Raw genomic sequence first — 57,671 nt, forward strand, 5'->3', positions numbered from 1 at the left:
ACATGATAGATAAGGACTATCTCTTGAGACAGCTACTACTCAAGTATAGTCCTTTTTTTAATGTACAATGCAGAATAAATCATTTTACCAGAATCGTCATACATTACAGCAGTCAGCAGGAGACATAAAAAGAGCCTTACGTTAAGCACGTAAGACTCTTTCACTAGTTATTAGGATGCGGTCGAGAGGACTCGAACCTCCACGGGTATACACCCACTACCCCCTCAAGATAGCGTGTCTGCCATTCCACCACGACCGCATATTAAACTGGTGAGCCATGAAGGACTCGAACCTTCGACACCCTGATTAAAAGTCAGGTGCTCTACCAACTGAGCTAATGGCTCTTGCTGAGTAATCCAATGATGTATGCCACTATGCGAAGTACATAAAACAAGGTTGGATAAAGTGACCCGTAGGGGATTCGAACCCCTGTTACCTCCGTGAAAGGGAGGTGTCTTAACCCCTTGACCAACGGGCCTTATTTTTTTCGATCGCTCATTGGCGACTTTTAGAGTATATCAAATATAATAAGTATTTGACAAGCCCTTTTTTTAAAAAAAATATAAATAAGTTTTTAACCCTGATTGACTACCATATTTCACCAAAATAACGTAGATTGATGCACAATTACATGCTGTTCAATCTATTTAGGTTGCATAATTGCTTAATTTGACTTATGATGACTTATATTGATGCATCAACGTAAGGGGGTTTCCGCTTGTATCAGGAAGAACGCATGCAGCTTATCATGGACCATCTGGCCAATTCAGGTCGAATCTCTATAGAAGAAATCTGCTCGATCTTTGAAGTGTCCAGGGATACAGCAAGACGAGATCTGATCAAGCTTGAAGATCAGGATCTCATTGTACGCACCAGAGGCGGCGCACTACTCCCCTCCCCCATTCAGGAATTTAAAAATTATAAAGATCGTTTGACTACCGTCTCGAATGAGAAAAAGGCGATCGGTCGTCTGGCAGCTGCTCTCGTTCGCAAGGGAGATCGCATTATTCTGGACTCTTCAACCACCGTTCAGGCCTGCGCCGAATATTTACACCCGCAAGATTGCACGGTGATTACGAACTCAATTAACTCGGCAGACCTGCTGTCAGATAAAGATTCCATTCAAATCAGGCTTTTGGGAGGAATATTGCACAAGGAGCATCGCTACGTCTATGGCGCTTCCGTCATTGATACCTTATCCAACTATCATGTCGAGAAGGCTTTTATTGGTGTAGGTGGAGTGACGACCGATGGGCTTAGCTCTGATGATGAAGAAGGCAAGGTAAAGTTCAAGATGATGGAACAAGCCGATACCGTCATTGTGCTCGCGGATCACTCGAAGTTCGGACGTAACTATTTTTACCGATTTGCAGATTGGAGCATGGTCGACATCATGATTACAGATCGTTCTCCAGATAAAGAAATGCTGGATTTCTTCAAAAAGAATCAAGTTGAAGTGTTAATTCCCGACGACGATCAGGAGGTTACCCTATGATTAAGCTCATTGCTATAGATTTGGATGGAACACTGCTAAACAGTGACAGTAAGATTAGTGAAGAAAATGCAAACGCCATCCGCAAAGCCCAAAGCCTGGGCGTACACGTTACGATTGCTACAGGTCGAGCTCATGCTGACGTTAAGGCGATATGTGCAGAAGCCGGAATTAACACGCCGGTGATCGGTGCAAATGGAGCGACAACGCATGATGAGAATTCAAACCGAGTGGAGTCCATTCCAATGGATAGAAATACAGCTATGTCCGTACTGGAATGGCTTGATCAAAACCAATTTTATTATGAGGTCCTTACCGACCAGGCGATTTATTCGCCAAATGAAGGCCATCAGCTCATGTCTATAGAAATTGACCGTGCCTTAAGCGCGAATCCGGAAGAGAGCCTGGACCGCCTGCTTCGTATGGCAGAGAAGCAATATGAACAAACCGGAATTGTGCGAATCCCTTCCTATCGCAGCATTCCGCAGGATGCGGAAATTTACAATATCTTGTCTCTATCCTTTGATAAGCAGAAGCTTGAGCTCGGACGTGCGAGATTCCGGAACAATCCGGAGGTAACCATGGTCATTTCTGCAGATCACAATTTTGAAGTTGAGCATCCGGATGCTTCTAAAGGAAATGCACTGAGCAAATTGGCTGCAAGGCTTGGTATCTCACTGGAGCACACGATGGCGATTGGAGACAGCAATAATGATGTATCCATGCTTACCCTTGCCGGCAGCTCTGTCGCGATGGGCAATGCACATCCAGATATTCAGGCTATTGCCAAAGAGGTTACGCTTACCAATATTGAGAATGGCGTTGCGTACGCTATTGAACGCAAGCTGGCAGGCCTGAATTTGGAGCCCTCTTTAACTTAATTTTTGTGAATGCTGTAAGTAGATTCTGCCTTTTATGTCCTATGAAGCAAAAAAAAGCCCTCGCGGGCTTTTTTTGTTATATCGGACGGAGAGAGAGGGATACTCTCTTTCGGTCGAGACTGCGATGTAATCCTCCCGAAGCTTATGCTCCGACGAACCCTTATGGGTTCTCATCCCATCTATTATGTTCCATAAAGCAAAAAAAGCCCTCGCGGGCTTTCTTTGCTTTATGGAACGGAGAGAGAGGGATTCGAACCCTCGCACCGCTTACGCAGTCTAACCCCTTAGCAGAGGGTCCCCTTATAGCCACTTGGGTATCTCTCCATGGCTCCCCGAACAGGACTCGAACCTGTGACAACTCGATTAACAGTCGAGTGCTCTACCAACTGAGCTATCAGGGAACGTCAGCTGTAATTAATAATTTATCAAAAGTTTAGACGAGAGTCAAGCCTTCGTCAGCTCTGTTATTTTGAGTCTGCCGCTGCAGCGTCCACAGCGATATTTGCGCACATCTACTTTACGCTTACGCTTGTACACCTGTGAGCAGCTCTGACAGATCAGCTCATATTTATAGGGGAGTGATCTGCGAGCTTTTCCACCAGGCAAGCCCTGGCAGTACCTGCTCCCTCCTACCTGAGCTAACAGCTGCTTGAATTCCGGATCACGATGCTTATAGCCTCTTCCGCGTATATGCAAATGATAATGGCATAGCTCATGTTTAATGATCTTCTCTACCTCATCCGCTCCGTACACCGCTAACTGATGCGGATTAATCTCAATACGATGGCTGCGAAGCATATATCTGCCGCCTGTTGTCGTCAAACGTTTGTTAAAGACAGCCTCATGGCGAAAAGGTACACCGAAGCTATCCATGGATATCCGTTCTATCCAAGCCTGTAATTCTTCGTTTGTCATTAGATTCACACTTCTTCAGCTCACTTCCGTGCATTGTTTCTACTTGATTGTAACTATACCTTGGGATACACTGTCAAGGAACGTTTAAGAACGACGACCAAAAGGGGAGAATCATCGTTATGTCCAAGATGCGCTATATCATTATGCAGCATGCTGCTGGTCAGCTCGAATTTGTAGAAATGCCATCTGATTATGCCTATCAGCTCAGTGCTCTGAATCTGCGTCTCCACAAAGAGATCAGCAAGCTTACAGCAGATGTGGTTCCAACCTTACCAAGGGCCATTGCTGAATGCGATCAGCTGGATTTGCTCGAAGAGCAATACGCCATCACAGGCGGTCTTGATTATATTAACCAGCTGGAACGATCCTTTGCTTCTGTCAAAGAGGAGCACTACCCACTAGTTGCCCTGTTAACAGAGATTCGCGCCCTTCAGGCCCAGCTCGAACAATGGTATGAGGAAGAAGAACTCATCTAATTAACTCCTCCTGAATTAGAAATGACAAAATAACCGTTCTGCAGATCAAACTAAAGAAATGACGAATGTCTTCTTTAGCCGATCTGTCCAGAACGGTTATTTGATGTAGACCTGCACTAATCGGGCGTTTCCCCCATATGCTAACGTACAGATGTTAACGGGTGTTAGGAGGGATTCCCTTGCCACAGTGGCTGAGTAACCAACTTATGCGTGCATTTCACAAAAAGGACAGTCGTCAAATCAAGCTCTTGAACGAATGCTGGTTCTTCTATCGCAATCGTCCGGGCAATACTGGCGGAATAGAGGCCAATGATTCCAGACTATAGTAATCCATCTACAGCCGATAGCGCTTCTCTTTGCTCTCAGCGCATCGGCTGCTTTTTAACTTAAATGTCTATTTAAGCTTTATTCGGGTTCTTCATTGTCAGTGCAACTCGGCCTTTCTTCAGCTCGACACTAAGTACCCACACCGTCACATTATCTCCTACAGAAACGACGTCCATTGGGTGCTTCACAAAGCCTTCACTCATCTGCGAGATGTGGACAAGCCCATCACTCTTAATTCCAATATCCACAAAAGCGCCGAAGTCGATAACATTCCGTACGGTTCCCTGCAGCTCCATACCCGCTTCCAGATCCTCAATCTTAAGCACATCGGTACGGAAGATTGGCAGCGGCAGCTCGTCCCGCGGATCGCGGCCCGGACGCTGCAGACTATCGATAATATCACGTAGTGTAGGCACACCCACCTCTAACTTGCCTGCAAGCTCTTCTATCCGCTGCTCATCGAGCATCTGCGCAAGCTCTTGGCTGCCGAGCTTGTCCAGATCCACCTTCAGCTCTTGGAAGAGCCGATCCACAACAGCATAGGATTCCGGATGGATTGCAGTGCGGTCCAGCGGATTCACTCCTTCAGAGATACGCATGAAGCCTGCACATTGCTCGAAGGTCTTCGCTCCTAAACGAGGGACTTTTTGCAGCTCCTTGCGTGTAGTGAATTTGCCGTTCTCCTCACGGTACTTCACAATGTTTTTGGCAATCGTTGCATTAACGCCTGCCACATACGACAGCAAGGAAGGAGAAGCGGTATTCACATCTACCCCTACATGGTTAACCGCGGATTCAACCACGGCCTTCAAGCTGTCCTCCAAATGCTTCTGAGAGACGTCGTGCTGATACTGGCCTACTCCAATGGCTTTGGGATCGATCTTGACGAGCTCTGCAAGCGGATCCTGTACACGGCGGGCAATCGAGGCAGCACTCCGCTCTGCTACATCCAGGTCAGGGAATTCCTCTTGAGCCAGCTTGGAAGCAGAATACACACTGGCACCTGCCTCGTTAACGATCAGATAAGCGAGTGACTTGGCTTCAAGCTCTTGAATGACCTCGGCCACGAACTGTTCTGTCTCGCGCGAAGCCGTTCCGTTACCAATTACAATCAGCTCAATATCATACTTGTGGATCAGCTCGTTAAATTTCTCTTTTGCTGCCTGCTTCTTATTGTTAGGCGGTGTTGGATAAGTCACAGCCACCTCCAGCAATTTACCCGTATCATCCACAACCGCAAGCTTACAGCCTGTACGGTAGGCAGGATCGACTCCCAGCACCCGCTTACCCTTGATCGGCGGCTGCAGTAGCAGACTGCGCAGGTTACCAGAGAAGATCGAGATCGCCTGGTTCTCCCCTTTTTCCGTAAGCTCGGCTCTGACCTCGCGCTCGATGGAAGGAGCAATCAGACGCTTATAGGCATCCTCAATTACGAACCGCATTTGCTCCTCAACGACCGAAGAAGGCTTCAGAATCTGGCGTCCAATATAGTTATGAACCGGTTCTGCATTCACATCGAGCCCGATCTTAAGAATATTTTCCCGCTCTCCCCGATTGATCGCCAGGATGCGGTGTGGCGGCATTTTTTTGGCCAGCTCACGGTAGCTGTAATAGTTCTCATACACGGATTCCACTTCAGCATCCTTCGCCTCGGAAGTGAGCACTCCATGGTCCAGCGTATAACGGCGAACCCATTTGCGAATTTCTGCATCGTCTGCAATATTTTCCGCAAGAATATCCAGGGCTCCTGCTAGTGCAGCTTCTGCACTCTCTACACCCAGCTCCTCATTCACATAGCTTGCTGCCTCTTCAAGCACATTTCCGTTCTTGGGCTGATTCCAGATCCATTCGGACAAGGGCTCAAGGCCTCTCTCCTTGGCAATGCTGGCACGGGTTTTTCTTTTTTGACGATAAGGCCGGTACAGGTCCTCTACCTCTTGAAGCTTCACTGCCTCGGTAATGGCTGCTGTAAGTTCTGGTGTAAGCTTACCCTGCTCATCAATAATCCGGATAACTTCTACCTTGCGATCCTCCAGATTGCGCAGATACAGGGTACGCTCTTCAATAAGACGCAATACGTTCTCATCCAGTTCACCGGTCATTTCCTTACGATATCGTGCGATGAAGGGTATCGTATTTCCTTCGTTCAGGAGGCCGACCGTCGTTCTAACCTGCTTGATTGTAAGCGACAGCTCCTTAGCCACTTGCTTCACAATTCGCTCTTCACGCTCTTGTTTCACTTGTTCTTCGTTAACTTCCATTGTCGTTGATTCCGTCAAAAAAATCCCTCTTTCCTGTAGGAATTACCTGGGGCGATCTTGAGTTGGAGGCGCTAGAGCAAACTACGAAGCTTAATGCTGCGCCTGTGAGTATGGTCTTCCAATCGCTGTTGTTCTTAGAGTTATACGATTTAATAAGACCTGATAAGGTTCAACTCTAAGAACAAAGGCGAACGCATTCGCTTCTCCAGTCCATTCTCACCTGCTCCGCAGCGCTCCGTTAATGCTGATGCATCCTCCAAAAAAATATCGCACCCTCCAATTTTTCTTTTTTTATATACTGCACATATTTTTTAGGTTAGTAGAAGTCGGTTTGTGCTCCGCTTCATTCTCTTTATTTTTCGGTTTAAAATGATTATTTTATCATCCGTTAATGAATGATGATACTTTATTATCACAGAACTTGACCTTAATTTCCACATCTGACCTGCTTTCCACCCCTTTTCAGGACAAAAAAAGACCGTTTCGGCCCACTTCAGTTATGGCCAAAACGGTCTGACTTTATATTAAATTTACACTCTCTTGAACCGATGAAGCTCGCTGTGGAAGTCTCCCTTTTTGCTTCCCACCGAAATTCCTGCATACATCAGTGCATCACCACTGTATACGCCATCTCCATTAACAAGGGCATAATCACGATCCGGGTCCAATCCGGTCAGCTTGAGGCGGGCCAGCGGAGCATTAGGCTCTGCAAGAACACGGAAGTAGAATACAGCAACATCCACGCCGTCTGGTGATACGAACATCCAAGCGGTTTCATTGCCTTCAAACGGACTTAAGAGCCGGTAGAATACACCGAATTGCACAAGCTCACGGATTTCCTTATAGAGTTCAACCTGCGCAGCTACAACGGACTTCTCCTCATCTGTGAACTTGGTCAGATCCAGCTCATAACCAAAATTACCGGACATTGCGACATTACCGCGAGTCTCAAGGGAAGTTGTACGTTCTACCTGGTGGTTAGGTACTGCTGAGATGTGCGAAGCCATCGCACTGACCGGATAAACAAGGCTTGTACCATATTGAATGCGAAGGCGGGATACCGCATCCGTATTATCGCTCGTCCAGGTCTGAGGCATGTAGTACAGCATCCCTGGATCGAAACGTCCACCGCCGCCGGAGCAGCTCTCGAACAGAATGTCAGGGAAAGCAGTGGTGATGCGTTCCATCACATCATATAGACCTAGCATATAACGATGTGCCGTCTCCTTCTGTCTCTCCGCAGGCAGCTGTGCAGAACCAATCTCCGTCATATTCCGGTTCATATCCCACTTCACATAAGTAATCGGTGCACTTGATAAAATATCTGTAATCATACGAACGATTTCATCCTGTACATCCTTGCGTGACATATCGAGCACGAGCTGCTGTCTGCCCTCTGTCCGGCGTCTGTCCGGGACATGCAGACACCAGTCCGGATGTGCCTTATACAATTCGCTGTCCGGTGAGATCATCTCCGGCTCGAACCACAGACCAAATTGCATTCCGGTATCGGTCACACGTTTCACAAGATGATCAAGTCCATCCGGCAGCTTCTTCTTGTCGACAACCCAATCTCCCAGCGAAGAGTTGTCGCTGTCACGATGACCGAACCAGCCGTCATCGAGAACAAATAGTTCGATGCCAAGCTCTTTGCCGGCTGCCGCAATACTCTCGATCTTGTCTGCATTGAAATTGAAATACGTCGCTTCCCAGTTGTTAACCAGAATTGGACGCTGCTGATCTCTGAATTTCCCGCGGGCTAATCTCTCCCGATACAAGGCATGGTAGCTGCGTGACATCCCGCCAAGACCTTGATCGGAATATACCATGACGACTTCTGGTGTTTGGAATGACTCTCCTGGTGTGAGCTGCCACCCAAACTCAAATGGATTAATACCAAGGGACATTCTCGTCGTCTTGAACTGATCCACTTCTGCCGCTGCTACGAAGCTTCCACTGTACACAAGGCTGAAGCCAAACACTTCACCGGACACTTCCGTTGCTCCAGGGGTAAGAAGCGCTGCAAATGGGTTCTGCTGATGTGAGCTGGATCCGCGGCGGCTTTCGACACTTTGCGTGCCCACCGTCAGCGGCTTGCGGATAATTTCCCGCTCCCTGACCCAAGCACCTGATAACTGAAGCCACTCGTAATCCGCATGTGGAAAATCAATACTTGCGCTCAGTGCACGCAAAATTTCACTGGTCGCATCGCCTGTATTGGTAATCCGGGCAGAGCGGGTAATCGCATTATAATGATTATAGGCAGTATAGCTAAGCTCAAGCTTGATTCCAGCAACCGCATCCTCCAGCTGAATAATGAGCGTATCTGCTTCATCCTCTTGCTCTATATAAGTCTGTGGAAGACCTTCTAACTGCGGCTTTCCGCGCACAATGCTGTGGCCTGTATATAAGAACTCGGTTACTGTGGAACCGTTTGCTTGTTTCAATTGAAGTGCCGGATTTCTAAAGTCACTCGTACCATATACCGGATATTCCTGCGGCAGTGTATCAAAGGATATTGTCCGGTCCTCAGGCACGGGATTTGGGCTGAAGGAAGAGCGCTCCTGACGCACCTGAAGCCAGCTTAAGTCACCGTGTCTTAGTTTTTTTCCATAATAGAGATGAGTCAAATGTCCTGTAGGCATGACTTGAAATACATAACTTGCTTCTACGGTTTGCAGATGGAATAATCGCTTTTCCTCGGTATAGAAAATCCCCATATTTCCCTCCATGGTCTCCACTGTTTCCAGCTTATCGGCTATCATTCGTAAGATGAATAACAGCGCTTTCAACAACATGAGACATCTTTTTATTTTTTTCTCTCATCAGTATAGATTTCTCTAGAGCGGAATGCAATGAATTATCTTCGTCTCTTGTTAGCGGTTTCAACTAAAAAAAGTACCAATCCCGTTAATATCCTGAAAAAAAAGAGAGTGCACGGCCTATATAAGACCATGCCCTCTCTTCACTCGAACAGTAATTAGAAATCAATTAATCCCAGACTGATCTGTAGAGCTTCACCCACAAGCTTCATCGTATCATCATCCAGATGCGTAATCTTGTCAGTTAGGCGCTGTTTGTCAATCGTTCTAATCTGTTCGAGCAACACAACAGAATCCCGATCAAAACCGTGCAGTTCTGCATCAATTTCCACGTGGGTCGGCAGCTTCGCCTTCTGAATCTGAGCCGTAATGGCCGCAACGATACAAGTAGGACTAAAGCGGTTGCCAATATCATTCTGGATCACAAGCACCGGTCTGACTCCCCCTTGCTCGGAACCGACAACGGGTGAAAGATCCGCAAAAAAAACGTCGCCGCGTTTAACGATCAATGTTTACACCCCGCTCACTAAGCGGCCCAGAGTGCTGTCTGCATCATCCTCCGCGTGAAAAGCTTCAGAAGCCATGGTCAAATTAATCTTGGCCATTTCCATATAGCCGCGCTGCATCGACTCCCGGATATAACGCTTCTTCCGTTCGTTTAAATACAGCTTCATGGCTTGCCTGATGAATTCACTGCGGTTCGAATTCTCCATTGCTACAATACCATCTACTTCCTGTAAGAGATGATCCGGCAAACTAATCATAATCCGTTTGGTGTTCTGTACATTGGTCAAGTTCTCTTCCACCCCCACACAAAACCTTACGCCACTGTGAACCAGTATAACGTTATTTAAGGAAATTTATACAAGAGGATATATATGCCCCGCGTATATCAACTATGCATTACTCATTATAAACGGTATGATATGATACGTACATCATCCATTTTGCGAATAACTACACTTTTCGCGGACATTAGACGAAAATCCTCTTTTCAAAAGCGAAAAATTTCCGGAAAATTTTAGGATAAGAGAGAGTTTACTCGAGATATGACTTGACCGGACCTCATGTACACACGCGGAATTCGATTCGCTAGCATACAGATCACTTCATAGTTAATGGTACCCAGCTTGGAGGCCAGTTCGTCGGCACTAATGGTACTGCCCATCTGCTGACCGATGATAACAACCTCTTCACCTGCTTTAATATCTTCCTGTTCTTCATTTAACGATTGTAATGACACCATACACTGATCCATGCAGATCGTACCAACGACTGGAACGCGGCGTCCGCGTACTAATACTTCTACCTTACCGCCGAGCATACGTGAAAAACCGTCTGCATAACCGATAGGCAAGGTTCCAATCTTCTCGTCCTTGGACGAGTAGTATCTTGTTCCATAACTTATACCCCAGTGTTCAGGAACCTCTTTTACGTATACAATCTTCGTCGTAAGTGTCAGCACTGGGAGCAAGTGAACCGCATTATGATCAACCTCGGCTGACGGATATAATCCGTACAGGCTGATGCCTATCCGAACCATGTCCAGACTCAGCGTCGGTGTATCAATTGCAGCTGCACTATTCCCCGTATGTATGATTGGGATGCTGTAGCCCTGATTTCGCAGTGCACTCACCACATCCATAAATCGTTGGTACTGTATAAGTGTATAGGCTTTATCCTCTTCGTCCGCCTTGGCAAAATGGGTATATGCCCCTTCAAGCATGACATAAGATAATCGTTTCAAGCGCTGAGCATAATGCTCGGCATCTTCCGCTGTGATGACACCTAATCGTCCCATTCCACTATCAATCTTGAGATGGACCTTCAATAGGTTATCCTGATGATCATCCAATGCGAAAGGTTCGAGAGCTTCAATACTCTGCAGCACCTCTTCACTAAACACTGTAACCGTAATTTGGTGCTTGTAAGCAACCTCAATACCTTCCGGCGGTGTATATCCCATTACCAGAATCGGCGAGCGAATACCTGCCTGTCTGAGTTCAAGCGCTTCATCCAGAAATGCAACATTCAGATAGTCCACATCCAGCCGTTCCAGCTCTTTTGCAATTTCCACTGCTCCATGGCCATAGGCGTTAGCCTTCACACATGCACTGAAGAGCACACCTTCTGGCAATACGTTACGAAAACGATCCACATTATGTCTTAAATGATCCAAGTTGATTTCAGCTTGGGTCGGGCGATACTGTCCTTGCACCCGCAGTCACCTTCCCTGATTTACATTTCCACTACAGCAATAAGTCTTATCGTATAAAACAGGGAGACCGCTGTCAAATACAGGTGTTTCTAATTATGGAACCTTTAAAAAAGAGGATACACTCATAACATACCCAATACCTTCACAGATAAAAATCCTGGAGTTATTTTCGCACAATTAAAAGTATTTCCATTACTCATTCTTCCAGCAGACCGATGGAGCGTTCCACAAAGAGGCGAACAGCCGTTATTTTACGGAAGACATCCATAAATAACGGCTTGATTTATTATATTACATATAAAATGATTTGGTTCTTAGTAATAAGCAGACGCTGCCTAATTATTTACCCGTTTGATCCTGCATTGAAGCAGCGATTTTCACCATTTCGGATTCCGGCAGATCATCGCTCGTAATTCTATATTCCATTCCCTCATCAAACCAGGTCAGCGTTCTCGGCAGTTCGGTTGTAATCATCCCAATTGTGAATCCGAGATCGACTGGGCTCGTTACCGCATAGGAGGATGCACGGTCCTGAGGTCTTGCTTCTATAATGGTATAATTATATGTTCCTTCGAATCGAAGCATAACTGCGTAATCATCCTCTGTCTCCATAATGGTCGGCTCGCCTTTGAAATCGACACCTTCCGGCAGATAGGTAGGCTCGATCACGCCGAAGTCTCCAAGCTCAGGAATATCGATAGCACCCGTTGTTTCATCTGTAGCTTCAGGTGACTCAGCTGCATCATTCGCAGGAGCTTGTTCGTTGTTCACCTCAGCACCCGGGGCATTCGCCTCTGGAGTTCCTGATTCGGTTCCTGGGTCTGTCTCCCCTGCATTGTCTTCCGGAGTTGTAACCTCCTCGTTGACTTGCGGAACGGCTTCACCGCTCTCGCTGTCGCTAGGCTCGGTAATCGTACCTTCGGCAGGTGCTTGACTTTGACCTGCATTTGCAGACATATTCTTCTGCATATCAAAGGCTTCTTTCTCGAATTTCGTACCAAACTCAAATTTGTCAAACTTCACATCCACTACGACCTTCGCATTGGCATCCGATACAGATACCTGCTTCGGAGCATAGTCCGCTTTGTTCAGCCAAATTTTTTGGCGTACAAGGGAATGCGTATTGTAGTTGGCAGCGACATCAAAAACATAGCTTTCTTCCTCATCGACAAACTGACGCGTGTTGTCTCCAATAATGCTGCGAACCAGTGTTTCATACAGATACACTTGACCCTGGTTATCCGGCCAGTCGCTTTGGAAGCGGAAGCTCTTGTTCAGACTAGGTGTGAGAACGAATACACCATCATCATTACGCAGGACGATCTGAGTGATGTCCTTCTTGGCATTTGTCAGCGCAATACGGTAATACGAAGGCTTTTGGTGCCATACTTCAACTTTGTACTCCTGAGGCGCATCTCCTGAATAGAGGGTCATTACACCTGATCCCTGATAACTCTCAAGACCACCCACGACTTCGTTCAAATCCTTTACTACTGAATCTGCATCCTTTGGTCCACAAGCCGCAAGCAGACCCGAAAAGCACAGAACCATGGCTAGAACCCATGATATCCGGCGCATGACATCATCCCCTTTAACACTGATTTCAACTGATTGATACATGTTTATGAGGGACTTGTTCGATTTATGCAGACTGGCCTGACAAGCATGACAAACATATTTTTAAAGCGATGAAATCCTTGGTTAGAGGGGAAAGAATCCATCAAAAAAAAGAGCCCCTGAGGGCTCTGCGTATGCTGTGCTGCTGCTACTTAAGATCTTCTTCCTTAGGAACCAGTTCAAAGATTTTTTCCGATTCCATCGTATCAATGAGACGATTCAGCCACTTGTAATAAGCCACAGCTGCCTTCATCTTCTCCATATCCTGAATAAGGACCTCCTTCAGAGGTTCGTCATCCTGATGCGCTCTGAGCATACGCTCAATCTCTTCAATGGCCTTCTTGAAAGAAAGCAGATTACTCTCCGCCGCTTTTCTCCATTTGATCGCAAAATAGTCCGTAAACGTCTGATGCCAGTCGTATTCAACCTCATATTGATCTTTACGGGACCCCTTGCTCCATACCTTATTCACCATCTTCATATCAAGGAGATTACGTACGCCTGTACTCATGCTGGTCTTGCTCATTTCCATCTCTCGTCCCATATCATCCAGCGTCATCGGCTTATCGGCAAAAAAAAGCAGTCCATATAAATGTCCGGAAGAGGAGCTGAGTCCATACAAGTCCATATTTTTACCAACGGTTTGGATTACGCGCTTGCGAATATTCATTAGTTTGTCTTGCTGCTGTTCATTTAATTGGTCCAAGCTCATGCTTGCAACCTCCCATTCTAAATCGTCAGGTATTAAAAAGAGTCAAGATAAGAGGTCTTATTCTCTCACCGACATAAACTGAATCCATTCAGGACAAAATATAGGCACCTAAACATAACATGATCTATTTTAGAAAAAGCATCACTAAAAGTAAAGAAACGACAGCCCTAGATTGACATCAAAAAACAACATTAAACCTTGATGTGACAGCACTTCTAACATCGTACAGTTTTTTCTGTACATACTTTACGTTCTGAATGTTCGTTTGAAATTATACATTTTATTTGTTACACTGGCAAAGGCTTATGTTCAGAAAACAAGCTTCACAGCGTGTATATCCGCTCTGCAAGCTAAAAATAAAGGAGTGTACCTATGACCATTCTGGAAGTCAGAAACGTCAGCAAGCTGTTTGGTCCCGGCGCAAGCGAGGGCGCAAAGCTGCTCAGTCAAGGCTGGGACAAGAAACGGCTGGCCACAGAAAAAGGAATCACTGTTGGTGTGAACCAAGTCAATATGGAAATTAAGCAGGGAGAAATCTTTGTGATTATGGGCTTGTCCGGAAGCGGAAAGTCTACTCTAGTGCGAATGCTAAATCGCTTGATTGAACCCACCTCCGGTGAAATTCTTGTTCATGGCAAGGATCTTCGCAAGATGAACAAAGAACAGCTCCGTGAAGTGAGAAGAAAAACAATCAGCATGGTGTTCCAGAGCTTTGCGCTTCTGCCGCACCGTACCGTGCTGGATAACGTAGAATATGGACTTGAAATTCAAAAAGTGGATAAATCCGTTCGTACCGAAAAAGCCAAAGAAGCTTTGGCGCTTGTCGGCCTCAAAGGCTGGGAAGACAAGCTGCCAAGTGAGCTGAGTGGTGGTATGCAGCAGCGTGTGGGTCTCGCCAGAGCACTGGCCAATGATCCTGAAGTCATGCTCATGGATGAAGCCTTCAGTGCGCTTGACCCTCTGATCCGCCGTGATATGCAGGACGAGCTGCTCGAGCTGCAGGATCGGATGAAGAAAACCATTGTCTTCATTACACATGATCTGGATGAAGCGCTCCGTATCGGGGACCGAATTGCACTGATGAAAGACGGTGCAGTAGAACAGATTGGAACACCGGAAGAAATCATGATTCAGCCAGCGAACTCGTTCGTCGCACGATTTGTGGAGGATGTGGATCTGTCGAAGGTTCTGACTGCTGCTCATGTTATGCGCAGACCAGAGACCATTACTCTGGATCGTGGACCTCGTGTTGCTCTTGAGCTCATGCGTGAAAGAGGGATCTCGAACTTATTCGTTATTGACCGTTCGAAGAAGCTGCTCGGCGTTATTACTGCTGAAGACGCTGCACGTGCTTCTAAGGATGGACAAACCATTCAGGATATTCTAATCACCGATGGTCCTCAAGTACCGCCGGAAACGCTTATGAATGAACTGTTCGAAATTACGAGCTCTGCGAAGGTTCCCCTTGCCGTCGTTAATGAGAATGGAAGACTGGAAGGCGTTATTGTGAGAGGCGCACTCCTCGGAGCGCTTGGTGGAGAAGTATCTGCAACGAAGGAGGAATCTATAAATGCCTAAGTTACCTATTGCGGAATGGATTGATGCCATTGTTGATTGGCTGAATGTATCCATTGCCGGATTCTTCCGTCTCATTTCAACCGTGATTGAGAGCGTCGTTGGATTTTTCTCAGGGCTGTTTATGCTTCCACACCCTATTCTTTTTATCATCATCATAGGAGTCATTGCTTACTTGCTAGGTAAATGGAAGCTCGCCCTGTTTACAGTACTCGGCTTCCTGCTTATTTATAACTTGGGATACTGGCCTCAGTCCATGGATACACTTGGGCTTGTTGTCACCTCGGGTATTATATCTATTGTAATCGGCGTACCCCTTGGGATTTTGTCTGCATACAGCCGTTCTATAGAGCGTATCGTCACACCGATTCTTGACCTGATGCAGACGATGCCTGCCTTTGTATACCTGCTTCCGGCAGTAACCTTCTTCAGTCTAGGCGTTGTACCGGGTGTTATTGCTTCTGTTATCTTCTCTATACCGCCTACCATTCGGATGACCCATCTCGGGATTCGTCAGGTATCAAAAGAGCTGGTTGAGGCTGCAGATGCATTCGGATCTACATCTAGCCAGAAGCTGTTCAAGGTACAGCTCCCGCTTGCCATGCCTACGCTGATGAGCGGTGTGAACCAGACCATTATGCTGTCACTGTCCATGGTCGTTATTGCTTCCATGATCGGTGCGCAAGGGATTGGTGCAGAAGTATACCGTGCAGTAGGACAGCTTCAAATCGGTAAGGGCTTTGAGGCTGGACTTGTTGTCGTCGTTCTTGCTATTGTGCTTGACCGATTTACACAGAACCTCGTCGGCAAGCCGGGACAAAAGAAGAAGAGCCGCCTTACTTCCAAGCAGCGGATCTGGATCGGTTCGGCTGCAGCAGCTATTGTACTGATTGCAGGATTCTCTCAATATTTTGTGGGCGGATCGAATACAGGCGGAACTGCCGCCAGCGGCAGTGTTGGTGAAGAAGTAAATTATGAGATTATCGGAATCGACCCTGGTGCCGGCATTATGGCATCCACTAATAAAGCCATTGAAGATTATGAGCTGACCGATTGGACCCTTGTCGAAGGCTCTGGTTCCGCTATGACTGCCATGCTGGAGAGAGCAATCCAGAATGAACAGCCGATTATTATAACTGGCTGGACACCTCACTGGATGTTTAATAAATATGATCTGAAGTACTTGGAAGATCCGAAGAAGTCTTACGGTGAAGCCGAAGAAATTCATACTGTTGCACGTAAAGGTCTTCAAGAAGACCATCCGACCGCCTATGAGTTTCTGGATCGGTTCCAATGGACTCCTGAGGATATGGGTGAAATCATGATTGCCATTCAGGATGGTGCTTCTGCGGAGGAGGCTGCAGCGGAATGGGCTGAAGCTCATCCAGATAAAGTAGACGAATGGATCAGCGGGCTATCACCGGTCAGCGGTGATTCCATCAAGCTCAGTTATGTAGCTTGGGATTCTGAAATTGCGAGTACCAACCTCGCCGATTACATTCTGTCCGAGAAGCTCGGATATAATGTCACTTCACTTCAGGTGGAAATGGGACCCATGTGGCAGGGTGTAGCCAGCGGAGATGTAGATGCATCCCTTGCCGCTTGGCTGCCGGTAACATCCGCTGCTTATGTGGAGAAATACAAGGATCAAATTGATGATCTGGGTGTCAACCTGGAAGGTGCCAAGACAGGTCTTACCGTACCTGCTTACATGGATATCGATTCCATCGAAGATTTGAAGTAGGCTAACAGCATAAAGCCGCAGTGAACTAGGTCTTCCTAGATCACTGCGGCTTTTTCTATCGATGTCCAGCTGGAGCAAGATTACATATTTATATATAGTCCCTTGTTTGCTGCTTGCGTAGACATTCGCCATCTGCTATTTGCTACTCGTTCTCACCAGAGCCAGAGCCACTTCTGGCACTTCTTGTCTGCTTCACCACCTGGTGTCCGTATACCGAAAATGCGCCTGCAAGAATACCTTGTATGACAGAATCAGGCGAAAGACCGAGTATCCATACACTCAAACCGACGGCTACGACGACAACGACATACACAATCGTCCAATCTGGAAAGGATGGTGTTGACTTCAGAATATATCCTACCACCCAGCATGCCGCCACGACGCCGACAAGTCTCGGGTCAATCAATTCCCATATTGCGCTCCATTCCACTAAGGGCCGCCCCCTATCTCGCTGAAAGATATGAATAAATGAAATAACACTCAAGGATTCCTCTACTCGTTATATATGCGAATGGATAGGAAATAAGTACATGCTGTATCAGGGACCCTTACGGGACGATTATTAGTGAATATAAACAAGAAGAAAGCCCCTTCCTTTTGATAGAGGAAAGAGGCATCTATAGAAAGACATCATTATTTATATAGCTAGTATCCGTTAACGATCATTACTCATATTCCTTGTCAATTACTCGGTCGCTTCGCATCGTGTTAATCGGACGTACATTTTGCTCAATTTGTTCACGGTGCGGCTCAAGGAATGGTGGCAAGGACAGCTTCTCTCCCAATGTCTCGTAAGGTTCATCTCCCATGAAGCCAGGACCGTCTGTTGCAAATTCAAATAGAAGCTGCGGCGTGACTCTCGCATATAATGATTCGAAGAAATGCCGATCCACATAGCCTGAGGTTGTAAATCCAAAGCTCGACATCCGCTCAATCCATTCTTCAAGCACGGCACGGTCCTCTACGCGGAATGCAGCATGATGAACGGTTCCGTACCCTTGGCGTGCGGGCGGAAGCATCGTATTATGTTCAACGACAACCTGTGCTCCGTTGCCTCCTTCACCTACCTCGAATAAATGAAGTGAGCCTTCAGCAGCAATTTCCTTGAATAAGAGTACCCGCTCCATCAATTCTTTAATGTAATCGAACTGGGCATGACGAATATAGATCGGTCCGAGACCCGTAATGGCATACTCAAGAGGAATGGGTCCATTCTGCCAAGGTGTGCCCGATGCCACTCCCTTATTATACTCATCCGAAATCAGCTGGTACTGTTGATCATCAAAATCAACAAAAGACAATGTTTTCTTACCGAATTGTTCTTTCACCCCGGTATGCTTGACACCAAGGCGGTCAAACCGCTTGACCCAATAATCAATAGCTGCATCGCTCGGCACCCGGAATGAAGACTTGTAAATTTCATCATTACCATGCTTGCCTTGCGGAATGCCGGGGAAATCGAAGAATGTCATGTCCGTTCCCGCACTCCCCTTGTCATCTGCGAAGAACAAATGATAGGTCTGGATATCGTCCTGGTTAACCGTCTTCTTGACGAGACGCATGCCGAGAACATAAGTGAAGAACTCATAGTTCTTCTCCGCATTGCTGGTGATTGCCGTTACGTGATGGATTCCTTTTAAATGATTCATCATGTCATCTCCTTAGTTAAATATGTTAAACAGGGATCAAATTCCTCACTCAATAAATGAGATTTTCAAAATAATCTAAATAAAGTATTTTAAAATTAAGATAATTCCTTATGAAGCAAGGTTTTGTTTCTCTGCTTCTATGTTTATTAGTTTATAACTAAACTGATGTGTTGTCAAGCCCATTATGGCAAAACCAATCGCACAGCATACAGCAGCTTCTCCCTGCTACAGCAAGCCGCTCGGCTGAACCGGATAGAGCTTACCCTGAATAGCAAAGGACACACGCCCTGTCTCCTCGGAAACGACCAGTACAAGACAGTCCGTTCGTTCGGTCAGTCCAATGGCCGCGCGATGACGTGTGCCCAGCATCTCCTCGCCTTCATAAAACTGTGCGGTAGGATAAATATTGCCTGCGGAGAGAATCACATTCTTATCCACAACCACCCCGCCGTCATGCAGTGGATTCCCCGGGTAAAATATAGACTCCATCAGTGAGAAGGAAAGAATCGCATTGATCGGAATGCCAGAATGGACAAACGGTTTGATCTCGTCCTTTCTTCGAATGGCAATGAGCGCTCCATGTCTTCGCTCTGATAAATGCTGCACAGTTGTTGCCAGCGTCGCATAATGATCAGTAAACGGCTCAAGATAAGTTCGTAAGTAGTAAGAGGCAGCAATGGTATGAATAGCCCGGAACTGCTGGTTCATCTGCTCGAATTGATTCAGAATACAGCACTGATTCTCCTCTATGGTGCCAAGCACACGATGGATGCCATCCATCAGCAGATGCAGCTGATTATTTAATTGATTTTTCATCGCTTCTGGCAGTGCCGGTTCGAGTGTATCCATTATTGCTTCATGGCTCCTTCATTAGATATATTTGTCCCTAATAGATTTCCCCGTGTAACTGTGAAGTTATTCAGGTGAGAATATTAGAAATGCCTGCGCATCAGGAGTATGTCCTGTATCGCAGGCATTTGTCGGAACATCATTAAACCGGTAAATTTACATTGCAGCCAGTTCTTCTTCCGTGACCCATTTATGGTTTGTGACAGGCTCACCGCCCGTAGTTGGAGTAAAATCAACCATATATACGGTGGTTTGCTTAGCCGTATCGATCGTGGCCTCTGCCCCTTTCATCCCTTCCATATGATCGGCGAGCAGCACGACCTCGCTGCCTGGTGTAAACGGTTCGCTGCCCGCATCCTGGATTTCTTCATGGATGACCCACTTATGATCCGTTACTTGCTCTCCACCGTTAACAGGTGTATATGAAACCGTATAAACGGTCGTGTCAAACGCTCCGGTTATGGTAGCTTCTGCTCCCTTCATGCCTGACATGTGGTCTGTAGTGATCTGTGCCGTTTCCCCTACTTTATATTTCGGATTTGCCGCTTCCTTTAAACCTTCAGGAACGTCACCTGACGAAGAATGATTCATGGCCGAATGATCTTGGTGCGCCGCTGTGTCTGCAGCATCGTTTGAATTGCTGTCGCCAGCATTGCCGCATCCGCTCATGATGAGCATGGCTGTAATTCCGATTAGTGCCAGTTGTTTTTTCATATTTCATTCACCTCGTCTAATGTCTTTGATGCATTTATAATATACCCTATAGGGGTATAATTCAAACATTATATTATCCTTGCTTATTTTGCCTGGGGTCAGATCGTACAACCTGTACTACATATGCCCGCTAAAAATAAAACAGCCTTTCGTTCCAAAGGAACAAAGGCTGTTAAAGAGGTTACGATATGGAACTCACGCTGTCTATTCCTTAATCGTTACGGTCACTGGAGAATACTCGGCGATAACAGTCTGTCCATGAACAGATACGCTGCCTTCCGGAGACAAATCCTTCTCTGTCATAATGCCGAGCGCAATCGTAAATTTGTTCATTTTGACCGGAATGCCCGTTTCGCGGCGAACCTCGTGACCATTGACCAGGAATACAGCTTCATCATTAGCACGGTTATACGTAATGGTATACGTGTTGAACTCTTGAGGCTTAAAGTGAGCGTCATCCTCTTTAAAAATGCTGAAGTAACGGGTCTTGTCCGATTCAGGCACCTTCACGCCCGGGAACGGAAGAATCGCATATACACTGCAGAACTGCTCATTGTTCGCAAAAAAGTCGAGTGCTGCACCAGTGCTGAAATCGAGCAGATTCAAGGATACATAGCCATCATAAAAGTCTCCCGGAACCGTTCCTCTTGTACGCGCACGAATCTGCAGCTCAAATGTCACTTCACCGGATTCCGGCACTTCGACTTCCTGGGCAGAATAATACATATGCTTCGCATTATCGAGGATCTGAACCTGGTCATGCTGGCGGCTCAGTGGTGCCCGTACATATAATATTCCGTTCCGTACGATGACCACCGCATCCGGCTCCCTGTACTCCCAGAACGTTCCGTCCGGAAGGGCGAATCCTCCAATCTTCCACACTTTACCTTCATCTAAAATGGAGTGAAAATCTCCAAAAACGCGCTGCTGCTCCATTGATTGATCCTTCTTTCTATATATCTGAATTGGGTCTCAAATGCTCATACCCTTCTAGTATAAAGGATTATCGAGATTAATTCCTGCCCAATACACGAATGCATTCTAACCCTCTTTATTTTTTCAGATGATAAGGAACCGTTGCAACAACGACATTCTTCCGATACAGCAGATAAGTGCGGATCATGAGACTCGATTGATTGTGCAGCGCATGCTGCCATCCTTTTTTCGGAATAAATTGCGGTATAATAACAGTGACCTCGTAGTTTGTTTCTTTTGCCTTGTGCTGAATGATATCAATAAACTTCGAGAGCGGATTGATAATACTTCGATATGGAGAGTACAGTGTAACCAGCCGAATGTCAGGCTGCCACTCCTTCCACTTTTTCTCAAACGCCGCCTCATCTTCTCTGTCAAACGATACATACACAGCAATAATCTGATGAGCTGACAATGCCTTGGCATAATTAAGCGAATTCTCTACGACATGGGTAATGCCTGCAACTGGCAGAATAATGACATTCCCTTCCACGTGCATAGCGGGCTCACAGGTAGACAGTCTCAGCTGCTCTGCAGTCGCATCATAGTGCTTCCGGATTTGATAAAATATAAACAGCATGACCGGCAAAAAGATCAGAACAGGCCATACCTGAGAAAATTTCGTCATAAAGAATACCAGCACTACGACAAAACTGATGAGAGCACCAATGGTGTTGATCGTCAGCTTGCCTCCCCAGCCCGGCGGCTTCTCCCGGATCCATTTGACCATCATGCCGGTCTGAGACAAGGTGAAGGGAATGAATACACCAACAGCATAGAGCGGGATGAGCCCCTCTGTATTTGCCCCAAATACGATAATTAATACGATAGACAGCAGTCCAAGGATAATGATACCGTTCGAATACCCTAATCGATCTCCCCTGACGGTAAACATCCGGGGAATAAATTTGTCCTTTGCCAAATTGACCGCAAGCAGCGGAAACGCGGAATAGCCGGTGTTGGCCGCCAATATCAAAATTAAAGCCGTCGTTCCCTGAATGAAGTAATAGATCAGATTACGCCCGAAGGTATGCTCCGCAATCTGGGACACCACCGTTACCTCTGCCAAGGGACGAATGCCGTAATAATAAGCAAGAATTATAATTCCCGAGAACAGAATAGCCAGCAGCGTTCCCATTGCCATTAGGGTCTTGGCCGCATTAGAGGGTGCCGGATCTTTGAAATTCGGTATCGCGTTCGAAATTGCTTCAACCCCGGTCAATGCAGAACATCCTGATGAGAACGCCCTTAGCAGCAAGAACAAGCTGATCCCCGCTACAGGGGTTCCGATTGGCGTATGCAGCTCAGGTGAGACTTTTCCGGTTACGATGTTAAACAACCCAACCCCAATCAGAATGAAGAGGGCGATGACAAACAGGTACACCGGATAAGCAAGCACGGAGGCTGATTCTGTAACACCTCTCAAATTCAGCACGGTCAAGATCAGGACGAACAGCACGGCGATCCATACTTTATAAGCATGCAGCGCCGGGACAGCAGAGGTGATCGCATCCGTACCTGCTGACACACTTACCGCGACAGTCAAGATGTAATCAACAAGCAGCGATCCGCCCGCAATAAGACCGGGATACGTGCCCAGATTGCTCTTGGACACGACATAAGCCCCGCCGCCGTGCGGATAAGCAAAAATAATCTGACGATACGACAAAATAAGTGCAGCGAGCAGAATCAAGACCCCTACCGCAATCGGGATGGAATACCAGAAAGCCAGCGTACTGACGGTAACGAGAACTAATAAGATCTGCTCCGGGCCGTAAGCTACAGAAGATAACGCATCAGAGGACAATATGGCGAGAGCCTTCTTCTTATTGAGCTTCTGCTCTCCGGCTTCATGCGATTTCAATGGACGACCGATTAATATCCGTTTCAAGTTATACAATGGTGTTCACCGCCATTTTTATGTAATAGATTGCCCAGCAGTTTGCGAATTCATAAATGATATTCGCTTGATAAGAATAAATCCTCCGTGCAATCGCTGTAAAATTCAATTCTCTCAACTTAATGCCGTATAGATTCATTTATGACCAATGACGGCGATGAAAGCGTTATGAATCAACTCTATTTAATGAAATCTCACACTCACTACCTTATGCATATAATTACATAAAAAAGAGGCTTCTACGGAAAGTCATACCCTTCCACATAGAAACCTCTCTTATCTTATCTCATCTGACCTACGACTTTCACTCGGAGTCTGGTTGCATTCTCCGGGTGATAAGCCAGCGGCGTTTCCTCCACTTCAACCAATTCAATCGTATCCTCTGCAGCTCCTGCAAGCACCGCCTGCTTCACTGCTTTCTCCCGGGCATCCTGAAGCGAAGATTCGCGTGGCTCTCTTGAATAAATATAGATCTGCTCGTACTGACCGCTGATCTGGGCAATCGATGCTCCAATCGCATTGGCAACACCGCCATTCGGCACCTTGATCATGCTCGCTACACCGCGGATGTTGTCCGGGACAATAATACTGCCGCCGCCGACAAGCACAAGCCTCACATCGTCAGAGGAGGTCTTCATCTTATCAATTGCCTGTTCGAGGATCAGAGAGATTTCCGCCTGAACGGATCTTGCAAAATCTTCTTCCAGGTGAGCGACAAGCGATGGATTGCCAACGTCGGCCAGCCCCAGCCGTACAGCAATATCTGTTGTCGTCAGTGTCTTGCCGCCAAAGACAAGTGCTTCTTCTCCAATCCGGTAACCGACACTGTCGGGTCCCACCGTAATCTTGCCGCTCTCATTGACACGGACAATGCTTCCACCCCCGAGCCCGACGGAGATGATGTCCGGCATCCGGAAGTTTGTCCGAATATCACCAACCTCTACCGCTACAGATGATTCTCTTGGGAACCCATCCTGCAATACTCCAATATCCGAGGTTGTACCTCCTACATCGAGCACCATCGTGTCCTTGATCTGCGCCAGATAGGAAGCGCCTCTTATGCTGTTCGTCGGTCCGCAGGCAATCGTAAGAATAGGGAACTGCTTCGCATAGTCTATAGACATGAGGGTACCGTCATTCTGACACAAGAACACTTGTGCAGAAGTAATCCCCTCCTCCGCCAGAGCATGGACGAACCCCTCTGTGGTCGTCTTAATCACCTTGCACAAGGCTGCGTTCAGAATCGTTGCATTCTCACGCTCAATGAGTCCTACTGAGCCGATTAAGGAGGAGCAGGATACCGGGAAGCCTTCGCCATAAGCGTTGTGAATGAAGTCCCGTACCTGCAGTTCCTGATCATTTTTAATGGAAGAAAAAACGCCAATGACCGCAATCGCTTCGACTTGATCCTGCCATTCCTTAAGAAGGGCGGTAATCTCTGCTTCGTTAATCTCACCTAACACCTGACCGTCATATTCATAACCGCCTTGAACGAGGGCATAACGGCCAGACAGCACCTCCATCATATCCTGCGGCCAGGCTGTATAAGGAGGAACGGAGGCCGTCGCTGGATAACCCAAGCGGATCACACCAACCTTCGCCAGCTTTTTGCGCTCTACAATCGCATTGGTACACTGCGTCGTACCCAGCATTGCATGAGTAATTAGGGTCTTGTCGATCCCTGCCTCTGCAAGGAGACTTCTGAGCGACGCTTCGATCCCTGATCCGATATCGAGGCTTGTCGGAGATTTCACCGCATGAAGAAGCTGATTATGCTCATCCAGCAAAATGGCATCCGTATTCGTTCCACCCACATCAATTCCGATTCTATACATGGTCCTTCACCGCCTTGTTCACTAGTTCCTCAATTGGGACATAATCGTAGTCATAGCCAAAGTATCTTGGTCCTGCTGTTTCGATCCCCTTCTTCGTTCTCCATTTATGATCACATGGAAGTCCAATTACCCGCACACGCTTCCCATATTTCAGGCTTTCTGTGGTTACCGGAGACAGCGTCTCATAGTCCACCAGGCACAGGAGATCCGGTGTCATCGCGATGACCTCATCATCCTTCTCGGCAATGAGATTCTCATTCTGGAAATGGACCTTCATCATTCCATCTTTATGCGCTTCAATCCCCTCCAGATTTATTCGTCCGAGGTTGAAGCCTCCCTTGGTTTCCCGAATGACGTCAACAATCTTACCCTGGAACAGCTCATATCCCGATACAAGGGCCAGCAGCTCGCTGAGCTTGTCCTTGGCATCCTTGTGATTAGAAGCTATAATCTGTCCAATCTTCTCAGAGAGCGTCACGATATGGTGAACCCCGCTCTGCTTCATCTGCAAGCCCGTCGTAGGATAGAGGCTCACGAGTGAGCTTGCCCCCATCTCGACTGTGGCCGTCCGCGCAAGACGCTCGGTCCAGCGATTGTTGATTGTTTCAAAAATACCGATGTTTCCCTTCTCATCCGTAATCGCCATTGGCGTCGCTGAAATTCCGTCCAGGTTGAAGGTCACCATCTGCAGCTCGGGGAAGGCTCTGCCCATTCCGTCACAATCGACCAGAGGCAGACCCAGCTGGGCTGCAACGACAATCGGAATCATCGAGTTAACGCCGCCCGCTTCCATCGGATAAGTACCTGCAATCTTGTCCTTGCCCAGGTACTGGGAGAGCTTCTGAAAGACTTTAACGAATTCCTCTCCATTGGGGAACTTTTCAGACGAGACCGATGGCGCTCCCATCATTGCCGTAGGAATAAAGAAGTCTTCATCCTCTATTTCATCAACCGTAACCAGTTGAACAGGTCCATTCTTCTCAATTGCTGATATGGCCATAAGTTTGCCGATATAAGGGTCACCCCCGCCGCCTGTTCCAAGAAACGCAGCGCCAATCGCAATATGTTCAATCGCAGCTTTATCTAAATATCTCATTTTATTAATCCTCCAGTACGACAGACTTTGAAGCGGTTAGACGATATCCAATGACATAGATAACAAATGAAATCACGATGCCGATCAGCGGCTGATTAGATACCTGCGGCAAGCTCGGGAAGAGTGACAACAGGACCGGAATACAGGCAATTACCGAGCCAATGAGCCAGGAGTATACGCCGAGGAGATTGACTCCCTCGGTCTCCTTCCAGCTGTTCTTATCCCCTCGGTTCATCACCCAGTAGGAAGCAATCATCACCCCGGCTACAGGCGGTACCATCGCGGACAAGACCGACATGACAGGCGTAAAATAATCCAGGATGCCGATAACCGCGAGCAGTGTTCCAATCAATCCGGCCAGTCCAACCGCCCACTTTTCTTTTTCTTTCGAAACATTAAAGACATTAGTTAGTGCAAATCCGCCGGAAATGGCATTGACCATATTGGTCTTCCAGGCAGCCAGAATTAGGACAACTCCGCCGATAAACGGAGTAGCGATGCTGAGAAATACCGCCGTGACATCATTGGTCTGATAAGCCAGCGTCAATACAGCTCCTACACCGATCATGAGCAGACCCGCCGGAATGATGCCGAAGATCGCTGCTTTCCATACATCAGAACGCTTCTTCGAGAACTGTGAATAATCCCCTGCAATTACCGCCCCGAGGGCGAAGGAGCCAATCGTTACAGCCAGTCCATCCATAAAGCCCATATTTTGCTCAGGTCTGTAATCGGCAATCAGCTGCATTGTATCCCCATTCAGTGCTTCAATGAGGCCATATACGCACAGCACGACCAGCAGAGGAACAGCAATATAGCTTAGTACACGCAGCACCTTAATTCCATACATCGCGGATACGACCATCACGAGGCCGCTGATCAAGGAGGCGACAGGAACCGGCATATTCACATCAAATTCCGTCAGCAGATTGGCTAGCGCCGCCCCACACACATTAGCCTGAATACCAAACCAGCCGAGACAGGCTATGGTGAGAAGAATGGAGAGAACGGTCCGTGACCCTTTTTTGCCAAATACCTGGCTTGCCACCTGAACCGTTGATTTACCTAAATCCGTGCTCTGAATGCCCTGCAGAATCATAATGGCGACGATAATTGAATATCCCACCAGAGTAACCAGTAAAGTCTTTGACATGCTCATCCCTGTAATCAGGGTGTTGCCGACGAGAAGTCCCGGAATGCTGATCATGGCACCCGCCCACACGATGCCAAGCGTGAACCAGGACTGATTTGCTTTTTCGTTCTTCATCGCTTCCCCCTCCGTTCTTTGTTTCAAATTGATTTTTCTCATTGTAAAAGAAGAAGGGGTGCGCCGTCTTTTTCAGAAATAAAAAGAAAAATCCGAATTTTTGTCTAATTCGACAAAAACCCGGATTCATTGGATTGAAGTTCAGCTGTTGATTAACCGATAAATCATGCACGCAAGATACACATCATAAAATTCAGAGTTCATCGTAATGTCGTAACCGATGTGCTCACTGATCTTCTTGATTCGATACTTCACCGTATTTTTATGCACATAGAGCAGCTTGGCACAGTCATCAAGATTCCCCTTCGCATCCAGCAGATAAGTCGTCAGTGTCCTGATTGATTCGGAATCCTCCAGTACAGGAGCAATGACGGACAGCCACTCCTCGATTACCTCTTCTCCCTGCACGCTGAGGTCAATCGCCCGCTTCATCGAGCGGATCTCCGCAGCCGTATACAGCTTGCGATGATTGTAGATCAGGTGTACCTTCTTGCCGACCTGATTCACGAGCTGATACATCCGGCGCACATCGGTCGTGTTCTTCATTCTCGGTGCGTAGATGATCTTGGAGATCGAAGAGGAATAACGTGCTGCCTCCATATATTCCGCTGCAATTTCGTATTCATTGTATTTATATGAGCAATTTCCAAGGAGAACGACAATACCATGCTCCATCGTCTGGATCACAGCCGTCTTATAATATTGGGCGAGATATTCCTCAAGCTCCTCGCGGATCTTTTTTTCCTCCGATAAATCCTGAACCGACACAAGCCACATCATTTGAATAGCAGACACATCAATATGCAGCTGATGCGCCAGTCTGCGCATCTTCTCGCTCTCATCATTAATGATCGCTTTGACGAGCGCGTATTCGCTGACCTCGTTATGCTTGTCCCCCCACAGATTGATCGCTACCTGCACGACCTCACCAATTTTGTCTATCGTTTTGGGCGGTAATTTGGCATTTTCCTTGATCACAAAAAGAAACAGTGTCTCGCCGTTCTTCTGATGAACACTTCGATGCTCAATATAGCCGGCAGATTCCACTTCTTCTGCCTTTATTCTGCCATGGGTCAGCTGAGGTGCGTATTCCCGAATCATCCGCGAGACGTCAAGGGTTGAGTTACGGGGCCACATGACCCGGTTGATCATATCCAAACTACTGCTCGTCAGTACCAGGTTGGCCTTCAGCCGGTCGGATAACAGCTTCAGCGTCATTTCCACACTGCGGGAATGCTCTGGCAGCAGTGATACCTTCTCTAGCGACTCATTCACAAAATTATCGTTGATCGTCTGCTGGCTTAGTACAACCGCTTCCATCACTTCATAGATGACTTCGTTATACCGCAATGTATAATCGTTCTCCGGCATACAGATAATCATGAAATTACGGGATTCTGCGAACTTCAACAGTTCAACCGATATCTCCGGAATAACAATGCCGACATAATATAGAATCAATCCGACCTCTCCAAGGTCATGCAGGTACTGAATCGTTTCACACTGCTTCTCGATACTGTCTTTAATAGAGAATAAGGAGCTAATTACAAGCTCCTCTGCATACCATTCCTTCTGAACGGAATTTACGATCTGTGAGGAGAAGTCAGCATTCGACACCTCCAGTACAGACAAGGAGGAAACGGTCCGTTCCACATTACTGTGTCCGGTCAGCACCTTCGCCCCTCGGAAGGAGGGCAATTGCAATATTTCTTTAACGGTTACCCCCATTAGCCTCACCACACTTATGCATTTGCTTGATCTGAATTAATTTAATGGGTATTCGGTTTGAATCTGATTGACCGGCAGATAGATTCTAAGAATGAACCACTGATTCTCCAGCGCTGCATCCATCTTACCGTTCATTTTTTCTATCAGCATTTTGGAGAGATACAGCCCCAGTCCGCTGGCTTCCGTATTGGTTCGGCTTGTGACCTCGGTATAGAAGCGCATAAACACTTTTTCTACAGCAACCTTGCTGTTCGGCTTGATATCATTCTTGACGGTCATGAGGAGGAACCCATCTTCCAGCTCATAGCCTATGACCGCTGTGCTCTTGGCATAACGGAGTATGTTCTGAACCACATTTTGTATAACCCGTATCAGCATGTAGGCGTCGGCAATAATCTCCACACGGCTAAGCGACTCAGGAAAAGTAAGCTCAATATTCTGCTTCTCCAGCTGCTCATAGTAAGTTAAGAAGATCTCTTCCACCAGGCTGGAAAGGGGGAGTGATGTAAGCTCCATCTCCTTCTGATTGGTCTCCACGCGCGCCAAGTCATAAAAGTGATCGGTCATCTCCAGTAATCGGCTGACAGAGCCTTCCACAATGCCAAGATAATGAATCCGCTTGGACTCATCTTGTGTCTCACTTAGAAGCTGAACATAGCCCTTAATCGAAGTGAGCGGTGTTCGCAAATCATGAGAGAGCCCGGCAATGGACAGCTTAACGTTCTCCTCCATTTGCCGGACATGCCGATTTTTATGCTCGTAAGCATCAATCATTTGATTCCATTCATCGACCAGCTCGTTCAGCGCCTTGTCACGAAAATCAAGAAACAGTCTGCTGCCGAAGCCTGCCCGGTCCGGAATGTCTTTCATCGCATGCTTGAGCTTACGAAGCTGCCTCCTGAGAAAGATGATATACAGAAGGAGCGCCATAGCCAGGAAGACAAATCCCCATCCCCACATCCCTTGCCAGCGCCCCTTTCCGTTAATCAAATTTGAAGCCGATACCCCATACGGTTTTGATATAGCTTGTGTCATCCGAATGAAGTTTATTTCGCAAATTACTGATATGTGTATTGATCGTTTTCTCACTATCCATAAAAGGTTCATTCCAGACACTCTCATAAATATTTGCACGGCTGAACACTTTATGCGGATGCTCCAGCAATAGCAGAAGGATCGCGTACTCTCGTCCGGTTAGATGAAGCGTCTGGTCGTTCAGCTTCACTTCACGCGTTTCTGTATTTACCGTAATATTGTGATAACGAATCTCTGTATCATGAGGAGCGGCAGCCTTCGTTGTGGAGGCATGTCGCAGCTGGATATCCATGCGCGCGAGCAGCTCCTTCACGTCAAACGGCTTCACGATATAATCATCTGCGCCGCTGGTCAACAGCTCCAGCTTGGATTGCTGATCGTTTCTCGCTGAGATGACAATGACAGGAACGGATGAACTGCTTCGGATCTCTTGCAGAAACTGCTCGCCATTGATCCCTGGAAGCATCAGATCCAGAAGAATGAGATCCACCTCATTTTGCTCAAACAGAAGCTTCCCCTCCGTCCCTGAATAAGCACTCAGCGTGCAAAAGCCCCTCTGCTCCAGAGTCTCCTTAATTAGAGAATGAATAGCCGCATCATCTTCAATGATTAACACATTTCCCATCTCTATTTCTCCTACTTTATGTCTGTTCGTCCAAACAGAAAAATTCCTATAGCTGATGATAACACGATTGTAATGAGACTGACCACGGCCATCTCTGGAAATCTGGCAATATCAGCTGAGCTCGCAAAATCCGAATAGAACAGGAAGGATTCAGAGAACCAGAAGGTAACGTGCTTGAAATGCTCGGTCTGCTGGAAGATGCCTGCACCAAAGCCGGTTCCGATCGTATACAAAAAGCTCCAAACGAGCGAAGTACCGCTGTTCTTGGTCAGAAAGCTAATCATCACATAGATTGAAACGTTTGATATAAGTAACAAATATAAAGTGCCGAAGGTTTGAAGCGCGTAGCTGAAGTAGCTCTGAACGCCGGCAACCTCTCCGAAGCCGAACAGAAGTGAATAGCTGATCATCCCCATCAAAACGAGCAGGATCGAACCCATCAGCGTAAGCAGTGCGGATATGAGCAGCTTAGACAGATAAAAATGCTTACGGCTGCGGCCTAATGACAACACATTGCGAATTGTCCCGTTCTGAAACTCTTCTCCAATATAGAAGCTGATAAATGCGCTCATCACGAGCAGAACGGCAAGTCCATTCTTCTCAATCATGAGAACCCCTGTCGCGCCGTTAACTACCGTATCAATGGCCTGAACCAGCTCCTCTCCATTGCTTATAATATCCATTTTGTTGAGAGCCGCTTGGCAGACCGGCAATAGGAACAGAATGGCAAGAACGATCCATAGCTTGCTGCTGCGATATATTTTGATTCGTTCCGCTGACAATAGATTAAACATCCACGCCACCTCCTGTTAACTGTAAGAAATAATCCTCCAGCTTCTGCCTGCTGGCGCCAATACGCAGTACATTCACCTCAGCAAAGACTAAGGCCCGGTTGATTGCCGCAACCTCGCTTACCTTGTCATAGATGTGAATCTCTGTTCCGCTAATAACTTCGTAATCTCTGATTCCGAGTGCATCCAGCACTACAATCGCTGCCTCTGCCTCTGTCGTTTCGAGTTCAATATATTGCCGGGTTTCGTTAGCCAGCTCCTCTTGGGAGAACTCCCTGATCAGCTTCCCGTCATGCAAAATACCGTAGTGAGTCGCGATCTGCGATAGCTCATCCAGCAAGTGGCTTGAGAGCAATACGGTTATACCCCGCTCAGTCACCATCCGTTTAATAATCTCACGCATTTCTACAATACCTGAAGGATCCAGACCGTTGGTCGGTTCATCCAGAATTAAAAATTCAGGGTGAGTCATCAGTGCCGTAGCAATAGCCAAACGCTGCCGCATGCCTAGCGAGAAATTTTTGGCCTTCTTCCTGCCTGTGTTGTTCAGATTCATCAGGCGAAGCAGATCCTCGATCTCCCGTTCGCTTACACCGCCGTTTGCTGCCTGCACCCGCAAATTCTCACGAGCTGTCAAATCGGGATACAACGCCGGATTCTCAATCGACTGCCCCATTCTTCTCCTTGCTTGCTGCAGTCCCTTCGTCCCGGTCTCGCCAAACAGCTGGATGCTGCCCTCATCGACGGTAATCAGTCCCATCATCGCACGCATAAAGGTCGATTTGCCTGCGCCGTTCTCTCCGATCAAGCCGTAGATCATGCCTCGTTTAATCTCAAGGGATACTTTATCAAGCGCTTTATGCTTGCCGTACATTTTGGATATATGAGTTGCCTTCAGAATCGTTTCCGACATTTAGAATCACCCTTTTGAAGTTGATGAGCTAAGTATAGAATGCAGATATAAATAAATGGACCCGATAAGTATAAAGAAAGTATAAAGATTGCGAAGATACAATATATCTTTCCTTGGCATGGTATGGGTGATTCTCTATTCTATTAAATAGCAAAAAACCACTCCTTATACGATCATAAGAAGTGGTTATTCGTTCATTAATATTTTATCTTGACACAGATTTAATAGAGAGAATCAAGATTCCTCCCAAAATGGAGAATACAAATGACATGATAAAAATGGATGAGAACCCTACGGATGAGATCAACACCGCAGCAATGACCGGAGCAATCGCTTGAGTTACCGTATTCCCCAGATTGTAAAAACCTAAGAAAAATCCAACTCGGTTCTTGTCAGGGATGACTTCCAGATTCAATAGGTTATCCAGCGAGTTCCAGATGCCCATTCCCAGGCCAGCCATAAAGGCATAGATAATGATACCGGTCTCATTTTGTAAGAAGAAAATGCTTAATGCACCGATCCCTAACAAGATCGTAGATAAGCCAACAGGCAATTTCAATATTTTGAACTTATCTGCTAGGGGTCCGGCTATAAATCCCATCGCAATCCCGAAGATCAGCATGATCGTGTTAATTAATTGAACAGACTGTTGTGTAGGTATTGTGTCCTTATGCAGGAAATCTGACATGATATATAACAGGTAACCTGTAATCGCGAAGTTTCCAATCCCCTGAAACAGCTTGCCGGTTAGAGCCAAATAATAATCACGACCGATAGACCAGGACGGAAAAATAGTTTTCAGCTCTTTTATAGAAAACTTCACCTTAGCCGTTGATTCGGATGAATCCACTTTCTCCCCCAGATTGGATGGTTCTCGGACGATCCATGCAGCAATCAAAGTACCAACAAAAGTTATAATACCAAATATAATAAAGCCTAAACGAAACTGTCCTAAGAAGAGAGCTCCTATAATGGAAAAACCGTTGTTGCCAAGCGCCATTCCCAATCCGCCATAAGCAGATGAGGCCGTTCCTCTGCCACTTTCAGGAGCCAAATCCAGCCAAGCAATCATCGGTGCAACAATGAAGTTCAGTGCAATCTGTCCCAGCATCCAGCTTAGCAGCAAGAAGGGAATCGTCGTACTCATTGAGGCAAGAATCATGGCCAGCATAAATACAAAGGCACCGGAGACAACCCATGGTGTGCGTTTACCAAAACGAGATCTAGTCCGATCCGAGAGATATCCGGCAACCATATTAGACAGAGCCGCGGTGACCATTCCTAAGGACGAAAATAAAGCGACTAATTCAATTTTGTTATCGGCGTCCAAATGCTGAATCATAGCTGGGAGGAACAAGCTCGAAGCTACAATATAGGGGCCAAGCCAGGAAGCCGGCCCAATAATTAATCCGGGTATTAGTCGTTTCAATGATATGGTATTCATGATCGAGCTTCCTCTCTAATGGCTAGTCATTTTTCACTGAGTAGTAATCAAAATCTGCAAAGGAGTCATGCTGATGGGAATCGACTGTACCAATAAAATTAAACAAGCCTGTAAATCCGCCGATCTCACCCGGTTCCCCGTTGACACCTTCATCAGACAAATAAGCAGCATCTAACCCATCCGCCAACACTTTCCAATCCATATCATCACTGAGCCGATAATAGAAATCTACTATACCTGAACGGTAAACAGCCTTCAGCTCAACAACACCTTCAGGTACCGAAATATGGTGATGTACAAATTCGATGCGTTTTCCTAATTTCGCCTGCAGTAACTGCAGAACAGTGCAATTGGATGCTTCAGAATAGGTCAAATGGGCATAAATCCAATTGTTGGAGTCATAGTAAAGCCCCATACCCGCTGTTTCGGAGTAATGATCGGGATGAAATTCAAGCTTGGTTTGAAATTTATAATGAAATGATGTTGCACGAGTGGCCATAATCGCCGGATTTACTTGGGAGAAAAAAGAGTTCTCGCCATGGATCCGCAAATATCCTGCCCGCTCCGTGGTATTCACCCAAGCAGCCTCTTGATCGCGATAAGGCGTCATAAAGTGGGTGTCATAGGTGTTGTCGTCAAAATGATCAAATACATCGTGCGTTATTGTAGTCGATAACGGAACCCCCTGCATGCCCTGAACTTCCATCTTGGCTACATTCGTTCCATCCTCCATTTCCAGCCAGCCGTCCTCTGTCCATTTCATTTTTTGAATGGAAGTTTCACGCCCCAATGGATTTAGCAGTGTTCCTTCAAGTGGACGCGACATGAGATGTGCAATATACCATTCCCCTGTTTGAGTTTGAACCAATGAGCCATGACCCGCTTTTTGCATGATCGATTGGGGATTGTACATTTCAAAATGTCCCGCATCCGGATCACCTAATGAGAACAGATGACGTGGTGAGGACGTAATAATCGGTTCAGCAGATGGATGCGGCTCATAAGGGCCAAATATGCTCTTCGATCGACCAATCTCTACCCCATGTGCATAGCCGGTTCCACCCGCAGCTTGGATCAGATAATAATATCCGTTGTGCTTATATACTTGCGGGGCTTCTACACAGCCGCGGCTGGTAAACCCTTGCGTTACCCGATGCCATTTACCGATTATTCCTCCTTGCTCCAGATCAGCCTCGGCGATGACAATATGTCCGGGTGCTTGATAACCTTGGCGTGTTTCCCATTCGAGTGTAGAGATATAATGTCTTCCATCCTCATCATGAAAAATTGCAGGGTCAAAGCCGATAGAAGTCAAATAAATTGGATCAGACCAAGGTCCATTTATATCTTCAGCCCACACGGCATAGGAGTCTGAGTTGAACTCACGACCTGCCATATTGAGCATGTGGGAAAAGGCCAGCCAATATTTGTTCGTAGTAGAATCATAGGATAAATGCGGCGCCCAGATTCCAGCGGGTGTATTCGTACCGCGCAAATTGATCTCACCGTTCTTTAATACATGGCTAATGAGCTGCCAATTGGCCAAATCCGTCGATTTAAAAATTTGGATACCCGGGTTCCAATGAAATGTGGATGTTGCGATATAATAAACCTCACCTACCCGAATAATAGATGGGTCTGGTGCCATGCCAGGAATAATAGGATTTTGAATGACTGTCATTTTACTACTTCCTCTCTCTCTAATGCGATGTTGGGAACGCTGCTCAATACGATAAGCACATTCCCGATCATGACCTCCTTATTTACCCTTTTTTTCTTGCTGACTCAAACTTCCCAATGAATTCATGATTCCGCTTTCTATTTTGACTATGATAAAATAATCAAAGAACATAAGTGTTTAAGCTGATTTAAGAAAGCGTTTGCTGCTGCATATCTATATTATAATAATAATTATTTGATCATTACGTTAGTACAAGTAGGGTTAAATTTACCCTAATCAAAGGTGGCACGATAAATGGAAATGAATGAAAACAGCCTCATAGGTTATAAGACACAAATTTTTCCACGCATTGATTGGAATATACGTTTATTTGGTGCACACAAACAAACCGTTTACTCCGATTGGTCTATGACCAAGGAATATCACCATGCTTTTGAGATCTTGATCGTCTTAGATGGGGAACAGGAAACCTGGATCGGAAATAAACAATATATGATCAAGAAAGAGGATATCCTTCTGATTCCTCCGGGATTTGAGCATACCAACAAGTGTGTCACCGCTGATTCCATGACCTATTTTTGCGCTCATTTTGATATTGACGAACCTGCTTTACGGATGAAAATCATGAAAAATAGTGATTGGATCTATCAGCCTGCTAATCCCAATCATGGTAGATTAAGGGTTTGTATTCAGAAATGGCTGGATATTCTGGATGATCCATATATCACCGGCTCCAAAGCCAAATTACGAGCACAAGTGGTACTCTTTGAGCTATTAGAGGTTCTCATCGACATCGAGCCGCTGGATACGGAGATCCGAAGTCATCAGTCGATGACAACCGCAAAATATGCAAAGGAAATTGCAGAAGCCATCAAGTGGAGCTTTAAACAAAAATGTATACAGAAGGACGAAGATACCTCTATCCATATACAACCGATTATCGCTTCTCTTGGAATCAGTCCCAACTATGGGTTAGAGGTATTCCAGAAGATTTACCGTATGTCTCCTCGTGAATATCTATCGAGTCTCAAATTACAAGAAGCAAAGATGTTACTGCAGCAGCCGGAGATATCCATTAATGAGATCGCAAATCGTTTAGGCTACAAAAACTTGGCTCACTTCAGCAGGCAATTCAAAAGATGGACAGGATCAAACCCTACCGAATTTCGAAAAAAAGCCCGTCGTTAATAAAGGCAAACATCAGCATAATTCTTCAACGCAAAAAAGGCCGCCTATTTGGCGGCTATTTGTTATGGAATGGACCTACGAATGAACTCTCAGAATTAATGCCCCAAGGCCTTAACACCATTTCTAAATTCATCAATTGAATTGTTTATTTTCATAACATCATGTTTCATTTGTATGAAAGTGAAGCGGGTTGTTCTCTTTAAAATTTTTTGTAAAAAGTAGCCATACTGCTAAACCCATAGAGACTGTTACTTGTGAAAGTGACGGTCTGTCCCTCCGTACGTTGTAGAAATCGTTCATTCCAATGCCCTATATTTGAGGTATACATCTCCGCTCGTTCCTTATTGGCGAAATATCCTAGAGAGACGTGAGGTGTGTAGGAAGGTCCGCATGTTTCTAATCCAAAGCGTTCCTTGTATTTCTCAATGAGGCACTTCCTCTCCTCTTCGATCTTATGTAACACGGCCCTTGAACGGGAATTTGCAGGTTTCAGGCTTGCTACCAGGACCGAATTTCCCCACTTAATCAGCTTATCGAACTGAAAGTCAATCGATTCCTCCATATGGATATGTAATGGCCCATCACCAATTCTGAGGAAGTCTCGCTCTCCTCCCCGTAGGGAATGAGGTAAATTATCGAGCAGATCCTCCGCATTAAACCGATGTTCCCGTGATACCTCCTGTACATTACCATCATTAATTCCGTCCCATAAAGTCACATGATATGAATGAGAAGGCAGAGGACAAAACAGATATGTATTCTTCACTTCTGATAATTGTGTAAGTGTTTGATTGAGACTTTTGTATAATCCTAGTTGTTCAGATTCGATATCACAGCTTAATAACTTCAAATCTTCATTCGCATCTAGCGGTAATAAGCAGTCCGATGGATTATCAAATAGGATGGAATACCCTCTAAAATGGGACCACTCCGGTGTAAATCCAGCGATTTTAGGATTCGTAATGAGAAACATACACAACCTCCATTTTAGTAATCTTTATTTAACGTTACTACTTCATATTCACGTTGCTGTAATACCATAGATTATCTCATGACCGTTTTCAAGGTTTATATGAAATGGTTATTGTTAACACTCCCACAGCTAAAGCAATGGGATTCTTGAGTGATGAAACCGAAGTCCGTTTCCGGTATCGGAGTATGACCTCAAGATGAGGCTGTGCCATCAGCCCTCCTAAGACAGTGCGTATAGCATCTTAGGCTGATTGGCTGTTACCGCCAATCACAGGTGCGTGAATAATATTGATTGCACCCACTCTATCTCGATGGGTTTTATAACCACATGAACAAGCATATTTTCTATCCTTTACTTTGTTTTTTGAATCGCAAATAGGACATTAAGAATAAGAGTAGCCATTGCCCTGGCTGCTCTTTTTTTGTATTCATTTTATTAAACTTCTGTGCTGCTGTCTCTTCAATTTAACTTAACTATGAAACTGTTCTAATTGTCGTTATCCATCAGCGAAGAGCCAGATAAACAAGCCTCTTTAACATCAGCACTCATTCGATTTACGTCATACTTTTTTTAATTCAATTTCCAAAGTAAGCGATTCCATGTTTTAAGGGGAAACATCTTTAATTCGTGTATTGAAAAAGACATACCTAAATTATATCGTATATTGGGGATCAGTTGTAAATTTGTGGCAGCTTATCCAAATACGACAGGTAAGCCCTGGGCTGGGCGTACCGGATCGAAAATAAGGAGGATTCATTGATGTCAAAACGATTCAGCAAAATGCTCTCGTTCCTCTGTTGCTTGGTAATGTTGACGCCGCTAACGCCTGTCAGCTTTGCCGCCGATACGGACAACACGGAGAACGCAGAAGCGACTGAAACACCGACCGCCATGTTCGGAACACCTGAGCTCGGATCCAACGACCCGCTGTGGTCCAAGACAATGGAGTATCCAATCAACAAAAGCACTGTGCCTGACGACCCCAGACCGCATGCTACCGGCACAGCCAGGATCCTTTGGGACAATGATTACGTGTATGCTCGTGTAATGGTAGAGGATAGCAATCTATATCAGGGACCCGGCGGAGATCACCAATACGACAGCATAGAGTTCTATGTTGGCACCGGATCCAGTGGTTCAAATCAATGGCGCGTCAGTTCGACAGGCGTGTTTTCAGGGCAGTCTGATCCCGGCAGAGCTGCGTGGACTCAACTCACGGACACTGGATACATTGTGGAAATGAGACTCCCAAAAAGAAACTTGACCCTAGAGCCGGGCAAGTTTACCTTTGAGGTTTATATCAATAACTCGACGGAAAATGGCGGGGATCGCTACGAAGTTGTATCCGCTTTCGGAGATCCGGACACGGGTTATGGGGGCCATGCTGCATTTGCGGACAGCTTGGAGCTCATTGAAGCCGAGGAAGCGGACACTAGATTCTCAATCACCGTCTCGACGGATACAGGCGGCCAAGTCACGCCGAACGCACCCGGCAATGTGCTGAGAGTCATGCCTGGCTCAGACAAAACATTTACGGTTCTTCCTGTTCACGGCAAAATTGTAGATACCGTTACGGTAGATGGCGAACCTGTAACTATATCCGATGATCATACTTTTTCTTTAACAAATATTAGCGCTGATCATATCATTCACGTGACATTTAAAGATGATCCGACTGCTGATCAGATTCCTTTTATCGTATGGAATGACAACTTTGCCAGCGGCGAATATACAACGGCGGTCATCATTGACCTCGGCGAAGGGAAAGAAGCGTTAGGTTCCAAACTTAATCCGGACTTGTTTACCGTGTCAGCTAGAAATACCACCCTGGCCGGCGACTCCGTAGTCTATCAAGGAACGCGCAAAATCTCAAGAGTATACGCCAATGACGAACCAAAGGTTCGCGGCTATCTTGGAAAGGTAAGCCATTCACCGGATTATGAGGACGGACTGGCAAGTGGCCGTTACATCGTAGTTGAGCTGGAGTTTTATACAGAAGTCGGCGGTAGTACTACGCTGTACAACAGTAACTCAACCAAGCAAAATTACAATATTGTGCAAAATGGCGAGATCGAGCTGGCTGAAGGCGCTCCGCTTAACTCCGCTGTCTTTAAACAGGAAACTGTTGTGAATACAATTCTTGACAAGTTTACAACACCTACGGGCGATTCAGTCAATCGTGCACTCTACCTTCACACCGATGAAAACGGTGAAGTGTTGCAGAAGTTACCACTATATGTCTATACCCACGGCATGAGTCGCGGTGGCACAAGTGCTGAGACAGACCAAAAAGCGTCTATGAAATCCGCTAACGGTTCTGTCGCTTTAATGAAGAAAATGGAAGATAACCCTACTAAATATGCCAGCCATATACTGAATATCTCCTATAATGGCATTTCTACTCCATCCACAGCCAATGTGAAGAAGGTGATCGATGACCTGATTTCCAGCGGGGCAGTAGACCCTAACCGTATTTACGCTGCAGGCTTCTCATGGGGCGGTCAATATACGAACAGATTAATTAACGACTACCCTGGCTTCTTTGCAGCGGCAGCACCTATGGCCCCGGTAAGCGGCTCACCGAACGCGAACGACAACGACATTCACAGCGACCTGGCTTATTGGATGTTCTTAAATGTTCACAACGTAGGAACATACCAAACCAACCTTAATAACTTCATAAATACGAATATGCCGAAAATGACCAATGCGAGAGCTTCGAACTTTGAGAGCAATGAGGCTCTTACGTGGCCATACAATCAATATGATCAGCGGGGTCTGAGACCCAATCCGGGCAACACACCTCCCCTTCCTGACTATATAGCACACGAAGTAGAAGCGGCGGTTCTTTACAACGAAATTACTATGGACCATCCGTTTACTCAGGAGGCTTGGAGCATAGCTCCGATAGCCCAGTCCCCTAACTTGCCGCCTTGGAACAATGACTACTCAGATGTCTTTGATTGGATGTTCTCACAGAGCAAACTAGGCGTGCCTAGTGCTCCATCCGCCATGTTCGGAACTCCTGAGCTCGGATCCAACGACCCGCTGTGGTCCAAGACATTGGAATATCCGATCAACAAAAGCACTGTGCCTGACGACCCCAGACCGCATGCTACCGGTACAGCCAGAATCCTTTGGGACAATGACTACGTATATGCTCGCGTAGTTGTAGAGGATCGCAATCTATATCAGGGATCCGGCGGAAATCATCAGTACGACAGCTTAGAGTTTTATGTTGGCTCCGGATCTAGCGGTTCAAACCAATGGCGCGTCAGTGCGACGGGCGTGTTATCAGGTCAGTCTCATACGGACAGAACTGCTTGGACCCAAATCACGGACACGGGATACATCGTGGAAATGAGAATTCCAAAAAGAAACCTGACCTTGGAGCCAGGCAAGTTTACCTTCGAGATCTATATCAATAATTCGACGGAAAATGGCGGGGATCGCTACGAAGTTGTATCCGCTTTCGGAGACCCGGACACGGGTTTTAGTGGCCATGCTGCATTTGCAGACAGCTTGGAACTCATTGAAGCCGAGGAAGCGGACACTCGATTCTCAATCGCCATCTCGGCGGATACAGGCGGCCAAATCACACCGAACGCACCCGGCAATGTGCTGAGAGTCGTTCCTGGCTCAGACAAAACATTTACGATTACTCCGGTTACTGGCAAAATTGTAGATACCGTAACCGTAAATGACGAGACCGTGACTATATCCAATGATAATACGTTCTCTTTAACAAATATTAGCGCGGATCATCAAATTCACGTGACATTTAAAGATGATCCGACCGCTGATCAGATTCCCTTTATTGTATGGAACGATAACTTTGCCAGCGGCGAGTACACAACGGCGGTCATCATTGACCTCGGCGAAGGGAAAGAAGCGTTAGGTTCCGGGCTTCATCCGGACTTGTTTACTGTGTCAGCTAGAAACACGACCCTGGACGGTGACTTCGTGGTCTATGAAGGAACGCGCAATATCTCAAGAGTATACACCAATGACGAACCGAAAGTGCGCGGCTATCTTGGGAAGGTAAGCCATTCACCGGATTATCAGGACGGACTGGCAAGTGGCCGTTACATTGTAGTTGAGCTGGAGTTTTATACAGAAGTCGGCGGTAATACAACGCTGTACGACAGTAACTCAACCAAGCAAAATTACAACATTGTTCAAAAAGGCGAGATTGAACTGACTGAAGGCGCTCCGCTTAGCAACGCCGTCTATAAACAGGGGAATGTTGTGAATACCATCCTCGACAAGTTCACAACACATACGAGTGATTCCGTAAATTACGCGCTCTATCTTCACGAGGATGAAGAAGGTGAAGTGTTGCAAAAAATGCCGCTATATGTCTATACCCACGGCTTTTCGCGCGGCGGCACACAGGCGCATATCGACCAAAAAGCGTCTATGAAATCCGCTAACGGATCCGTTGCTCTAATGAAGCAAATGGAAAAGGATCCTGACAAATATGCCAGCCATATTCTGAATATTTCCTATAGCGGCGGTTCTTCTCCACAAATAGGCGATGTTAAGAAGATTATCGACGACATGGTTGCTAGCGGATTTGTAGATCCTAACCGTATTTATGTGTCTGGCTTTTCATTGGGTGGAATGTATACGAACACCTTAATTAACACATACCCTGGTTTCTTTGCGGCAGCTGCGCCTTTGGGAATTGCGAGTGGCGGGCCGTCAGCAAGCGCTAACGAAGCTCATAAAGACCAGGCCTATTGGATATTTGTAAACACGTATGACACTCGAGTAAATGCATCGCAGCTTGATAACTTCATTAACAATGATCTGTCGAGTTTAACCAACGCAAGGGCTTCTCGTTTTTCGAGCAATGAGGCTCTTACGTGGCCATACAATCAATACGATCAGCCAGGTCTAAGACCTAATCCGAACAACACACCTCCCCTGCTTGACTATATAGCACACGAAGTAGAAGCGGCGGTTCTTTACAACGAAATTACTATGGACCATCCGTTTACTCAGGAGGCTTGGAGCATAGCTCCGATAGCACAGTCCCCTAACTTGCCGGCTTGGAACAATGACTACTCAGACGTCTTTGATTGGATGTTTGCACAGAGCAAACTAGACGTGCCTAGTGCTCCGGACGGCTTTAAAGCGGCGGCGGGCGATAGACGGGTCACATTGAGCTGGACTACTCCGGCTGACGACGGTGGCAGTGCGATATTAGGCTACAAGGTCTGGTATGGCAACGAAACGCCAGTCACACTGGGTGCTGAGAAGACCGGTCATACCTTCAGTGGCCTGACGAACGGGCAAAATTACACCTTCAAGGTCGTCGCGTTCAACGCAAAGGGCGACAGTGCGGAAATAACTGCGACGGCGACACCGATGAAGGAGAATTCTACTGTACCGGATCCTTCTGGTGTACCTGGTCCTTCTGGTGTACCTGGTCCTTCTGGCGGCAACCCTGTCAATACGGGCAACGAGACAGATACTGGATCGTCGAAGCCGACCTACACCGTGAACACCCCGCAGGATAAGCCCGCGGTCACTGACACAGACGGCAATACTACCCTGCCTGGTGGTGGCTTGATTACGACCAAGGGTGGGACGAAGCTTGAGGTGCCTGAAGGCACAACTATAGACTCGAAAGGTAAGGTGACCATTCCGGCAGACAAGCGCGCCGAAGTTACACTACCCGGCGACAACGGTATATCGATGACCATTCATGAGGGTACAGAGCTTGTGTTTGATGACAACACCCCTCTTGGCTTCATTGTGATATCGGGCAATCCTTTCCATGATGTCAACGACAACAACTGGTTCTACAGCTACGTAAACGCCGCCTACACATTCGGTCTTTTCAATGGCACGACGTCCACAACGTTCTCACCGGGCACCTCAATGACACGATCGATGTTCGTACAGGTACTGGCCAATCTTGAGAACGTAAGCAGCTCCGACTACACGAGTTCCCGCTTTAGCGACGTGACGGACGGACAGTGGTACACGGCGGCAGTCAAATGGGCTGCTAAAAACGGAATAGTCCACGGTGTAAGCGCAGATCGGTTTGACCCTAATGCATCGATGACACGCGAACAAATGCTAGTGATACTGTATAACTACATGAACTACAAGGGTTATGAGATTCCTCAAAACCAAGCCCAGTCCTTCACAGATGAAAGCGTTGTCAGTACATGGGCATTGGAGGCCGTTAAGGCGCTGCAAGGCATCGACATTGTAACAGGCAAAGGTAACAACATCTTTGACCCTAAAGGTACCGCTACCCGAGCCGAAGTAGCCATTATCTTTGTAAGGCTGATCGAATACCTGGCGAAATAAAAGCGTAAACCGGAAACAGACCCATGCGACTGGACATTGTCCAGCCGGATGGGTCTCCTTCTATTGTACAAAGAAATTTTCTGCCCTTCTCTTATTACAACAAAAAGACACCTATCCAAACTGACGTCGAAATTCTATCGGCGTCAGTTTGTTTAATTTACGCTGTGGCCGTCTTTTGTTGTAAAATCGCGGTACTTACGCATCCATCGCTTCATCCGTCCCTCATCTTGAATTCCCAAATGATTGTTTGATTTGTTGATAAGTCCATTTTTCTTCTACGTGCAAACGAATAGCCTCTAATTTGAGTTCCTCAGAATATGTCTTAAACTTCTGACCTTTAATCGCCATGCAAAAATGCACCCCCTAGAAATTTCATCGGTTAAACCCAGGGGTTTTTCCTATGTCCATTCTAAGGGGTGCACTTCATAGAGGAATTGGGCTTTCTTTTCATTGCTAAGGTATAGTGGGAACATGATGCTAGTCAATTGATACTAACCTATAATAAGTTTCTCTTTCGGATAGCGATATTTTTCTTGCTTATTGTTTCTTCCCCTGATGAACAGAAAGATCGAAGGAAAACCAATTCTTCCAATAAACATTAGAAACATAAGAATGGCTTTGGCAAAATGACTGAGTTCTGGCGTAATCCCCAAAGAAAAGCCTACTGTACCTAAGGCAGAGCAAACTTCGAAACAAATAGCCGTAAGCTGCTGCTGCGGATCGGAAATAATCATCATAATAATCGAGGCTACACATATGAAAACTGCTAATAGCGTAATGGCTAGCGATTTTATAATATCTTCCTGATATATTTCCCGATTAAAAATTTTAACATAACGCCTTCCTTTCATAAAAGTATAAATAAATAACAAATTTAAAGCTAATGTCGTCGTCCTAATCCCACCACCCATTGAATTGGGAGAACCCCCTATAAACATCAAGATACCTATAACTATAAGGGTAGGTACTGAAAATTGTGTAATATCCATTGTAGAGAATCCAGTGCTTCTTGTTGATACCGTCTGAAATAAAGCATAAAAAAAAGATTTATGCCATGACATATCCTTAAAATAATGCTGAAATTCCAGTAGTAAGATAAGGCCTGTCCCAATAACTATAAGAATGCCATATGTAAGCGTCGTTAACTTTGTGAATAATGAAAACCGGAAAGAATACTCATATTTCAACTTTTTCCTCGATAAATAATCCTTCACCTCAATTAATACAGGGAATCCAATGGATCCAATAATAATTTGTATAATGGTCAGAAGTTGTACAAAATAATCATTTGCGAAGGGAATATAAGATTCACCGGTTATATCTATTCCGGCGTTTGTCGTCGCAGTAACGGATGCAAATAAGCCTTGGAGAAATGCTTCCCCCCATGTAGGGAAATAATTGATAAAATAAACTCCATAAATGAGTGCCCCGAGGAGTTCAATAAATAGGATCAACTTCAAGATTTCTTTAACTAATCGAACGAGTCCCGAATGTGCGAATTGATTATTATCTACCATGATAAGCTGCCGTTGCCGAAATCCAATTTTCTGTCCCAAAAATAGCCAAAGAGCTGTGTTCATCACCATAATACCAAGGCCTGAGAAATGCAATACGATCATTATAATGAAATATCCGAATACACTATAAGTCTCCGATATATTAAACAGAGTCATACCTGTGTCTGTTGCTACACTGACAGCCATGAATACTGTATCAAAAAAAGACACTTCTACTCCGGGTCGATACGCTGCAGGCAGGCTAAACAATAGACAAGATATAAGGATGGCTAACAAATAATACCCTACAATAATTTGGGCAGGCGAAAGTTTATCCAGCCCTAATCGCACTTTGATCATACTGCACCCCTTCGCTTTCGAACCCTTTTACACTTATATTGATGTTAATAAGCAGCTAGCAATTCAGCTTTGTTTATTATGTAAAAAGTTTTGTAATTTATTCGTTTACGAAAATGGAGAGGTACAAGTCCACACCTGATTTTAATGCGAATACAACGGCTTCTTCCTGAGATCACGAAATTTTGTGGTAATATAGAAGGTATTAATACGCAGGATAACCACAAGGGGGGGAAGAGCATGGAGAATGATAAATGCAAACCAATACACCCGACTGGTGTTAAGGGAAAAAAACAGGAAGAAATTGATGGATATACAATCAAGTATCATGCCAATGGAAAAACAATGTGGTCAAAAGGGCAGATCGTAGAGAACAAGCCGGAGGGGTACTGGGAGTGGTATCGTATCGATGGCACAATCAAGCGCTCTGGCTATTTCGACAAGGGTGAGCCTGTTGGAGAATGGATCACTTATGACAGCCAAGGCATGAAATATAAAGCAACTAATCGTGATAAATAAAAATAAAGGGCCGTTCGTTATCCATTCGAACGGCCTTTGTTTTGCTTTAGATGCGATTTATAAATTATTCTATCTTAAATTCATCGTCTGAAGCACCGACGACCAGGAACGCATCGATTGAAACGTAGGTTCCAGAGGATTGTGCATTTTTCTCACCCGCGTTTACCACTCTGATCGTATGCTCGCCTAATGCCAGAATGTCCGATTCAAAAATGGTGGATCTGTATTTATATTTGCTGCTGTATAAATCGATTGGCGAGTCCGTAACAAGTTGTCCGTCAATATATATATTTACTTTGCCTCGATTCGGTCCCATTTCAGCCAGCACCTTGATCTTGTTTCTCCTCCTGCTTCCTAACCAGGTGGATAACAGACTAACTTTCAGGGTCGTCTATTACTCGTAGCATGCTGACGCTGCAATAAGACATTCTTCATCTCCTTACTCTATTCCTCCTTCGGCCATTCCTCTTTCGTCAAATCCGCCACAAAAAAAAGAGGCTCCCGACAAGTTCAGTGAACTTATGAGGAGCCTCCGTTAAACAAATGTTAAATTTTGATGTTGCTATGTTGCTCAAACACTTGAGCAACTGGGTGGCTATATTACATCATGCCGCCCATAAGGTGAAAAGCTATAACATCTTGAACGCGAATTTACGTTTTTTACTTGACGGCGTGATAACGCACGACCCTTTTGCTGAAGCTATTGATCAATTAAGGACGGGGTGTCTCTACCCCATTCAGAATCAGCTTAGGATGAATATCCGCGCTCAATGAAGCCGATACAGCGCAGTATTTTTCTTCAGCCATCTGGATGGCTTTCCAGATACGATAATCCGGGATATCTCCGTCGACTTTGAAGATGAGGTCAATGGACGTAAAACCTTTGGGCATCCCTTCACTGCGTGTACCCTGAGCTTCAATCTCAATTCCGGTGATTTTGTCCAGGAAGGCATCCAGAATCATCGTAATATCAATCCCCATGCATCCTCCAAGACCAGCAAGCAACAGTTCCATCGGTGTAGCACCCTTACTGTCACCGCCATAAGCAGCTGTGGCATCCATGCCTACGGCATAGCCAGAGGGTCCTTCGGAAGTAAAAGCGCGTTTGCCTTTCCATACGGTTGTTACATTCATGTTGTTATCCTTCTTTCTTAGAATGGTTTACAATCTGTACATATCCGTGAAGACTTAGAATTCAGTAATTTGCTGCAAAAATCTTCGTGTTCGTTCCTGTTCCGGATATTCAAAAAACGCCTGTGGACTGGCTTCTTCCACGATCGAACCGTCTGCCATAAATACGATCTTATTGGCCACATTCCGGGCAAACCTCAGTTCATGCGTGACCACCAGCATCGTCATACCTTCCTGTGCCAACTCCTTCATGACCGAAAGAACCTCGCCTACAAGTTCGGGGTCCAGAGCTGAAGTCGGCTCATCGAACAGCATCACTTCCGGTTCCATGGCAAGTGCACGAGCAATCGCAACACGCTGCTGTTGTCCACCTGACAAACGGGATGGATAGGCATCCTGCTTGTCCGATAGTCCTACACGATCCAGCAGAATGCGGCCGCGTTCGGCCGCTTCGTCGCGCTTGATTTTCTTCACTGTCACGAGGCCTTCCATCACATTTCCCAGTACCGTTTTGTGCGGATAAAGGTTGAATTGCTGAAACACCATGCCAGTCTGACGGCGGATTTCAAGCACCCGTGAGCGCTGAACTCGCAGCGGATCATTGCTGTCTACGATAATGCCGTTCACTTCGATCTTTCCGCCAGACAGTTTTTCAAGTCCATTCAAACAGCGAAGCAGCGTACTTTTGCCCGAACCACTCGGTCCTAACAGCACTACGATATCTTTTTCATTCACGTGCAGATCAATATTCGTAAGTACTTCATGTTTTCCAAAATGTTTCTTCAGTCCAGTTGTTGTAATCATCGGTTCTCTCCCTCCATCAGTAAGCCCGGGCCAACCGGCGCTCCACTTGTTCCAGAATGGCCGAGAAGCCGATACTCATAATCCAGTACATCACACCAATTGCAAGATAAAACGGCATATTCAAAGCATATTGCGATACCAGAAGCTGTGCTGAGCGCAGAAGCTCCGTTACACCGATCGTTGCTACAAGTGATGTTTCCTTCAGCATACCAATAAAGGTATTCCCCATCGGTGGAATGGCAATCCGGACAGCCTGAGGAAACACGATCCGCTTCATGGTTTGAAAAGGGGTCATCCCTGTAGCATAAGCCGCCTCTGTCTGCCCTTTCGGTACTGCCTGAATGGCACCCCGGAATGTCTCAGACAGGAATGCGCCTGCATTCAAACTCAGTCCTAGACAGGCGGCTGTGAGCGATCCCAGGGTTACACCATAATCGACCAATCCGTAATAGATAACAAATAATTGCACCAACAGCGGGGTTCCCCGCATGATGGATACGTAGAATCGTGCGATCATCCGAAGCCATAGTGGGCCTTTCAGCCGGACAACAGCTACAATTACACCGATCAAAAATGCAAAAAACATTGAAATTATGGTCACATAAAGCGTGTAATATGCCCCCTTCAAAAAGAAGGGGATATTCTCAAATACCAGTTCCATGGATCAAACTTCCCTTCGCCTTGCCGGTCATTATTGCGCGGGCTCTTCACCAAACCATTTTTTGAAAATAGTATTGTACGTACCATCATCTTTCATGCCTTGAAGGGCTTCGTTCAGCGCTGCAACAAGTTCCGGATTATTTTTCCGAACAGCAATACCGGCTTGGTCACTCTTAATCGGTTCACCTACAGCCTTAATCTTGAATCCGTTGGAATCAATAATGGGTTTAAGCGCGTAGAGGTTGTTGATTGTTGCATCAATGCGTCCTGCATCCAGATCCTTAAGCGATGTGATGACATCGTCATACGTCTTAATGGTGAAGTCTCCCACTTTCGGCAGCACTTCGTTACGCAGATAAGTTTCATCATTTGTGCCCAGACCTACGCCAATCGTTTTCCCTTTGAAATCTTCGAGTTTAGTAATATCGTTATTATCGTTTTTCACAATGATTTTGACTTGGTTTGTAATATACCCTTCACTGAAATCGAGCGCCTGTTTCCGTTCATCGGTGATCGTCATCTGGCTGATAATGGCATCAATCTTTTTCGATTGCAGGCTTGGTGTCAGGCCAGAGAATTCCTGGGAGACAAACTCAACTTCAACCCCAAGGCGCTTGGCAACCTCACGTGCGATATCTGCATCAAAACCATCCATCTCCTTGTTGTCATTCAGGAAGTTGTATGGACGGTATGTACCCATCATACCCACTTTCATGGTGCCCGCTGACTTGATCTGTTCCAGTTCATTACTTGCTTGTGCTCCATTACTGCTGCCATTGTCGGTTGTTTTGCTTCCGCATGCACTTACAACCAGTACAACCATAAGCAGAATTGCCGTCAGCATCCAACTTTTGCGCATCTTTTTGCCGTTACTTGGTGTTCCATTATTCATCATGTTAACTTCCTCTCATTCATGTACTTATTAGTTGTATCCATTATTCCCTGCTTATGTCCAATCATGTAAAAAAGCCCTATATACAGCACATCATTACGTCCCCAGCAAACCGTAAAATTCAAAGCTGGATGCTTCCGCAGCGAGCGATTCAGCTGTCTTGGCCGATATGCCTTCATGCAGCTCCACAGAGCCAAACAGCCAGCGGGAGATCATGCCTTCGATCATGCTCACCAGTAGAGCAGCCCGTACAGGCACATCCATTGAAGGTGGCAGCATGCCCAGCTCTATGGCACGTTCCATGTTATGCCGGAAAGCCGACTCCACAGCACCGCGTGTGTCCTCGACCAGACGACGTACCGATTCTTCGGTCACGACACCTTTCAGCAGCAGCTCCATAAAGTAACGGTTATCTGCGGCAAAAGAGAACAAGCGGATGAACAATCGCTCTGACGCCTTGACCATATCCTCAACCGATCCTGCATCCTTTCGATAACCCTGACCGATCGCTTCAAGCAGTTTCTCTCTGCCTGTTAACACAATCTCTTCAGCGATGGCTTCCTTACTCTTAAAATGCCAATAAAACGTCCCTTGAGCTACACCAGCTTCACGAACAATATCCGATATCTTGGTCTGGTGATACCCATGAGTCGCAAATCGCTGCATCGCAATACGTATAATCTGATCCCGGCGTTCTTCTCCAGGTTCCTTATCATTTACTTTGGACATTTCAATACCCTCCCGATTGATCAGTCAGTCAGTTAACTATATCCTATGGGATAACTAGGTTATTGTCAATATGGTTTTAAACAGTTGCGATCGGGCAGACAATCAACAACGAACTGAAGGAGATTGTGAACAAACGCTATTCCAGCGTAATGGAACTGACTTCTGCTTATTTGGCATATAAGGATTTTCAGGAATACAAGCATTGTACATGTGGTGGCAAGGGAAAAAAGAAAAAATGCACGTGCGGTGCTAAGTATGCCTTTACAGTAGACTTAGGCCCAGATCCAGTATGAGGGGAAAGAAGACAAAACAAAGAAGTGGCTTTCAAACACAAGAGGAAGCTCATGACGTAACCAATGAACTTTTGTATGAGGTAAGACATGGAGCGTATATCGAGGAAAGCAGAAATGTACATACAGGCTTTATATGCTTTAAAGAAAAGTTACACTGGTAACACAGTGGATGGGGTACATCGCACGGGACGTATGATTTTCAAAAAGGCGATTGAAAAAGATCTAATTAGAAAAGACCCTCGAAGAATTAAAGGAGCCTGAAGTTCCAAAGTACATGGAAAAAGAAGAGCTCGCATTATTCCTCGATACATCCGACAAAAAAGGATTGGAGATGGATTATTTAATCTTCCTAGTCCTGGCCTACACAGGAATGCGCGTCGATGAAATAGTGTCACTTCAGTGGTCAGATATTGATTTCAGGAAAAGCAGCATTAGAATTGTCAAAACGTACTACAATCCAAGGAATAATACCATGCAGTTCGAATTAGGCACACCGAAAACAATGGGTTCTGTTCCTACCATTGTTGTAGAGGATATCGTCATACACATACCTCCTTGCTTGCAGAAGCAGGAGTCGTATTGGAAGACATTATGGAAAGATTGGGTCACACGGAAGACGATACTACAAGGAACACTTATCGCCACGTTACTGAAAAAATGAAAAAAGAGACCTCTCAAAAGTTTGCTCAACTAATGAAAGGTCTCTAATTTTTTACTACCTTAAGTGGAAAATGGCCTTCCCCACATTCACAAACCCTTATAAATCAAGGCTTCAAGGCCCTTATTACATCATGCCGCCCATTCCACCCATGCCGCCCATGTCTGGAGCTGCAGGAGCTGCTGGTTCTGGCTTATCAGCGATAACCGCTTCAGTCGTCAAGAACATCGCTGCTACGGAAGCTGCGTTTTGCAGTGCGTAACGAGTTACTTTGGCAGGGTCAACGATACCAGCGTCGATCATGTTTACCCACTCGCCGTTAGCTGCGTTGTAGCCTACGCCAACTTCTTCGCGTTTCAGACGGTCCACGATTACGGAACCTTCTTCACCTGCGTTTGCAGCGATTGTACGGATTGGAGCTTCAAGCGCGCGAAGCACGATGTTCACACCTGTTTGCTCGTCACCTTGCAATTGATCAGCAACCGCGGATACAGCGCCGTATACGTTAACTAGGGCAGTACCACCACCAGATACGATACCTTCTTCAACTGCCGCGCGAGTTGCGTTCAGCGCATCTTCGATACGCAGTTTACGCTCTTTGAGCTCAGTTTCTGTTGCTGCACCGACTTTGATAACAGCTACGCCGCCAGCCAGTTTAGCCAGACGCTCTTGCAATTTCTCTTTATCGAATTCGGAAGTCGTTTCTTCCAATTGGGAACGAATTTGTTTAACACGTGCATCGATGTCTTCTTTGCTTCCTGCACCGTCAACGATGATTGTGTTTTCTTTAGTCACACGTACTTGACGAGCTGTACCCAGTTGATCGATAGAAGCTGTTTTCAGGTCAAGACCCAGTTCTTCTGTGATCACTTGGCCGCCAGTCAGAGCAGCGATATCTTGCAGCATGGCTTTACGACGGTCACCAAATCCAGGAGCTTTAACTGCTACTGCATTGAATGTACCGCGCAGTTTGTTCACGATCAGCATCGCTTGCGCTTCGCCTTCGATGTCTTCTGCGATCAAGAGAAGTGGTTTGGATTGTTGAACGATCTTCTCAAGTACAGGCAAGATTTCTTGCGTGTTTGTGATCTTCTTGTCAGTGATCAAAATGTAAGGATTGTCGAGGACAGCTTCCATTTTGTCAGTGTCTGTAATCATGTACGGAGAAATGTATCCGCGGTCGAACTGCATACCTTCAACCACTTCAAGCTCTGTTTCGAATCCACGGGATTCTTCAACAGTGATAACACCGTCGTTACCCACTTTTTCCATAGCTTCAGCGATCAGTTCGCCTACTTCTTCGTCAGCTGCGGAGATTGCCGCAACTTGAGCGATGGATTGCTTGTTCTCCACCGGCTTGGAGATGCTGCGCAGTTCTTCTACTGCTGCACGAACCGCTTTGTCGATCCCTTTACGGATACCGATTGGGCTAGCGCCCGCAGTTACGTTCTTCAGACCTTCTGTAATCAGAGCTTGAGCAAGTACAGTTGCCGTCGTTGTACCGTCACCAGCTACATCGTTGGTTTTGGTTGCAACTTCTTTAACCAGCTGAGCACCCATGTTCTCAAATGCATCTTCCAGCTCGATTTCTTTTGCAATCGTTACACCGTCATTTGTGATGAGCGGGCTGCCGAATTTTTTCTCAAGAACGACGTTGCGTCCTTTTGGTCCGAGCGTTACTTTTACTGCATTAGCCAAAGCGTCCACACCACGAAGCATGGAACGGCGAGCGTCTTCACTGAATTTAATATCTTTTGCCATTGGTGAAAAACCTCCCTAATAATGTATATACCATATTCTAAGTACAGCCGCGTAAGAGCGGTCATATTAAGTGTAAGTTCAAATACCGAATACTACGAGTAAGCTGCTGAATTCAAACTTATTCACGATCCCTTGTATTAACCAAGAATGGCGTGAATGTCGCTTTCTTTCATAATCAAATATTCTTTACCTTCATATTTGATCTCTGTGCCAGCATATTTGGAGAAGATTACGCGGTCGCCTTCTTTTACTTCAAGAGGAACACGAACTCCATCTTTCAAGCTTCCAGCGCCAACAGCAATAATTTTGCCCTCTTGCGGTTTTTCCTTAGCAGAATCCGGAAGTACGATTCCTAGAGCTGTTGTTTGTTCTTGTTCGATCGGTTCTACCAATACGCGTTCACCTAAAGGTCTGATCATGAAAAATAGCCTCCTTAATTGATATTGTTACATATGTTACGGTTGCTGCACTTACTATTAGCACTCGACAGTCGTCAGTGCTAACAACCAATTTCATGATACTGAAATTAGAGACTGATTTCAAGTCCTTTTAAACAAATTCAGATGAAGTTTTGTCCATCCGCTGGCAAGCCCTCTACCATTCTATCCATCGCTGTCTAAAATATGCCCGGAGAATTAAGCTTTCTCACCCGAATCCAGCTTCACATATCTCGCTTCATACTCTTCCTTCTCTTCGAGCTGCTTGCGGTAGACGACTGCAGATAAGAACACACTGAATTCATAAAGAAGAATCAGAGGAATAATCACAATAACATCCGAGATAAAATCAGGCGGAGTAACGAATACAGCGATGACGACCAGCACGAAGTATGAAATTTTGCGCATTTTCTTGAGCCGAAGTGGATTAATAATTCTTAGTTTTGTCAGGAACATGACGATGACGGGCAGCTCGAACAGCAGCGATATAGGAAGGATCAGATTGAACATAAATGTGAAGAACTGTGCCATACCGTACGTTTCTACCAGGCCCAAGCTGACATTGATCTTATTGGTAAAGCCTACGGCCATGGGAAAGACAACGAAATAGGAGAACGCGATCCCCACAAGAAACAGTAAGAAGACGTAAGGAATGTAGCGGAGCGTGGCTTTCTGTTCATGAGGCTTAAGACCGGGACTAACAAATTTCCACACCTGATAGGCTGTGAAGGGAAGCGTAACGATTAATGAAAAGAGCAGCGCAATCTTCATATACATACTAAGTCCATCCCATAAGGTCAAAGCATGAAGCTCAATATCATAACTTGCGATCGGCCCCTCTTGCGTTAAATACGTGTAGATCGGATCACTGACAAAGAAACCACCCACCAGTCCCAGGACAAAAACGGCCAGCACCGCAACAAGACGTCTTCTAAGCTCCCCCAGGTGATCTACCAGCGACATTCCCTCTTTGAGTTCCGACATCTTGAATACACTCCCTCTCTGCTCTCACATGATAGAAAAAACAAAACCCTTCTAAAAGAGAAGGGGTGCTGCTTCATTCTGTGTACATAAAAAGTGTCATGGGCACGTTATTCCGGCAGACGCTTGTCCTCCACCGTAGTTGCCTTCGTCTCCTCTATCTTCGATGCTGCTGTGCCAGATTCCTTCCTGGAAGAAGAACTGTCATCCGACATAATCTCCTGTGCGCCATTCTTGAATTCCCGGAAGGTTCTGCCCACTGCCCGTCCAAGCTCAGGCAGCTTATTAGGTCCAAACAGCAGCAAAGCAACAACGACGATGAGAATAAAGCCTGTAGGTCCGATATTCGGCATTCCTGCTCCTCCTTCTTGTGTATGGATATGTATCCAATAAAATCCAAGTCTATCTGATTTGAATCATATCATAAATGCAAACACATACATAGACCATATCTCAACAATCTAGAAAAATGAGCTTATTCAGCCATACGTCCTATTTGTACTATAAATCTGGTTGTCTGAATTGTCCTGTGACCATTAGCAGCGCTTCAGGAAGCTGATCCATAATCGCAGCGAGATTCTCATGAACCCCCTTCGGTGTACCCGGCAGATTCACAATCAGCGTTCTCCCGCGAATACCGACGATCCCTCTGAACAGCATGGCTGCCCGATTCTTCTGGAGGACCGTACTCCGCATCGCTTCCGCCATTCCTGGAACTTCACGGTCTATGATTCTACGTGTCGCTTCTGGCGTGACATCCCTTATTGCAAGCTCAGTTCCGCCCGTCGTAAGGACAAGGTCCGCATGAAAATAATCGGTCATTTCAATAAGCGCCGCAATGATCTCATCCGGCTCATCAGGGACGATGCGATACTCGATAATTTCTCCGCCGAGCTCTTCCTCCACTAGTTCACGGATGACCTGTGCACTTGTATCTTCCCGTTCTCCTCGCGCTCCTTTGTCACTTGCCGTCAGGATCGCTGTCTTCCACAACATAAGATCACCCTTCCCCCTATTTGGAATAATAATCTCCGTTTTTACCGCCTGTTTTGGATACGAGCTGTGTAGGCCCGATCACCATATCTTTCTGTAATGCCTTACACATATCATATATGGTCAGTGCGGCAGCAGATGCTGCTGTTAAAGCTTCCATCTCCACACCGGTTTTTCCTTCTGTCTTCACCGTTACTTCAATATACAATTCATTCACGCCATTATCGCTGAAGGAGATATTCACACCTGTGAGCGGAAGCGGATGACACATTGGAATCCAGTCCGAGGTTCTCTTCGCACCCTGAATTCCAGCCACCTGAGCTACGGCGAGCACATCGCCTTTACCAATCCGGCCTTCCTTGATCGCCTGCAGTGTGGTCTCTGCCATCGTGAGCCTGGATTCGGCAACGGCTGTCCTCGCGGTTACCGCCTTCCCGGATATATCCACCATGCGTGCACGGCCCTGCTCGTTAAAATGCGTAAATGAACCGTTCCCCGCCTGTCCTTCTCCTGAATTCATATTCATGACTCATCACTTTCCTTCGTTCATTGTATATGTAATACACCGTGCTCCGTGAACAGCAGGTTCAATCTGAAGTCCTGCGGCTCCATGGGGATCTCTCCTGCAGGAAGCAGCTGTCCAGGCAGTACAAGCCCTGCATATACGGGCTCTGTCACCTGATTTTTCATCTGCTCCGGCACCTGCTTACCAGACAACTTGGACGCAAGAACTCTAGCACGAACCTCTCCAGCGAACCGGTCGTAATAGCCTCCACCGTATCCGATTCGGCCGCCTTGAAGATCATAGGCGAGTCCCGGCACAATAACGAGATCGATGTCTGTCCATCGCTCTCGTTCCCATACCTCCGTGTGGGCAGCAGGTTCTAGAATCCCCCATCTGCCAGGCTGAACATCCTGCATCCCATGAATTCGCCGAAGCTCCATTAGAGAGGAATTCTCGTTTACTCTAGGAACGAGAACAATATCCTGCTGCTCAAAACCATACTTAAGGATCGGGGCAGTATCGGCTTCACTGCGGTATGCAATATAAGAGAAGATGACCAGTCTGTCCTTATTCGTAAGTACTCTCAGCTGCTCTATCTCATGAATCGCGTGTTGGCAGAGCTGCTCAGAGATTTGGAGTCGTACGTCAATGGATAGGGCATCTCGAATTTGATGCATCTTAGAACGAAGCTGCTTCTTGAGGCCTTGCAGTTGGTCCATCTCCATTGGATTACGCACCTTCCAGTCTATTCTTCATCAAATGGAATGAAAAAGTTTAAATCCATTTCATAATCCCCTGAGCAGGTCTGATCAAATGGATATATAGATCAAATCGGTACAGCTTGTCTATATATAGGTTCAAATTCATCATTTCAGTGAGATATACATATGATTCTGCTGAAGTTCATTTCAAGTAATATGAAATGGATTACATGCTTTCTTTTCATTTTTTAGTTTATCATCTATTCGAAGAAAAGACTATAAGCCTCAAGGAGAGAATCAACAGAAGAAAACACGGTGCTTAAATGTTTTAACCTGTTCTATGCGATGCAAAGCTTCCCTTTTTCATGTACACTAGAAATAGTATGTTTACAGCCCTATTCAGCTACAGAACGAAGATTACATTAACGGAGGAACCATCATGCTTTTTCAGGCTAGTGGAATTATTAAAAGATACGGCATTGACAGTATTCTAGAAGGTGTCAGCCTACAAATATTAGAGCGTGAACGCATCGGACTCGTCGGTGTCAACGGCGCAGGCAAATCCACACTGCTGAAGATCCTCGCAGGAGAAATGTCCTACGACGGCGGGCAGATCTTCAAAGCCAAGGAAACCACGCTCGGATATCTCGCTCAGAACAGCGGTCTTGAATCAGACGGAACGATCTGGGAGGAGATGCGCAAGGTATTCGCGGATCTGATTGAA

The 57,671-nt window shown here is 46.1% G+C and carries 51 protein-coding genes, 5 tRNA genes and 2 pseudogenes (1 of these 58 only partly in view); 12 read left to right on the top strand and 46 right to left on the bottom strand.

The genetic code is table 11. The features are described 5' to 3' along the window. Positions 1-176: 176 nt before the first annotated feature. From BLW49_RS18190 to BLW49_RS18200, 3 genes are all read right to left on the bottom strand, one after another. Positions 177-259 (bottom strand) — tRNA-Leu (locus BLW49_RS18190). 9 nt (positions 260-268) lie between these two features. After that, a tRNA-Lys gene (locus tag BLW49_RS18195) sits at positions 269-344 on the bottom strand. Positions 345-406: 62 nt separating this feature from the next. Then, positions 407-478 (bottom strand) — tRNA-Glu (locus BLW49_RS18200). A gap of 240 nt (positions 479-718) precedes the next feature. On the opposite strand from BLW49_RS18200, the gene BLW49_RS18205 reads away from it, so the two are divergent. Together BLW49_RS18205 and BLW49_RS18210 are read left to right on the top strand one after the other, a co-directional pair. Beyond that, positions 719-1,495 carry a DeoR/GlpR family DNA-binding transcription regulator gene (locus BLW49_RS18205; RefSeq protein WP_090726021.1) on the top strand — a complete coding sequence of 259 codons (777 nt, stop codon included), beginning with the start codon at positions 719-721 and terminating at the stop codon, positions 1,493-1,495. After that, the gene (locus tag BLW49_RS18210) at positions 1,495-2,373 is read left to right on the top strand and encodes a Cof-type HAD-IIB family hydrolase (protein ID WP_090726367.1); all 879 of its coding nucleotides are present in this window, start codon (positions 1,495-1,497) and stop codon (positions 2,371-2,373) included. Before BLW49_RS18205 ends, BLW49_RS18210 begins: the two co-directional genes overlap by 1 nt. Positions 2,374-2,608: 235 nt before the next feature. Here BLW49_RS18210 and BLW49_RS18215 read toward each other — a convergent pair. The 3 genes from BLW49_RS18215 to BLW49_RS18225 form a co-directional block, all read right to left on the bottom strand. Continuing rightward, positions 2,609-2,697, bottom strand: a tRNA-Ser gene (locus BLW49_RS18215). A gap of 1 nt (position 2,698) precedes the next feature. Continuing rightward, positions 2,699-2,774, bottom strand: a tRNA-Asn gene (locus BLW49_RS18220). 43 nt (positions 2,775-2,817) lie between these two features. After that, positions 2,818-3,288, bottom strand: a complete 471-nt coding sequence (locus tag BLW49_RS18225; RefSeq protein ID WP_076311975.1) for a SprT family protein — start codon at positions 3,286-3,288, stop codon at positions 2,818-2,820. A gap of 119 nt (positions 3,289-3,407) precedes the next feature. Here BLW49_RS18225 and BLW49_RS18230 point away from each other — a divergent pair, with 119 nt between their 5' ends. Both BLW49_RS18230 and cmpA read left to right on the top strand, forming a co-directional pair. Continuing rightward, positions 3,408-3,764, top strand: a complete 357-nt coding sequence (locus tag BLW49_RS18230) for a hydrolase/acyltransferase (protein WP_076311976.1) — start codon at positions 3,408-3,410, stop codon at positions 3,762-3,764. Positions 3,765-3,943: 179 nt separating this feature from the next. After that, positions 3,944-4,090: a cortex morphogenetic protein CmpA gene (gene cmpA / locus BLW49_RS18235; RefSeq protein WP_090726023.1), complete on the top strand. Its 147-nt coding sequence runs from the start codon at positions 3,944-3,946 to the stop codon at positions 4,088-4,090. Positions 4,091-4,162: 72 nt separating this feature from the next. Here cmpA and BLW49_RS18240 read toward each other — a convergent pair whose 3' ends face one another. The 7 genes from BLW49_RS18240 to BLW49_RS18270 all read right to left on the bottom strand — a co-directional run bounded on the left by BLW49_RS18240 (position 4,163) and on the right by BLW49_RS18270 (position 13,721). Continuing rightward, complete coding sequence (locus tag BLW49_RS18240; RefSeq protein WP_090726369.1) at positions 4,163-6,352, bottom strand: Tex family protein; 2,190 nt, start codon at positions 6,350-6,352, stop codon at positions 4,163-4,165. A gap of 530 nt (positions 6,353-6,882) precedes the next feature. After that, positions 6,883-9,072: an alpha-galactosidase gene (locus BLW49_RS18245; protein ID WP_090726371.1), complete on the bottom strand. Its 2,190-nt coding sequence runs from the start codon at positions 9,070-9,072 to the stop codon at positions 6,883-6,885. A 260-nt stretch (positions 9,073-9,332) separates the two neighbouring features. Then, the gene (locus BLW49_RS18250) at positions 9,333-9,683 is read right to left on the bottom strand and encodes a type II toxin-antitoxin system PemK/MazF family toxin (protein ID WP_047912142.1); all 351 of its coding nucleotides are present in this window, start codon (positions 9,681-9,683) and stop codon (positions 9,333-9,335) included. A 3-nt stretch (positions 9,684-9,686) separates the two neighbouring features. Then, positions 9,687-9,968: a CopG family ribbon-helix-helix protein gene (locus BLW49_RS18255; protein ID WP_047912143.1), complete on the bottom strand. Its 282-nt coding sequence runs from the start codon at positions 9,966-9,968 to the stop codon at positions 9,687-9,689. Positions 9,969-10,195: 227 nt separating this feature from the next. Then, complete coding sequence (gene alr / locus BLW49_RS18260) at positions 10,196-11,392, bottom strand: alanine racemase (RefSeq protein ID WP_076311977.1); 1,197 nt, start codon at positions 11,390-11,392, stop codon at positions 10,196-10,198. A 339-nt stretch (positions 11,393-11,731) separates the two neighbouring features. After that, positions 11,732-12,970 carry an outer membrane lipoprotein-sorting protein gene (locus BLW49_RS18265; protein WP_090726025.1) on the bottom strand — a complete coding sequence of 413 codons (1,239 nt, stop codon included), beginning with the start codon at positions 12,968-12,970 and terminating at the stop codon, positions 11,732-11,734. Positions 12,971-13,157: 187 nt separating this feature from the next. Further along, a complete protein-coding gene (locus tag BLW49_RS18270) occupies positions 13,158-13,721 on the bottom strand; it encodes a GbsR/MarR family transcriptional regulator (RefSeq protein ID WP_076311979.1) in 564 nt (187 codons plus the stop codon). 372 nt (positions 13,722-14,093) lie between these two features. On the opposite strand from BLW49_RS18270, the gene BLW49_RS18275 reads away from it, so the two are divergent. Both BLW49_RS18275 and BLW49_RS18280 read left to right on the top strand, forming a co-directional pair. Beyond that, positions 14,094-15,299, top strand: coding sequence for a quaternary amine ABC transporter ATP-binding protein (locus BLW49_RS18275; protein WP_076311980.1), 1,206 nt, complete (start codon positions 14,094-14,096; stop codon positions 15,297-15,299). Continuing rightward, positions 15,292-17,040: a glycine betaine ABC transporter substrate-binding protein gene (locus tag BLW49_RS18280; protein WP_076311981.1), complete on the top strand. Its 1,749-nt coding sequence runs from the start codon at positions 15,292-15,294 to the stop codon at positions 17,038-17,040. The genes BLW49_RS18275 and BLW49_RS18280 overlap by 8 nt, the downstream gene beginning before the upstream one ends. Before the next feature lie 142 nt (positions 17,041-17,182). Here the strand turns inward: BLW49_RS18280 and BLW49_RS18285 are convergent, their stop codons facing one another. From BLW49_RS18285 to BLW49_RS18360, 16 genes are all read right to left on the bottom strand, one after another. Then, the gene (locus BLW49_RS18285) at positions 17,183-17,470 is read right to left on the bottom strand and encodes a phage holin family protein (RefSeq protein ID WP_076311982.1); all 288 of its coding nucleotides are present in this window, start codon (positions 17,468-17,470) and stop codon (positions 17,183-17,185) included. A gap of 235 nt (positions 17,471-17,705) precedes the next feature. Continuing rightward, complete coding sequence (locus tag BLW49_RS18290) at positions 17,706-18,689, bottom strand: ring-cleaving dioxygenase (RefSeq protein WP_090726027.1); 984 nt, start codon at positions 18,687-18,689, stop codon at positions 17,706-17,708. A gap of 225 nt (positions 18,690-18,914) precedes the next feature. Beyond that, positions 18,915-19,538, bottom strand: coding sequence for a sporulation-specific diadenylate cyclase CdaS (cdaS, locus tag BLW49_RS18295; protein WP_090726029.1), 624 nt, complete (start codon positions 19,536-19,538; stop codon positions 18,915-18,917). 156 nt (positions 19,539-19,694) lie between these two features. Beyond that, positions 19,695-20,252 (bottom strand): YdhK family protein, encoded by a 558-nt coding sequence (locus BLW49_RS18300; RefSeq protein ID WP_090726031.1) that lies wholly within the window; start codon positions 20,250-20,252, stop codon positions 19,695-19,697. Positions 20,253-20,456: 204 nt separating this feature from the next. Next, on the bottom strand, positions 20,457-21,188 hold the full coding sequence (locus BLW49_RS18305) for a DUF6081 family protein (protein ID WP_090726034.1): 732 nt from the start codon (positions 21,186-21,188) through the stop codon (positions 20,457-20,459). A 115-nt stretch (positions 21,189-21,303) separates the two neighbouring features. Next, complete coding sequence (locus BLW49_RS18310) at positions 21,304-23,127, bottom strand: APC family permease (RefSeq protein WP_090726036.1); 1,824 nt, start codon at positions 23,125-23,127, stop codon at positions 21,304-21,306. Between the two features lie 281 nt (positions 23,128-23,408). Continuing rightward, entirely contained in the window at positions 23,409-24,962 is a 1,554-nt protein-coding gene (locus tag BLW49_RS18315; RefSeq protein WP_090726038.1) for a hydantoinase/oxoprolinase N-terminal domain-containing protein, read from the bottom strand. Continuing rightward, the gene (locus BLW49_RS18320; RefSeq protein ID WP_090726040.1) at positions 24,955-26,058 is read right to left on the bottom strand and encodes a DUF917 domain-containing protein; all 1,104 of its coding nucleotides are present in this window, start codon (positions 26,056-26,058) and stop codon (positions 24,955-24,957) included. Before BLW49_RS18320 ends, BLW49_RS18315 begins: the two co-directional genes overlap by 8 nt. A 4-nt stretch (positions 26,059-26,062) precedes the next feature. After that, entirely contained in the window at positions 26,063-27,325 is a 1,263-nt protein-coding gene (locus BLW49_RS18325) for a cytosine permease (RefSeq protein WP_076311990.1), read from the bottom strand. Between the two features lie 141 nt (positions 27,326-27,466). Beyond that, positions 27,467-29,053, bottom strand: coding sequence for a PucR family transcriptional regulator (locus tag BLW49_RS18330; protein ID WP_256209819.1), 1,587 nt, complete (start codon positions 29,051-29,053; stop codon positions 27,467-27,469). 36 nt (positions 29,054-29,089) lie between these two features. Further along, on the bottom strand, positions 29,090-30,043 hold the full coding sequence (locus BLW49_RS18335; RefSeq protein WP_256209820.1) for a sensor histidine kinase: 954 nt from the start codon (positions 30,041-30,043) through the stop codon (positions 29,090-29,092). Further along, positions 30,036-30,713: a response regulator transcription factor gene (locus BLW49_RS18340; RefSeq protein WP_090726046.1), complete on the bottom strand. Its 678-nt coding sequence runs from the start codon at positions 30,711-30,713 to the stop codon at positions 30,036-30,038. Before BLW49_RS18340 ends, BLW49_RS18335 begins: the two co-directional genes overlap by 8 nt. Positions 30,714-30,724: 11 nt before the next feature. Further along, on the bottom strand, positions 30,725-31,507 hold the full coding sequence (locus tag BLW49_RS18345) for an ABC transporter permease (protein ID WP_090726048.1): 783 nt from the start codon (positions 31,505-31,507) through the stop codon (positions 30,725-30,727). Beyond that, entirely contained in the window at positions 31,500-32,417 is a 918-nt protein-coding gene (locus BLW49_RS18350) for an ATP-binding cassette domain-containing protein (protein ID WP_090726050.1), read from the bottom strand. The genes BLW49_RS18345 and BLW49_RS18350 overlap by 8 nt, the downstream gene beginning before the upstream one ends. A 205-nt stretch (positions 32,418-32,622) precedes the next feature. After that, positions 32,623-33,861: an MFS transporter gene (locus BLW49_RS18355; protein ID WP_090726052.1), complete on the bottom strand. Its 1,239-nt coding sequence runs from the start codon at positions 33,859-33,861 to the stop codon at positions 32,623-32,625. A gap of 22 nt (positions 33,862-33,883) precedes the next feature. Then, positions 33,884-35,542 carry a glycoside hydrolase family 43 protein gene (locus BLW49_RS18360; protein ID WP_090726054.1) on the bottom strand — a complete coding sequence of 553 codons (1,659 nt, stop codon included), beginning with the start codon at positions 35,540-35,542 and terminating at the stop codon, positions 33,884-33,886. 294 nt (positions 35,543-35,836) lie between these two features. Here BLW49_RS18360 and BLW49_RS18365 point away from each other — a divergent pair, with 294 nt between their 5' ends. Then, positions 35,837-36,730: an AraC family transcriptional regulator gene (locus BLW49_RS18365; RefSeq protein WP_090726056.1), complete on the top strand. Its 894-nt coding sequence runs from the start codon at positions 35,837-35,839 to the stop codon at positions 36,728-36,730. 199 nt (positions 36,731-36,929) lie between these two features. Here BLW49_RS18365 and BLW49_RS18370 read toward each other — a convergent pair whose 3' ends face one another. Together BLW49_RS18370 and BLW49_RS18375 are read right to left on the bottom strand one after the other, a co-directional pair. Continuing rightward, positions 36,930-37,703, bottom strand: a complete 774-nt coding sequence (locus tag BLW49_RS18370; protein WP_090726058.1) for a hypothetical protein — start codon at positions 37,701-37,703, stop codon at positions 36,930-36,932. Between the two features lie 241 nt (positions 37,704-37,944). After that, positions 37,945-38,085, bottom strand: a pseudogene (locus BLW49_RS18375) (zinc ribbon domain-containing protein); the annotation flags it as partial. A gap of 377 nt (positions 38,086-38,462) precedes the next feature. Between BLW49_RS18375 and BLW49_RS18380 the strand changes: the two are divergent. After that, on the top strand, positions 38,463-44,030 hold the full coding sequence (locus tag BLW49_RS18380) for a sugar-binding protein (protein ID WP_090726060.1): 5,568 nt from the start codon (positions 38,463-38,465) through the stop codon (positions 44,028-44,030). A 222-nt stretch (positions 44,031-44,252) separates the two neighbouring features. Here BLW49_RS18380 and BLW49_RS29255 read toward each other — a convergent pair whose 3' ends face one another. Continuing rightward, entirely contained in the window at positions 44,253-44,378 is a 126-nt protein-coding gene (locus BLW49_RS29255; protein WP_256209849.1) for a hypothetical protein, read from the bottom strand. Between the two features lie 143 nt (positions 44,379-44,521). After that, positions 44,522-45,886: a TrkH family potassium uptake protein gene (locus BLW49_RS18385; protein WP_090726062.1), complete on the bottom strand. Its 1,365-nt coding sequence runs from the start codon at positions 45,884-45,886 to the stop codon at positions 44,522-44,524. Positions 45,887-46,123: 237 nt separating this feature from the next. On the opposite strand from BLW49_RS18385, the gene BLW49_RS18390 reads away from it, so the two are divergent. After that, complete coding sequence (locus BLW49_RS18390) at positions 46,124-46,402, top strand: toxin-antitoxin system YwqK family antitoxin (RefSeq protein ID WP_090726064.1); 279 nt, start codon at positions 46,124-46,126, stop codon at positions 46,400-46,402. Positions 46,403-46,466: 64 nt separating this feature from the next. Here BLW49_RS18390 and BLW49_RS18395 read toward each other — a convergent pair whose 3' ends face one another. From BLW49_RS18395 to BLW49_RS18420, 6 genes are all read right to left on the bottom strand, one after another. Continuing rightward, positions 46,467-46,718: a hypothetical protein gene (locus tag BLW49_RS18395; RefSeq protein ID WP_143042134.1), complete on the bottom strand. Its 252-nt coding sequence runs from the start codon at positions 46,716-46,718 to the stop codon at positions 46,467-46,469. 395 nt (positions 46,719-47,113) lie between these two features. Beyond that, positions 47,114-47,536, bottom strand: a complete 423-nt coding sequence (locus tag BLW49_RS18400) for an OsmC family protein (RefSeq protein WP_076311998.1) — start codon at positions 47,534-47,536, stop codon at positions 47,114-47,116. Between the two features lie 54 nt (positions 47,537-47,590). Continuing rightward, entirely contained in the window at positions 47,591-48,337 is a 747-nt protein-coding gene (locus BLW49_RS18405; protein WP_090726068.1) for an amino acid ABC transporter ATP-binding protein, read from the bottom strand. A gap of 16 nt (positions 48,338-48,353) precedes the next feature. Further along, positions 48,354-48,998, bottom strand: coding sequence for an amino acid ABC transporter permease (locus tag BLW49_RS18410; RefSeq protein WP_076312000.1), 645 nt, complete (start codon positions 48,996-48,998; stop codon positions 48,354-48,356). Positions 48,999-49,028: 30 nt separating this feature from the next. After that, entirely contained in the window at positions 49,029-49,856 is an 828-nt protein-coding gene (locus BLW49_RS18415; RefSeq protein WP_371264592.1) for a substrate-binding periplasmic protein, read from the bottom strand. A 129-nt stretch (positions 49,857-49,985) separates the two neighbouring features. After that, positions 49,986-50,618: a TetR/AcrR family transcriptional regulator gene (locus BLW49_RS18420; RefSeq protein WP_076312001.1), complete on the bottom strand. Its 633-nt coding sequence runs from the start codon at positions 50,616-50,618 to the stop codon at positions 49,986-49,988. A gap of 624 nt (positions 50,619-51,242) precedes the next feature. Here BLW49_RS18420 and BLW49_RS29505 point away from each other — a divergent pair. Next, positions 51,243-51,314, top strand: a pseudogene (locus tag BLW49_RS29505) (hypothetical protein); the annotation flags it as partial. A 176-nt stretch (positions 51,315-51,490) separates the two neighbouring features. Continuing rightward, positions 51,491-51,619 carry a hypothetical protein gene (locus tag BLW49_RS29510; protein WP_371264579.1) on the top strand — a complete coding sequence of 43 codons (129 nt, stop codon included), beginning with the start codon at positions 51,491-51,493 and terminating at the stop codon, positions 51,617-51,619. 76 nt (positions 51,620-51,695) lie between these two features. Here BLW49_RS29510 and groL read toward each other — a convergent pair whose 3' ends face one another. The 7 genes from groL to BLW49_RS18460 form a co-directional block, all read right to left on the bottom strand. Beyond that, positions 51,696-53,330: a chaperonin GroEL gene (gene groL / locus BLW49_RS18430; RefSeq protein ID WP_076312004.1), complete on the bottom strand. Its 1,635-nt coding sequence runs from the start codon at positions 53,328-53,330 to the stop codon at positions 51,696-51,698. Between the two features lie 137 nt (positions 53,331-53,467). Further along, a complete protein-coding gene (groES, locus tag BLW49_RS18435; protein ID WP_047912166.1) occupies positions 53,468-53,749 on the bottom strand; it encodes a co-chaperone GroES in 282 nt (93 codons plus the stop codon). Between the two features lie 216 nt (positions 53,750-53,965). Next, entirely contained in the window at positions 53,966-54,751 is a 786-nt protein-coding gene (gene tatC / locus BLW49_RS18440) for a twin-arginine translocase subunit TatC (RefSeq protein WP_076312005.1), read from the bottom strand. 107 nt (positions 54,752-54,858) lie between these two features. Beyond that, positions 54,859-55,101: a twin-arginine translocase TatA/TatE family subunit gene (locus BLW49_RS18445; protein WP_076312006.1), complete on the bottom strand. Its 243-nt coding sequence runs from the start codon at positions 55,099-55,101 to the stop codon at positions 54,859-54,861. Positions 55,102-55,249: 148 nt separating this feature from the next. Beyond that, complete coding sequence (locus BLW49_RS18450) at positions 55,250-55,744, bottom strand: MogA/MoaB family molybdenum cofactor biosynthesis protein (protein WP_047912169.1); 495 nt, start codon at positions 55,742-55,744, stop codon at positions 55,250-55,252. 16 nt (positions 55,745-55,760) lie between these two features. Next, positions 55,761-56,267: a cyclic pyranopterin monophosphate synthase MoaC gene (gene moaC, locus BLW49_RS18455; RefSeq protein ID WP_076312007.1), complete on the bottom strand. Its 507-nt coding sequence runs from the start codon at positions 56,265-56,267 to the stop codon at positions 55,761-55,763. A 20-nt stretch (positions 56,268-56,287) separates the two neighbouring features. Beyond that, positions 56,288-56,971, bottom strand: coding sequence for a 5-formyltetrahydrofolate cyclo-ligase (locus BLW49_RS18460; RefSeq protein ID WP_090726071.1), 684 nt, complete (start codon positions 56,969-56,971; stop codon positions 56,288-56,290). A 415-nt stretch (positions 56,972-57,386) separates the two neighbouring features. Between BLW49_RS18460 and BLW49_RS18465 the strand changes: the two genes are divergently transcribed. Further along, a protein-coding gene (locus tag BLW49_RS18465) for an ABC-F family ATP-binding cassette domain-containing protein (RefSeq protein WP_076312008.1) crosses the window boundary here: on the top strand, positions 57,387-57,671 show its start. It continues 1,662 nt past the right edge of the window; the window shows 285 of its 1,947 coding nt (coding positions 1-285); its start codon is at positions 57,387-57,389; the stop codon falls past the right edge of the window.

It is taken from the genome of Paenibacillus sp. PDC88 (assembly GCF_900106725.1).
In the GTDB taxonomy this organism is placed as follows: Bacteria; Bacillota; Bacilli; order Paenibacillales; family Paenibacillaceae; genus Paenibacillus; species Paenibacillus shunpengii.

Excerpts from the sequence above, each read along its gene's own strand:
- BLW49_RS18345 (WP_090726048.1), bottom strand. The coding sequence starts at position 31,507 with ATGTTTAATCTATTGTCAGCGGAACGAATCAAAATATATCGCAGCAGC.
- BLW49_RS18460 (WP_090726071.1), bottom strand. The coding sequence starts at position 56,971 with ATGGAGATGGACCAACTGCAAGGCCTCAAGAAGCAGCTTCGTTCTAAG.
- BLW49_RS18390 (WP_090726064.1), top strand. The coding sequence starts at position 46,124 with ATGGAGAATGATAAATGCAAACCAATACACCCGACTGGTGTTAAGGGA.
- BLW49_RS18290 (WP_090726027.1), bottom strand. The coding sequence starts at position 18,689 with ATGAATCATTTAAAAGGAATCCATCACGTAACGGCAATCACCAGCAAT.
- BLW49_RS18365 (WP_090726056.1), top strand. The coding sequence starts at position 35,837 with ATGGAAATGAATGAAAACAGCCTCATAGGTTATAAGACACAAATTTTT.
- cdaS (WP_090726029.1), bottom strand. The coding sequence starts at position 19,538 with ATGGATACACTCGAACCGGCACTGCCAGAAGCGATGAAAAATCAATTA.
- BLW49_RS18240 (WP_090726369.1), bottom strand. The coding sequence starts at position 6,352 with ATGGAAGTTAACGAAGAACAAGTGAAACAAGAGCGTGAAGAGCGAATT.
- tatC (WP_076312005.1), bottom strand. The coding sequence starts at position 54,751 with ATGTCGGAACTCAAAGAGGGAATGTCGCTGGTAGATCACCTGGGGGAG.
- BLW49_RS18275 (WP_076311980.1), top strand. The coding sequence starts at position 14,094 with ATGACCATTCTGGAAGTCAGAAACGTCAGCAAGCTGTTTGGTCCCGGC.
- BLW49_RS18450 (WP_047912169.1), bottom strand. The coding sequence starts at position 55,744 with ATGTTGTGGAAGACAGCGATCCTGACGGCAAGTGACAAAGGAGCGCGA.
- BLW49_RS18395 (WP_143042134.1), bottom strand. The coding sequence starts at position 46,718 with ATGGGACCGAATCGAGGCAAAGTAAATATATATATTGACGGACAACTT.
- BLW49_RS18415 (WP_371264592.1), bottom strand. The coding sequence starts at position 49,856 with ATGCGCAAAAGTTGGATGCTGACGGCAATTCTGCTTATGGTTGTACTG.
- groL (WP_076312004.1), bottom strand. The coding sequence starts at position 53,330 with ATGGCAAAAGATATTAAATTCAGTGAAGACGCTCGCCGTTCCATGCTT.
- BLW49_RS18385 (WP_090726062.1), bottom strand. The coding sequence starts at position 45,886 with ATGATCAAAGTGCGATTAGGGCTGGATAAACTTTCGCCTGCCCAAATT.
- BLW49_RS18230 (WP_076311976.1), top strand. The coding sequence starts at position 3,408 with ATGTCCAAGATGCGCTATATCATTATGCAGCATGCTGCTGGTCAGCTC.
- BLW49_RS18325 (WP_076311990.1), bottom strand. The coding sequence starts at position 27,325 with ATGAAGAACGAAAAAGCAAATCAGTCCTGGTTCACGCTTGGCATCGTG.
- BLW49_RS18370 (WP_090726058.1), bottom strand. The coding sequence starts at position 37,703 with ATGTTTCTCATTACGAATCCTAAAATCGCTGGATTTACACCGGAGTGG.
- BLW49_RS18300 (WP_090726031.1), bottom strand. The coding sequence starts at position 20,252 with ATGAAAAAACAACTGGCACTAATCGGAATTACAGCCATGCTCATCATG.
- BLW49_RS18405 (WP_090726068.1), bottom strand. The coding sequence starts at position 48,337 with ATGATTACAACAACTGGACTGAAGAAACATTTTGGAAAACATGAAGTA.
- BLW49_RS18350 (WP_090726050.1), bottom strand. The coding sequence starts at position 32,417 with ATGTCGGAAACGATTCTGAAGGCAACTCATATATCCAAAATGTACGGC.
- BLW49_RS18420 (WP_076312001.1), bottom strand. The coding sequence starts at position 50,618 with ATGTCCAAAGTAAATGATAAGGAACCTGGAGAAGAACGCCGGGATCAG.
- BLW49_RS18355 (WP_090726052.1), bottom strand. The coding sequence starts at position 33,861 with ATGAATACCATATCATTGAAACGACTAATACCCGGATTAATTATTGGG.
- BLW49_RS18280 (WP_076311981.1), top strand. The coding sequence starts at position 15,292 with ATGCCTAAGTTACCTATTGCGGAATGGATTGATGCCATTGTTGATTGG.
- BLW49_RS18380 (WP_090726060.1), top strand. The coding sequence starts at position 38,463 with ATGTCAAAACGATTCAGCAAAATGCTCTCGTTCCTCTGTTGCTTGGTA.
- BLW49_RS18245 (WP_090726371.1), bottom strand. The coding sequence starts at position 9,072 with ATGGGGATTTTCTATACCGAGGAAAAGCGATTATTCCATCTGCAAACC.
- BLW49_RS18225 (WP_076311975.1), bottom strand. The coding sequence starts at position 3,288 with ATGACAAACGAAGAATTACAGGCTTGGATAGAACGGATATCCATGGAT.
- BLW49_RS18400 (WP_076311998.1), bottom strand. The coding sequence starts at position 47,536 with ATGAATGTAACAACCGTATGGAAAGGCAAACGCGCTTTTACTTCCGAA.
- moaC (WP_076312007.1), bottom strand. The coding sequence starts at position 56,267 with ATGAATATGAATTCAGGAGAAGGACAGGCGGGGAACGGTTCATTTACG.
- BLW49_RS18445 (WP_076312006.1), bottom strand. The coding sequence starts at position 55,101 with ATGCCGAATATCGGACCTACAGGCTTTATTCTCATCGTCGTTGTTGCT.
- BLW49_RS18360 (WP_090726054.1), bottom strand. The coding sequence starts at position 35,542 with ATGACAGTCATTCAAAATCCTATTATTCCTGGCATGGCACCAGACCCA.
- BLW49_RS18305 (WP_090726034.1), bottom strand. The coding sequence starts at position 21,188 with ATGGAGCAGCAGCGCGTTTTTGGAGATTTTCACTCCATTTTAGATGAA.
- groES (WP_047912166.1), bottom strand. The coding sequence starts at position 53,749 with ATGATCAGACCTTTAGGTGAACGCGTATTGGTAGAACCGATCGAACAA.
- BLW49_RS18410 (WP_076312000.1), bottom strand. The coding sequence starts at position 48,998 with ATGGAACTGGTATTTGAGAATATCCCCTTCTTTTTGAAGGGGGCATAT.
- BLW49_RS18265 (WP_090726025.1), bottom strand. The coding sequence starts at position 12,970 with ATGCGCCGGATATCATGGGTTCTAGCCATGGTTCTGTGCTTTTCGGGT.
- BLW49_RS18270 (WP_076311979.1), bottom strand. The coding sequence starts at position 13,721 with ATGAGCTTGGACCAATTAAATGAACAGCAGCAAGACAAACTAATGAAT.
- BLW49_RS18315 (WP_090726038.1), bottom strand. The coding sequence starts at position 24,962 with ATGTATAGAATCGGAATTGATGTGGGTGGAACGAATACGGATGCCATT.
- BLW49_RS18330 (WP_256209819.1), bottom strand. The coding sequence starts at position 29,053 with ATGGGGGTAACCGTTAAAGAAATATTGCAATTGCCCTCCTTCCGAGGG.
- BLW49_RS18340 (WP_090726046.1), bottom strand. The coding sequence starts at position 30,713 with ATGGGAAATGTGTTAATCATTGAAGATGATGCGGCTATTCATTCTCTA.
- BLW49_RS29255 (WP_256209849.1), bottom strand. The coding sequence starts at position 44,378 with ATGGCGATTAAAGGTCAGAAGTTTAAGACATATTCTGAGGAACTCAAA.
- BLW49_RS18320 (WP_090726040.1), bottom strand. The coding sequence starts at position 26,058 with ATGAGATATTTAGATAAAGCTGCGATTGAACATATTGCGATTGGCGCT.